Raw genomic sequence first — 57,671 nt, 5'->3', positions numbered from 1 at the left:
GATATAGATTAGCCAAGCTAGTCAAGCTATATTCGTGAATGATTGAGCGATAGATTTGTAAGCGTTTGCCACTTGTGGGGAGTAGGTTGAAAAATAGGAGGAGAATACATGTTATTAATTGGAAATGGGCGTTTAATCACTCGGGATGCGCAGAATCATTTTTTTGAAAATGGGTGTGTGGCGATTGATGGTCAAGTTGTGAAACAAGTCGGAACGACAGAAGATTTAAAACAAGCTTATCCAGAAGCGACATTTATTGATGCTAAAGGTGGAGTGATTATGCCAGGCTTTATTAACATGCACAATCATATTTATAGTACCTTTGCACGTGGGTTAAGTTTAACGAATTATCATCCTAAAAATTTCATGGATATTTTGGTAGATCAATGGTGGCGAATTGATCGTGCTTTGACATTAGAAGACACTTATCAAAGTGGTAAGGTTGCTTATTTAGATAGTATTCGCAACGGCGTTACAACTGTCTTTGATCATCATGCTAGTTACGGAGAAATTACAGGGAGTTTAACCCAATTATCTAATGCAGCGGACGAGTTAGGGATTCGGACCTGCCTTTGTTATGAAGTTTCTGATCGCGATGGTGAGCAGAAAATGCGGGAAGCAGTTCAAGAAAATGCCGCCTTTATTAAAGCCAGTTCCTTAAGAAATGATGATATGCAAAAAGCGATGATGGGTATGCATGCAGCATTTACTTTATCAGATGCTTCTTTAGAATTATGTGCAGCCAATACGCCAGATGGGATTGGTTATCATATTCATATTGCAGAGGATTTAGCCGATGTTCATGATTCTTTGAAAAAATATGGGAAGCCGATTGTGAACCGATTATTTGATTTAGGAATTTTAGGAAAACAGACAATGGCAGGCCATTGCATCCATATTGGACCTCATGAGATGGAATTACTAAGAGATACAGACACAATGGTGGTCACGAATCCAGAGTCGAATATGGGGAATGCGGTCGGTTGCCCACCTGCGATGCGTATGTTTAATGAGTATGGTATTTTGATGGGTCTTGGCACAGATGGTTATACGAATGATGTGACGGAATCTTATAAGGTAGGAAATGTTATCCACAAACATCATTTAGCTGAGCCAAATGCGGCTTGGGCAGAAATTCCCACAATGCTGTTTGATAATAATCCGCAAATGGCTAATCGCTATTTTAAAACAAAGCTAGGCGTTTTAGAACCTGATGCAGCAGCGGACGTCATTATTGTTGATTACCATGGCCCGACACCAATGACAAAAGAGAATTATAACATGCATATTTTATTCGGCATGAATGGTGGGATGGTCACTGACACGGTGATTAATGGAGAAATTCGGATGCGTAATCGTGAAGTTCAAGGAATTGATGAAGAGAAAGTTTGGCATGATGCGCAAACGCAAGCACAATCTTTCTGGAAACGAGTAAATCAATAGCTTTCATTATAAATAAAAGGAGTGACGTTAATGAGTGATATTATGCATCCCATCTCAATTGATGCTTTGTTAAATTGGATTTTTAGTGAGTATCAACAAGATGGCACAATTTTTGGCATTCGTAAATTTTATCATGCGGATCCTACAAAAACGATTTCGCTATTTGGAGAAAAAATGGAAACCCCTTGTGGTCCAGCAGCAGGTCCTCATACACAATTAGCACAAAATATTATTGCGGCTTATTTAACAGGTTCTCGTTTTTTTGAAGTTAAGACAGTCCAAATACTGGATGGAGAAGATTTACCGGTGAGTAAACCATGTATCGCAGCTGCGGATGAATGTTACAACGTTGAGTGGTCCACAGAACTGCGTGTTCCCCAAGCTTATGATGAATACGTCAAAGCATGGTTTGTTTTGAAGTTACTTAGTAAAGAGTTCGAGCTAGGTGACCCGAATGGTTTCATTTTTAATATGAGTGTTGGCTATGATTTGGCAGGGATTCAATCACCAAAAATTGATCGTTATATTAACGAAATGCAGAACGCAGAAGGAACGCCGATTTGGGCGGAATGCCAAGCAGCTGCCAAAAAATATCTATCTTCTTTTAAAAAAGTAGATGACTTATATATCGAAGCAATTAGTCCTAAAGTCTGTCATTCTATTACGCTGTCGACTTTACACGGCTGTCCATCAGATGAAATTGAACGAATTGCGGCCTATTTATTAAGTGAAAAAGGGCTCCATTCCTTTATTAAATGTAATCCAACCATGTTAGGTTATGAATATGCGCGTCAAACGATGGATGAGCTAGGGTTTGATTATATGGTTTTTGACGATCACCATTTTAAAGAAGATTTACAATTTGAAGAAGCAGTACCGATGTTACAACGTCTGCAATTATTAGCTAATAGTAAAAATATAAGCTTCGGAGTTAAAATTACGAACACTTTCCCAGTAACGATTGCAGCAAATGAATTACCTGGTGATGAAATGTACATGTCAGGACGTTCGCTATTTCCTCTTAGTATTTCATTGGCACAAAAATTATCAGAAGCATTTGATGGGAAACTACAAATTTCTTATTCTGGCGGTGCAGATATTTTCAATAGTAAAGAAATATTTGATGCTGGGATTTGGCCAATCACTATGGCAACGACGCTGTTGAAACCTGGTGGCTATCAACGAATGAATCAAGTTGCTAATGTATTGGGCGCAGCAGAATATCCTCAGATGGTTCATGTCAACTTGGATAAATTAGCTCAAGTTGTTGAGAAAGCTAAAACACAAGCGCGTTACCAAAAATCAATTAAATTACCAGAAAGTACCAAACTAAGAAAAACAGTTCCGTTAACAGATTGTTATATTGCTCCTTGTCGAAGTGACGGTGGTTGTCCGATCAATCAGGATATTCCTGCTTACCTTCGTTATGTAAGTGAAGGCAATTATTTAAAGGCCTTGCAAGTAATTGTCGATAAAAATCCGTTGCCTTTTATTACTGGAACCATTTGTGCACATCCTTGTATGACTAAATGTACACGTCAATTTTATGAAGAATCTATTCATATTCGGGAAGTGAAGTTAGAAGCAGCTGAACATGCCTATGATGAATTATTGACGACACTAGAAAAGCCACAGCCAAAAGAAAATGCACCTAAAACAGCTGTTGTGGGTGGAGGTCCTGCAGGGATCTCTGCTGGGTATTTATTAGCACGTGAAGGCATGCCTGTTACTGTGTTTGAAAAATCCGAGACAATTGGGGGCGTTTGTAGCCAGATTGTACCAGAATTTCGAATTTCTATGGAATCTGTTCAAAAAGACGTTCAGTTAGCGGAATTTATGGGAGCTGAATTCCGTACAGGACAAGAGGCGCCATCATTGGCAGAATTGAAAAACCAAGGCTATACGAATGTTATTTATGCCATTGGTGCATGGAAACATGGGGTCCTTCGTTTAGAATCTGGGCGAGCATTGAACTCGTTAGAATTTTTAAAAGCAAACCGAGAAAATCCAACGCTTAATCCTTACGGGGAACAGATTGTCGTCGTTGGTGGCGGAAATACAGCCATGGACTGTGCTCGTGCAGCCACAACATTGCTTGGTGTTAAAAAAGTCTCAGTGGTTTATCGTCGGAATAAACGCAATATGCCAGCAGATGAAGAAGAACTTTATTTAGCCTTAGAAGATGGTGTTGACTTTTTAGAATTACTTTCGCCAATTAAACATGAAAATCAACAATTAACTTGTGAAAAAATGGTCCTAGGTGAACGAGATGCTTCTGGACGCCGTCGTCCAGTTGGTACAGGAGAAATGATTGATATTTCTGCTGATACAGTGATTGCCGCTGTTGGTGAAAAAGTAGATACAGAGTTTTACCAATCATTAGGCATTCACACGGACAACTATGGGAAAGTCGTTTCAAATCAAGAAACATTGGAAACAAATATACCAGGCGTCTATGTCATTGGTGACGCTAATTTAGGACCAGCCACAATTGTTGAAGCAATCGCTGATGCAACCAAAGCGGCCAATAATATTTGTCTTGTCCACAATCATCACTATGAAAAAGATAATTTAAATAGTGATGTCGCATTTGTTAGAAACAAACGGGGTATCCTTGTGACAGACGAGATGTCTTGTAGTCAAGCTAGTCGTTGCTTAGAATGCTCCACAATTTGTGAATCTTGTATGGATGTCTGTCCAAACCGAGCAAATATTGTTGTGTATGTCGAAGGAAAACCACAAATTGTCCATGTTGATCGGATGTGTAACGAATGTGGCAACTGTGAAACATTTTGCCCTTATGCAAGTGCCCCTTACAAAGACAAATTTACCTTATTTAACAGTGAAGCTGATTTTTATGACAGTACTAATTCAGGTTTCTATGTTCAAAATCCTGTGGATAAAATTTGTTTACTGCGTTTATGGGAACGGTGTCAACAATTCAATTAACGGATCAAGGATTAGATGTACCAGAAGATTTAATCGCATTAATGGTAACTATGATTGAAGAATATGCTTATTGTATGCAAGCATAAAAGGAAATTTACGACTGGGGGATAAATAAATGTCTATTCTGCTCAAAGGTGGAACCGTCGTATCTGCATATAATCGTCGTCAATTGGATATTCGAATTGACGGCGAGCAAATTGTAGAGATGGGGGCAAATTTACCAGTAGAAAATTCTCAGATTGAGGATGTTACGGGGTGTTATGTATTACCAGGCTTTATTGATGCGCACACGCATCTGGAATTAAATAATGGCAAAGGTTCGTTAAGTACGGCGGATAACTTTACTACTGGAAGCCAAGCGGCGGTGGCCAAAGGTACGACTACGGTTATTGATATGGCTACACCTAATAAAGGTGGCTCATTGAAAGACTGTTTAGCTACTTGGAATCAATTGGCTGAAGGCAAGAGTTCATGTGATTATACTTACCATATGTCCATGATCGAATGGAACCCAACGATAGCTGCTGAAATTCAGGAAATGATTGCTGCAGGTATTACTTCCTTCAAAATGTATATGGCTTATGATAACTTACGGACCACAGATGCGGAAATTTTTGAAGCGATGAAGGAAATAAAAAAAGTTAATGGAATGTTAGGCGTTCATTGTGAAAATGGTGATTTAGTAGATGAATTAATCCAATCATATGTTTCTCAAGGAAAGTTAGCCCCGCACTATCATCCGTTATCAAGACCGGCGGCTGTGGAAGCAGAAGCGGTAGCAAGATATTTGATGATAGCGGAAATGGCTGATTTGCCGGTTAATATTGTGCATTTAAGCACAAAACGATCGTTAGAAGCGGTGGAACGGGCTCGTCAAAGAGGACAATCAGTCTATGTAGAAACTTGCCCTCAATATCTTTTACTAGATGATCACTTGTATGATGCGCCTAATTTTGAAGCAGCAAAATATGTCTGCTCACCGCCACTACGCAAACGAGAGGATCAACAGGCTTTGTGGCAAGGAATTAAAGAGGGGGCAATCAATACAATATCGACAGATCACTGCAGTTTTAATTTTCACGGACAAAAAACAGTTGGCAAAGATGATTTTAGTAAAATTCCCAATGGGATGCCAGGTGTTGAAACGAGACCAGAATTAATTTACACGGAAGGTGTGGCGAAGGGCCGAATCACCTTGGAAAAAATGGTTGCTCTGCTTTCTGAAAATATTGCTAAACAATTCTCGATGTATCCACAAAAAGGTGTGGTGCAAGAAGGCAGTGATGCCGATTTAGTTGTTTGGGATCCCAGAACAACCGGCGTGATTGCTGCGAGAACGCAGTTACAAAATGTCGACTATACGCCGTATGAAGGATTTGAAACACAAGGACAGGCTCGAATGGTTTATTTAAGAGGTCAAAAAGTTGCTGAAGCTGGGCAAGTCATCTTGGCAAATCAAGGTAAATTTGTTTTTCGTAAAGCAACTTAAAAATAGAAGGAGGAGAAGTATTTTTGGAAAAAATTAAATGGACAGCAAATGAAATGCCGAAGACGGAGGATAAGTACTTACCTCTGATGTCTAAAGAAAAAATTGAGAAAGCTTTGGCTTTTCACAAAAGTTTTCCACAGTATTCAGAAACACCATTAGCAGAATTGAATCATATGGCCGCTTATCTGGAGTTAAATGATTTCTTTGTTAAAGATGAATCTTATCGCTTTGGTTTAAATGCTTTTAAAGTCTTAGGTGGTTCGTTTGCCATGGCTAACTATATTGCCGAAAAATTAAAGAAAGATGTTTCGGAACTAACATATGATGAATTAACTTCTGATCAATTACGATCAGCTTTTGGACAAGCTACGTTTTTTACAGCAACTGATGGCAACCATGGACGAGGAGTCGCTTGGGCTGCGAATAAATTAGGCCAAAAATCAGTTGTACTCATGCCGAAGGGTTCAACACAGACGAGAAAAGAAAATATTGAAAAAGAAGGCGCAACCGTCACAATCGAAGAAGTTAATTACGATGAATGTGTGCGAATGGCTAATAAAATGGCCGAAGAAACTGAAAACGGTGTCATGGTTCAAGACACCGCTTGGGACGGATATGAAAAAATTCCAACTTGGATTATGCAAGGATACGGAACGATGGCGTTAGAAGCCTCTCAACAATTAAGAAAATTTGGCTCTGAACGACCTAGTCATGTTTTTGTTCAAGCTGGTGTCGGCAGTTTAGCTGGTGCGGTGATTGGTTATTTTGCTAATACTTTTCCAGAAAAACCACCGATTATGGTCGTAGTTGAGGCACAGGCGGCTGATTGTTTATATCAATCAGCAATTAAAAAAGACGGAGAAATTCGCTTTGTCGATGGTGATTTACAGACAATTATGGCTGGCTTAGCATGTGGAGAACCTAATACGATTTCTTTTGATATTCTAAAAAATCATACATCCTTCTTTGTTTCAGCACCAGATTGGGTTTCTGAAAAAGGAATGCGTATGTTGGGCGCGCCATTAAAAGGGGATCCGCAAGTTGTATCAGGCGAATCTGGGGCAGTAGCAATGGGCTTAGTAGCTACAGTGATGCAAGATCCCGACTATCAAGAATTACGTGAGGCATTGCAACTGGATGAGACGTCAAACGTTTTAATGTTTTCTACCGAAGGAGACACTGATCCAGACAATTATAAAAAAATTTTATGGAGGTAAAAGGAATGGATTTTAATGCAGTAAATGCAGCAGCAGAAGGTTACAGAGAAGATATGGTCAAATTTTTAAGAGACCTTGTCAAAATTCCAGGAGAAAGTGCAGAAGAAGGCAACAAAATTGCGCGAGCAAAAGCCGAAATGGAAAAATTAGGTTTCGATAAAATTGACATTGATCCTCAAGGAAATTTACTTGGTTATATGGGGTCTGGTGAAAAATTAATTGCTTTTGATGGGCACATGGATACTGTCGGAATTGGTGAAATGAGTAACTGGAAATTTGATCCTTACGATGGCTATGAAACAGAAACTGAGATCGGTGGTCGCGGTACGTCTGACCAAGAAGGCGGGATTGTTTCGGCTATTTATGGCGCTAAAATCATGAAAGATTTAGGTCTATTATCAGAAAAATACACTGCTTTAGTAACAGTTACTGTCCAAGAAGAAGACTGTGACGGTTTATGCTGGCAATACATTATCAAAGAAGACGGTATCCGTCCAGAATTTGTTGTTTCAACAGAGCCAACAGATGGTGGGATTTATCGTGGTCAACGAGGCCGAATGGAAATTAAAGTTGATGTCAAAGGCGTTTCGTGTCATGGCTCAGCACCAGAACGTGGAGATAATGCCATTTACAAAATGGCGGATATCTTACAAGATGTTCGTGCCTTAAACAACAATGGAGATACAGAAAGTACAGCGATTCGTGGTTTAGTTCGTATGTTAGATCCTAAGTACAATCCAGAGTGGCAAGAAGCCCGTTTCTTAGGACGTGGTACGGTGACTGTTTCGCAAATTTTCCATTCTTCACCAAGTCGGTGTGCTGTTGCGGATGGCTGTACCGTTTCACTAGACCGTCGAATGACTGCTGGAGAAACTTGGGAAAGTTGTTTAGAAGAAATTCGCAATTTACCAGCTGTTAAAAAATATGGAGATGATGTGACGGTTTCAATGTACAACTATAATCGTCCTTCTTATACTGATTTAACTTATGAAATTGAATGTTATTTCCCAACGTGGGTAATTCCAGAAAATCATGATGTAACAAAAGCCTTGATGGAAACGCATAAAAATCTCTATGGAGAAACACGGAAAGGCTCTGTAGAAACAGTGGAAATGCGTGAAGAACGCCCATTGCTAGATAAGTGGACCTTCTCAACAAATGGCGTTTCAATTATGGGACGTAATGGCATTCCTTGTATTGGTTTCGGGCCAGGGGCGGAAGCACAAGCACATGCACCAAATGAAAAAACTTGGAAAGATGATTTGGTTCGTTGTGCAGCCGTTTATGCGGCATTACCAACGGTTTATTGTGGTTAAGTAAAGGGTTATTAGACAAGAAAAAAGGAGCAGATGGAATGGAAACGTTTAAAGAATATATTGAGAAATTAGATAAATTAGAATTTGAAAAAATGTACGAAAATGACTTTTTCCTAACTTGGGAAAAAACAAGAGATGAATTAGAAGCTGTTTTCACAGTTGCCGATACATTACGCTATTTAAGAGAAAATAATATTTCAACTAAAATTTTTGATAGTGGCTTGGGGATTTCTTTATTCCGCGACAACTCTACAAGAACACGTTTTAGTTTCGCTTCAGCGTGTAATCTTTTGGGCTTAGAAGTTCAAGATTTAGACGAAGGAAAAAGTCAAATTTCTCACGGAGAAACTGTTCGTGAGACAGCAAACATGATTTCTTTTATGGCTGATATCATTGGTATTCGTGATGACATGTACATTGGTAAAGGCAATGCTTACATGCACGAAGTATCAGAATCTGTCCAAGAAGGATATAAAGATGGGGTATTAGAACAACGCCCAACGTTAGTGAATTTACAATGTGATATTGACCATCCGACGCAAGCAATGGCGGATGCGTTGCATTTAATTCATGAATTTGGTGGTATTGAAAACCTGAAAGGGAAAAAAGTTGCCATGACTTGGGCGTATTCACCATCTTATGGAAAACCATTTTCTGTTCCTCAAGGAATTGTTGGTCTAATGACCCGTTTAGGAATGGATGTCGTCTTAGCACATCCAGAAGGTTATGAAATTATGCCAGAAGTAGAAGAAGTTGCGAAGAAAAATGCGGCAGAATTTGGTGGAAACTTTACTAAAACGAATAGTATGGCAGAAGCATTCAAAGATGCGGATGTTGTTTATCCGAAAAGCTGGGCACCTTTTGCGGCAATGGAAAAGCGAACTGAATTATATGGCAATGGTGACCAAGCAGGAATTGATCAATTAGAACAAGAATTACTTTCTCAAAATAAAAAGCACAAAGATTGGGAATGTACAGAAGAATTGATGAAAACAACAAAAGACGGCAAAGCTTTGTATATGCATTGTCTACCAGCTGATATTACTGGCGTTAGTTGTGAAGAAGGCGAAGTGGAAGCTTCTGTTTTCGATCGTTATCGGGTCGAACTTTACAAAGAAGCTAGCTACAAACCGTATGTTATTGCGGCTATGATTTTCTTAAGTAAAGTAAAAAATCCACAAAAAACCTTAACAGACTTAGCGGATAAAGCGACACCAAGAGAAGTAAAATAATGAATTTGGCATGAAGACAGATGCTTTTTCTTTACACAATGAATCATTAGAAGTTGCCTCTTCAACATGAACAAATAAGACCTTCCCAAGTCTATTCATGAATGTGTGATTGTCTCGAGTCAAGAACGCTTAGTCATGTGCGTTGACTTCATGCAACGACAACAGACAGTTAATACGAAAACTCGTTGTGAAAAAGAAAAAGCATCGTCCTTTTTATAAAACAGAAAATGAGGTGAAGCAATGGGCAAACGCGTCGTAGTAGCTTTAGGTGGCAATGCTTTAGGAAATAATTTGACGGAGCAGATGACTGCCGTAAAACAGACCTCCAAAGCGATTGCAGATTTGATTGAAGCAGGATATGAAGTTATTTTATCTCATGGCAATGGTCCTCAAGTGGGGATGATTCAATTAGCTATGGAAGAATTTTCCTTTAATAATCCACAATATCCAGTTGTTCCGTTATCCATGTGCGTAGCCATGAGTCAAAGTTACATTGGCTATGATTTAGAGAATGCGCTACAAGAAGAGTTGCGTCAGCGAAATATAAGTAAAGCCGTCACCACCATAGTCACTCAAGTGGTCGTGGATGAAAATGATCCGGCGTTCAAAAAACCAACGAAACCAATTGGTCGCTTCATGACAAAAGAAGAAGCAGAACAATTAGTCAAAGAAAAAAATATACAAGTGATGGAAGATGCTGGCCGTGGTTATCGCCAAGTCGTCGCTTCTCCTAAACCAAAAAATATTGTCGAACTTCTCACGATTCAAACATTGGTTGACGCTGGCCAAACAGTCATTGCTGGCGGCGGTGGTGGCATCCCAGTCATTCAAGAAGGGAACCGACTAAAAGGTGTAAATGCAGTCATCGACAAAGATTTTTGTAGTGAACGACTGGCTGAACAAGTGGATGCTGATCTGATCGTGATTTTAACAGCAGTTGAAAAAGTTTGTATTAATTTTGGTAAAGAAAATCAAGAATCCTTAGGGAATATTTCAACAGAAAAAATGAAACAATATGCGCAAGAAGGTCAGTTTGCTCCAGGTTCAATGTTACCAAAAGTTGAAGCAGCGATTAAGTTTGCTGAATCTAAGCCAGGTCGAAAAACATTGATTACGTTATTAGAAAAAGCCAAAGAAGGATTATCTGGAAAAACAGGGACTTTAATTGAAAATAAAGAATCATAGAATGGAGGAAAACGATGACAAACAAAATGATTAATTCTGCACAGGCACCAGCTGCTGTAGGACCTTATTCACATTCTGTCTTAGCGGGAAATACGTTGTACATTTCTGGACAACTAGGTTTAGATCCGCAATCGGGCGAAATGAAGGCTACAGTGGAAGAACAAGCAAAACAAGCTTTTATCAATTTAGGTTCGATTTTAAAAGAGGTCGAAATGACCTATGATAATGTTGTGAAAACAACGGTGTTTTTACAACATATGTCTGATTTTAGCAAAATTAACGAAATCTATGGGAATTACTTTTCAGAAGTTTTGCCTGCACGTTCTTGTGTAGAAGTAGCCAAGTTGCCAAAAGATGGTTTATTTGAAATTGAAGCAGTTGCTGTCAAAGGATAATTTTTAAGATGTTTCTGAGGGAAAAAGGATTGCATTCTTTACTGATTAAGGGGAACAATCCTTTTAGAATAAAAAGAAGAAGGAAACGATCCTATGAATGAAAAAAAAGAGCAAGCATTATTTGAATATGATGCGAAACTATCAATTTCTGAAGCAATTCCGATGGGATTGCAACACGTTGTCGCAGCAGTAGTAGGGATTGTCACACCGGGAATTATGATTGCCAAAGTTTGCCAATTAAGTCCTAGTGATACGACTATTTTGATTCAAACATCATTGATTTTTTCAGCAGTTGCCACGTTAATTCAACTTTTCCCTATTTTTGGAAAAGTGGGTTCACGGTTACCAGTTATGATGGGGGCAAGTTTTGCGTATGTACCGATTTTGATGGCCATCGGAGCTGATTTTGGGATTGCAGCAATTTTTGGTTCCCAATTAGTTGGCAGTATTCTTGTTATTATTGTTGGTTTGTTCATTAAAAAAATACGTGTGTTGTTTCCGCCTTTAGTAACAGGAACGGTTATTTTAAGTATTGGACTATCCCTGTTTCCAGTTGCGATTAAGTATATGGCAGGAGGAGCTGGTAGTGCTGATTTTGGTTCAGCCCGGAATTGGTTAGTTGCATTATTAACCTTTGCGATTGTCTTTTACTTCAATTATTTTGCAAAAGGATTTTTGAAGTTATCCGCAATTTTAAACGGAATGGTTATTGGTTATTTGATTTCTTTAGCTTTAGGGATGGTTAGTTTTGAGCCAGTTCAAAATGCTAAAATCGTTCAGGTAATTACCCCGTTTCATTTTGGACTGGATTTTCAACTGGTACCAATCTTTACGCTTGTGGTGATGTTTATTGTTGATGCTGTTCAAGCCATCGGTCAATTTACAGCAACAACGGTTGGGGCAATGGATCGGGATGCAACGGATGAAGAATTATCTGGCGGAATTATGGGGAGTGGTTTCACTAACTTTATTGGCAGTTTATTTGGATCAATCCCAGTGGCAACTTTTGGACAAAATGTTGGTCTGGTTACGGTAACAAAAGTGATTAATAAATATGTTCTGGTTTTCGCTTCAGTTATATTATTAATTGCTGGTTTTGTTCCGAAAGTAGCTGCATTATTAACTACGATTCCTTACGCGGTAATTGGTGGCGCAACGATTTCAGTTTTTGCTTCTATTTCTATGACAGGTATTCGGATGATTGCTTCGCAGGAAATGACTCCTCGAAATACTGGGGTTGTCGGAACAGCTCTAGCATTTGGAATTGGTGTCACATTGTCTACTGGAAGCTTAGCTGGTTTTCCAACTTGGGTAACAACGATTTTCGGTAATTCGGAAGTTATCTTAACCACTTTGGTAGCAGTCCTTTTAAATGTCATTTTAAAACCAAAAAAGCGCGTAGCACTTGAGTGAAGATTGTTTTTTTTGATACGAAAGTGAGTAAGCTTTCGTATCCTTTTTCCCTTACGTTATCTATAAAAAAATGAACGAATAAAGGAGGAGAAGATGTTTACGTATTCCTTGAACTTAAAATTAAAAACAGATCGGAACTTTTTTGGTCCTGGCGTTGTCGAAGTTTTACAAAAAATTCAGCAAACTGGTTCACTAAACTTAGCGGCAAAAGAGATGAAAATGTCTTATAATAAGGCATGGCGGATTGTGCGGGTAGCTGAAGAAGAGCTATCTTTTCCATTAATTATCAAAAGTGTTGGTGGTTGTAATGGTGGCGGGTCAATTGTTACGGATCAAGGAAAAGAGTTGATTGATCAATATCTTTTATTTGAGAAAAAAGTGTATCAACAGGTAGAGGCATGCTTTGAAGAAATATTTAAAGAACAGGATGTAGTATCGGAGGAACTGAAATGAGAGAAGTATTTCAGCGTTTGAAACAGGCAATATTGGAAAAGCAAGACACGATGTTATTAACGATTGGTACAAGTTCAGGATCTACACCACGAAGTCAAGGGGCTAGAATGCTGGTTTCCGCCGAAGGTAGAATAGCCGGAACTGTTGGTGGTGGGGCGGTTGAATTTCAGGCTGAACAAGTGGCAAAAAAGCTACTTATTGAGAAAGAAAATGTACAACGTCAATTTATTTTAGCACCGAATAATATTGCTGATTTAGGCATGGTCTGTGGCGGAAATGTCACGATTTTTTTCCATTATCTTTCATGGGAAACGCCATTTTTAAAAGAGTTGTGTGAGTCCATAGAAACGCATTTTCAAAATAATCAACAAGGTTGGTTAATGACTGAACTAGATCAAAACAATTTAGGAAAAGTATCCTTTTATAGTGAAACAGGCGAATTGATTGGTTCCACTTCTTGGGAGGGGGAATTAAGTTTGCTACCTAAAGGTATCCATTGTGAGCAAAAAGAGGACATAATTTTTTTAACAGAAGCGATCCTCCAAGTAGGGAAAGTGTATATTTTTGGAAGTGGTCATGTCGCACGCGCATTGGTACCTATTTTAAACTATTTATCGTTTTATTGCGTTGTAGTGGACGATCGTCCAGAATTTTTGACGGCACAAGCTTTTCCACAAGCTGAGGAACTACGGGTGATTCCTTTAGAAAATTTAGCTGCATTTATTGAAATAACGGCGGACGATTATGGTATAGTAATTACCAGAGGACACAATTTTGATTTCATCGTTGCCAAACAGTTATTGGAAACACCAGCCAAATATATTGGTGTGATGGGGAGCAAACACAAAATTGCTTCACAAGTTCGACGGTTAAAAGAGGTCGGTTATACAATGAATGAAATTGAAAGAATTTTCATGCCAATTGGCTTAGACATTGCAGCCGAAACACCAGAAGAGTTAGCGATTAGCATCGCGGGAGAATTAATTCAACAGCGCTATCAATAATGAGGACCTTTAAGTTAAATAAAAAACTTTTTTTGCTAAAAAATAATTTTTAGAATGAAGATTTGTGGTATAATCTAGGTGATTGAACACTAAACTATATCAGAAATCGAGGTGCAAGAAATGTATTCAATTATTGTAAATGGTCAAAGTGAAACCTGTGAAACAAACAAAAAATTAATGGACTTTTTGCGGGAGGATCTGGGCCTAACTGGAACAAAAGATGGCTGTAACCAAGGCTCTTGCGGTGCATGTACGGTGTTAGTAAATGGAAAGGCTTCCAAAGCATGTTTGTTTACTCTAGAAAAATTAGCTGGTAAAGAAGTCACGACAATCGAAGGTTTAAGCCAACGGCAAAAAGATGTCTATGCTTATGCGTTTGCAAAAACGGGTGCAGTTCAGTGCGGGTATTGCATCCCTGGGATGGTTATTTCGGCACAAGGATTATTGAACAAGAAACCCGAACCCACAAAAGAAGACATTCAGAAAGCTTTACGCGGGAACATTTGTCGTTGTACAGGATATGTGAAAATAATAGAAGCCATTCAGTTAGCTGCTAAAATGTTTTGTGAAGAAACGAGCATTCCAGAAGAACATTCGAATGGTAAATTAGGGGAAGACTTCCAACGGGTCGATGCAGTGGAGAAAACCTTAGGAACAGGGATTTATGTAGATGACATTGACATAGAAGGAATGCTTCATGCATCTGCTTTGCGGAGTACCTATCCTCGTGCAAAAGTTCTATCAATCGATAGTACCCAAGCGTTGGCGCATCCTGACTGTGTGGCTGTGTTCACAGCTAAAGACGTTCCAGGAAATAATAAAATTGGTCATTTAGAATTTATTTCCGATTGGGATGTAATGATTCCAGAAGGTGAAATAACACGGTATGTTGGGGATGCAGTGGCACTCGTTGTTTCAAAAAGAAAAGAAACCTTACCAGAGATAAAAAATTTAGTGGAAGTTGATTACGAAGAAATGATACCGCTTACTTCTTGTGAAGCTGCTTTAGCAGAAGGTGCACCAGCTATTCATGAAAAGGGCAATATCTTGTCTCATGAACACTTGGTACGTGGCAACGCAGATGAAGTATTAGCAAATTCTGCGTTTGTAGTGACAGAACATTATTCCGTACCAATTAACGAACATGCCTTCATGGAACCCGAGTGTGCGATTGCACAGCCTGAAGGTGAGGGCATTTTACTCTTTAGTGCGGGTCAAAGTATCTATGATGAACAACGGGAAGTGGCTCGGATGTTAGGACTGGATAAGGAAAAAATTCATGTTCAATCAAAACTTGTTGGTGGCGGTTTTGGTGGAAAAGAAGACATGAGTGTTCAGCATCATGCATCCTTAGCCGCTTGGTTATTGAAGAAACCAGTAAAAGTACTGCTAAGCCGTGAAGAAAGTTTGATGGTTCATCCCAAACGCCATGGCATGGAAATGGACTTTACGACCGGCTGTGATGAAGAAGGTAATTTAACTGCAATGAAAGCAGTGATTTATGCGGATACTGGGGCCTATGCTTCTTTAGGAGGACCGGTATTGCAACGGGCTTGTACACATGCGGCAGGTCCCTACAAGTATCAAACGATTGATGTGGAAGGGTTTGCTGTATATACTAATAATCCGCCAGCAGGTGCATTTCGCGGATTTGGTGTTTGCCAAACGGCTTTTGCAATTGAAAGTAATTTAAACTTGTTAGCAGAAAAAGTCGGACTATCACCATGGGAAATACGCTTTAAAAATGCCGTCGCCCCAGGAGATACTTTACCGAATGGACAATTGGTCTCGAAAAATGCGGCGTTAAAAGAAGCCTTGTTAGCGGTTAAAGACGTCTATGAACAAGCGGAAGTTGCTGGAATTTCTAGTTTCTTTAAAAATAGTGGCGTGGGTGTGGGGCTACCTGATACAGGGCGTTGTATTATTTCTGTTGAAGAAGGAAAAATACATGTCCGCACAAGTGCTGCTTGTATCGGTCAAGGGATGGCAACCGTTACGACGCAAATTGCCTGTGAAACATTAAATTTACCACCAGAAATGATTGTTGCGGAAGCACCTGATACGAGAAGAACGCCGAATTCAGGAACAACAACGGCTTCGAGGCAGTCACTCTTCACAGGAGAAGCTACTAGAAGAGCGGCAATGCAATTACGGTATGAACTTGATATGGGACGTGCTTTAAGTGATTTGGAAGGTGAAGAATTTTATGGGGAATATTCAGCGAAAACGGATCCATTAATCAATGATAAAAAAAGTCCAGTTAGTCATGCTGGTTATGGTTATGCTGCTGAAGTAGCTATTCTAGATGACAAAGGAAAAGTAGCTAAATTTGTGGCTGCGTATGATATGGGGCAAGTGGTGAATCCACGAGCTGCTGAAGGTCAAATTGAAGGTGGGATTGCGATGGGCATGGGGTATGCTTTAACTGAAAAATTTGCCTTAGAAGAAGGCTATGTTAAAGCAAAATATGCAACGCTAGGATTAGTGAACGCCACTCAAGTACCACCAATCGAAACAATTTTGATTCATGCTGACAATCTTCACGAAGGTTTAGCCTATGGAATTAAAGGCGTAGGTGAGTTAGCAACGATCCCTACCGCACCAGCTTTAGCAGGCGCATATTTTGCCTTGGATGGTCAGCTCCGACCAAGTCTGCCTTTAGAAAATACCCCTTATCAAAAGAAAAAAAGATAAAAGGAGACAACTCATGTCACTCGTTAGTGTCATTATTCTAGCATCGGGCAATTCACAACGGATGGGCCAAAATAAATTGTTCTTAAAATATCAAGGAAAAACATTTTTGGAGCACACGTTAACCTTAGTGAATCAATTAGACGTATTAGAACGGATTTTAGTTGTTTCGCCTGAGAATCAGCCAGCGTTTCCTTTACCTAAGAACATTCAGTTGATTCTCAATCATCAATGGCAAGAAGGGCAAAGTAGCAGTATTCGTTTAGGAACCGAACAAGCTCGGGGAGCTGGCTATTTATACTTACCTAGTGATCAACCATTGTTAACACCTAAAATGCTACAACCCGTGTTAGATAAATGTCAGAGAAATAAAATTGTAGTGCCATTACAAAAAGATGGCTGTCCTAGTAGTCCAGTGTTATTCGGTAATCAATTTCGACAAGAACTATTAACATTGACTGGTGAAAAAGGCGGACGCATGATTTATGAACGCTTTCCAGAAGCAGTTCAGATGCTGAGAATAGCGACTCCTGGCCGTTTAAAAGATATCGATACGCCAGAAGAGTACAGAAAATTAATTCAAGAAACCAATAGTTAGAGAGGAAAAACGTATGAAGGACTTGGTTTATTTAAATTATGCAGCGACTTCCTATAAAAAATTTCCAGCAACCATTGAGGCTTTGACTGCCTATTTAGCAGAAAATCAGTTCATGAATTACGGAAGAAATGCCCCTTTGCTTAGAGAGGGGCTTCCTCTTTTAGAGACACGTCAATTGTTAGCAGACTTTTTTCAGGCACCCAGTGCGGCTCAGATTACGTTTACGAATAACGCAACAACTTCCTTAAATCTTGCATTAGCAGGGATTTTACAACCTGGCGACCATGTGATTACGACTATGTTAGAACATCATGCAGTAGCCAGACCTCTTCACTTACTTGAGAAAGAACGAGGCATTTCAGTGACGTATGTTGCTTGTCAAAAAACTGGCCTGTTAGATGTAGAAGATATTCAGCGAGCTTGGCGAACGAATACAAAAGCCTTGGTAATGACACACGCATCCAATGTCTTAGGCACCATTTTACCCATTGAAAAATGTTTTCAATGGGCCCAACAGAAAGGATTATTAACCGTTTTGGATGCGGCTCAAACGGCGGGCTTTCTACCAATAAAAATGACCCAGATGGCCATTGATGTGTTAGCCTTTACTGGACATAAAAGCTTATATGGATTAGCAGGTATTGGTGGGTTAGCTTTTAGTGAGCGAGGGGCTGAAGCGGTCAAACCACTGATGGCGGGCGGCACTGGTAGCCATTCTAATTCCTTTGATCAACCCTCTTTTTTACCAGATAAATTTGAAGCTGGTACGTTAAACAGTTTAGGTATTCTAAGCTTAAATAGTTCTATTAAAGAGTTGAATAAAATTGGTTTAGCAGCGATTCAAAAGCATGAACGAACCTTAATGCAGAATTTTTTAAATGGTTTATCAGGGTTACCTGTCACAATTTTAGGAACCAAGGACGTGGCACAAACTGTCCCTGTTGTTTCTATCACACTGTGGAATCAGGAAGAAACAATAGTGGCACAGCAACTAGCAGAACAATATGGCATTATGACGCGCGCAGGTTTGCATTGTGCACCATTAGCCCATCAAACAGCTGGGACTTTAGCAACTGGCACCTTACGTTTTAGCTTTGGTTGGCAGACAACGCCTGAAGAAATTACTTGGACAATTCACGCTTTACAAGAACTACTAATTTGAGAAGGAGCGGACAGCATGGATTTTTTATCACAATGTACATCAGGTGGCTGTGGGGCAAAAATTGAATCCCGTGTACTGAACCAATTGTTGCAACACTTACCCGAAACACCGGCAAATGAGCGGCTACTCGTCGGATTTGAACATGCCGACGACGCCGCTGTTTACCAAATAACGTCTGAAAAAGCTTTGATTTCAACGGTAGATTTTTTTTCACCAATGGTCAATGATCCGTTATCATTTGGAAAAATTGCGGTCGCTAATGCTTTAAGTGATGTCTATGCCATGGGCGGAACAGTCCTTTATGCGCTAAATCTTGTTTGTTTTCCACAAAAGATGTCAAAAGAATGGTTGGAACAAATGCTCTTGGGTGGCAGCTTAAAATTAAAGGAAGCGGGTGCTTTACTGGCGGGAGGCCATTCGATTTATGACCATGAACCCAAGTATGGTCTAGCGGTAACCGGAGAAGTTCATCCAGAAAATTTGTGGCATAATAATACGCCACAGGTGGGGGATGTCTTGATTTTAACTAAAGCATTAGGTGTAGGAATTATTCAAGCGGCTGTTCGGGGGCAATTGGCGAAGCAGACGGAACAAAAAATCGCACAAGATTCGATGGAACGTTTAAATAAATATGCCGCTGCGAATGCTCGATCCTACGCAGTACATGCTTGTACTGACGTGACTGGGTTTGGTCTATTAATTCATGCAAAAGAAATGGCTGATAATCAGGTAACATTACTGATTGATACAGAAGCATTACCAACCATTACAGGAGCGTTGGCCTACGCCGCAGAATGTTTAGTCACTGCAGCTGGGCAAAGAAACCGCCAAACAATCGGAACGACAATCGATTATTCAAAAATTTCTATGGAAATGCAAGAACTTTTGTTTGATCCACAAACTTCTGGCGGACTGTTAATTAGTGTCGCTGCTGACGAAGCGGCAGCCTGTTTAGCAGCTATTCAAAAAGAGGACCCTGTTGCCAAAATTATTGGCGAGGTTCTGCCAAAAGAACAACAAGCAGTAGTACTTTTATAGAGAGAAGGGCCAAATATGAAATTAGTAGATGCATTGGGAAAACCTTGCCCAATACCTGTGATTGAAACGAAAAAAGCCTTGGCGGAGTTAGGTTTAGCTGGAGGCACTATCGAGGTATTAGTCGATAACGAAGTAGCCATTGAAAATTTAAAAAAATTAGCTACTAAAAAACAGGCCACTTTGACTGCGAAGCAGATAGAAGCCACGGTTTTCTCTGTCAAAATTACGGTACCTGAAGAAGCGACTCAACAAACAAGTCAGTCAGCAACAGATTTAGTAATTACGATTGGCTCCGATCAATTAGGTACTGGAGACGAGCAGCTAGGACGACTATTAATGAAAAGTTATCTTCAATCATTATCAGAAGCAGAAACTGTTCCTACACAGCTATTATTCTTTAATCGAGGGGCGTTTTTAACGAATCAAGCAGCGAATACCTTAGCTGATTTGCAACAATTAGCGGAGAAGGGAACCACGATTCAAACGTGTGGGGCCTGTTTAGATTTTTATCATTTAACAGACACCTTAGCCATCGGCTCTATTACTAATATGTACGAAATTGTTGAAACAATGAATCAAGCGGCTAAAGTAATTACGCTTTAACAAAAAAGAAGGTGAAAAGATGGAGTATTTGCTAACCTTTCCGAATACACATTATGCTGTTCAGGCAGAACAAGTACTGTTGACAAGAAAGGTGGCTGTTCGCGTCTTTACTTTGCCACCATCATTGACGGATGGCTGTGGGATCGGTTTACTCATTAATGAAGCGGAAATAACTCACAGTGTATGTTTTTTAGAAGAAGCAAAAGTACGCGTAGCCTCTATTTTTTCTGTGAAAAATGACCTTGGGGAAAGGAGGTACCAACTGTGGAGTCCTTAAAAAAGTGTTTTGATTTACAAGGAAAGGAGATTGTGTCAATTGTTGGTAGTGGTGGGAAAACAAGCTTAATGTGGGCGCTAGCAAAAACATATCGAAAAGAAGCTGTTCTGGTTAGTACAACCACAAAAATTGGGTTTCCCCAACGTCAATTGTATGATTATTTTTATACAAACCATTTTGAAAAAATAACGCCGAATATCTGCGGAATCACTTTAGCAGGAACCGCTATCAACAATCAAACAAAACTAACGATGCCTGCAATGACCTCGCTTCAAATATTGTTTCAGCACTTCACGAAAGTTTTTTTAGAAGCGGATGGTTCCAAACAACGACCTTTGAAAGGCTGGTCCTCTTATGAACCCGTGATATTAAAAGAAACAACCACCACAATTGGTGTGCTTCCGATTTCTGTGATTGGTCAAAAGATAGATGAAACGACCATTCATCGGTTGCCGCTTTTTTTGGAATTAACCGATGCGCAACAACAAGAACCAATCACAGAAACATTGTTAGCTCAACTGATTGCTAATCCAAAAGGATTGTTTAAAGAGAGCCAAGGCAAACGAATTTTGTGTTTAAATCAAACCCATACGCGAAGAGAGTTCGTTCAAGCGATGAATGTCTGTCTTCAGTTACCCAAAAGCTGTTTTGAAAAATTAGACAAAATTATTGCTTGCAATATGGAATTAGAGAAAGGACTTATTTTATGGGAGAAATCAGTCAAAACATCCAAGAAAAATTAGTGATTGTTCGCGGAGGGGGCGATCTAGCGACAGGCGTTATCCAAAAATTATGGCACGTTGGATTTAAAATACTAGTATTAGAAACAGAATGTCCTCTGGCCATTCGGCGGACTGTTTCAGTTTGTGATGCTATTTTCCAGAAAGAACAAAGAGTGGAAGATTTGGTTGCTGTTCGAATTACTTCATTAAAGGATTGCGCGAAATGTTGGCAGCAAAATAAGCTGCCTGTTTTTGTCGATCAAACAGCAAGTGCTATTCAACAATTGAAACCACTGATTGTTATCGATGCGATTTTGGCTAAGAAAAATTTAGGTACGCATCGAGGAATGGCACCGATTACGATTGCTTTAGGACCAGGCTTTTCAGCACCGCAAGATGTCGATGTTGTGATTGAGACAATGCGTGGACATAGGTTGGGACGTTTATACTTTGAAGGAACAGCTTTACCTAATACAGGTATTCCAGGTGAAATTGGCGGAAAAAGTGCGGAACGAGTTGTCCATGCCCCTGCTTCAGGACAAGTTACCCACCTTAAAAACATAGGGGATTTTGTGTTGAAAGGGGAAGCATTATTTTTTATCGATCAGGTTCCAGTTTATTCGCCTCTGACAGGGACTTTGAGAGGATTGATTTCAGAAAAGGTAACCTGTTATCAAGGGTTGAAGTGTGCAGATGTAGATCCTCGACCAGTTGAGAAAGTCGATTGCTTGACGATCTCCGACAAAGCTCGTGCATTAGGGGGAGCGGTTTTAGAAGCAATTTTTATGATTGGAAGAAGGAAAAACGTTTTATAAAAAAGAACCTAAATAATATTTTTTTTACCTTAAAAATATTGTTAAAAAGGTTTGGAATGTGGTATAGTAAAGACGTAGTAAAAAATACTCTATCTCGAAAGGGGAAGAGTACATACTTAGTTAGATTAGTTTGTGAATAAAATCATTTGTAAGAGTTATTTTTTTAAGGATTAATGTAAGGGGTTACAATTGCATTTGAATGCATTTAAATATTTAGGAAAAAGAAAGGAAATGAATGAAGATGGCACTAGTAAAAATTGTTTATGCAAGTATGACTGGAAACACAGAAGAAATTTCCGAGATTTTGGAAGAACAGTTTCAAGAAGCTGGAGTTGAAGTAGAACGTGAAGAGTGTTCAGAAGTTGATGTAGACTTCTTTGATGATGCAGATGCTTGTATTATCGCAACGTATACTTATGGTGATGGGGAACTGCCTTTTGAATTTGAAGATTTCTTTGATGAATTAACTGAAAAGGATTTAGCAGGTAAGCCATTTGGCGTTGTTGGCTCTGGTGATCGTGAATATGGTGAATTTTTCTGTAAATCAGCGCATGATTTTGTAGGAGCTTTTGAAAAAGCTGGTGCTAAAAAAGTAGCTGAAACAGTTGAAATTGAAAACAATGCAGAAGAAGAAGACATCGAAATGCTAAAAACATTTGTTAAAAGTGTCGCCACAACTTTATCTGATAGCGTTGCCTAAAGGTTTAAGAAAGTAGGAGTCAGAATGAAAAGGAATGATGAAGGTAGGTATTTCAATGTTTAATATTCTTCAGTCGACTCAATTATCTAGTAATACATTTGATTTTTGGCTGGAAGCGCCAAGAATAGCGACACATGCCCAGGCTGGACAGTTTGTTATTTTAAGAATTGACGAAAAGGGAGAACGGATCCCCTTAACGATTGCGGAGACAAATCCACAAGCAGGCAGTATTCGAATTATTTTCCAAGTAATCGGTAAGACAACAGCTGCACTTTCCCAACTTAAAACTTCAGACTCTTTGTTGGATGTCACTGGACCTTTAGGTATGCCTACAGAAGTGAAGCAATATGGAACGGTGATGGTTGTCGGTGGCGGGGTTGGTATCGCGGCTATTTATCCAATTATCAAGGCTTTAAAAGAAGCAGGCAACCGAGTGATTACGATTTTGGGGGCACGAACAGCTGAGTTAGTTCTGTTACAAGAAGAATGCCGTCGTTATTCGGATGAACTAATCATTACAACGGATGATGGTTCATTAGGTAAAAAGGGCTTAGTAACAGAAGCGATGGAAGAAGTTATTGCACGTGAATCTGTAGCGTGCAGTTGGGCGATTGGGCCCAGCATCATGATGAAATTTTGTACCTTGACAGCTGAAAAACATCAATTACCAATTTATGTTTCCTTGAATCCTATTATGATTGACGGAACAGGCATGTGTGGCGGTTGTCGGGTCACTGTTGATGGTACCATGAAATTTGCCTGTGTTGATGGACCTGAGTTTAAAGGCAATGAAGTAAATTGGGATGAATTCATTAATCGAATGAAGCAATATCAGGAAGAAGAAGCAGTTTGCTTTACAGATCGTTTGAAAGAGCAGGTGGAGAAAAATGGCTAGAAAAAGTCGTATAAAAACACCGATTGCGGAACAAGCACCTACTATCAGAAAGAGTAATTTTGAAGAGGTTTGCTTAGGCTATACATTAGCAGAAGGGCAAGAAGAAGCGGTTCGTTGTTTACAATGTAAAAATGCACCTTGTATTGCTAAATGCCCCGTGATGATTGATATTCCTGGATTTATTTTAGCTATTCGTGAAGGAAACATGGAACAAGCAGCCGATATTTTAAGTAAATATACGAATTTACCTGCTATTTGTGGACGCGTTTGTCCGCAAGAGAAACAATGTGAACAAGTTTGTAAATTAGGGAAAGCCAAAAACTTTGAACCAGTGGCAATTGGCAAATTAGAACGTTTAGTTGCCGATTGGGCATTAGAAAATCACATGTTTCCTAAGAAAACAGCGGAACCAACAAAAGGGAAAGTCGCAGTGGTCGGTTCTGGTCCTTCTGGGTTAACAGTTGCGGGGGATTTGGCAAAGCTCGGCTACGAAGTAATTATTTTTGAAGCGCTTCACGAAGCTGGCGGTGTATTAACCTATGGCATACCTGAATTTCGCTTACCGAAAAAAATTGTTAAACAGGAAATTGCGAGTATTGAAGCCTTAGGTGTAACAATAGAAACCAATGTGGTAGTAGGTAAAACGATTACGATGGAAGAAATAATGTCAGAGTTTGATGCCTGTTATCTATCGGTTGGTGCAGGGGCACCAAACTTTATGGGAATCCCAGGAACTAGTTTAAATGGGGTTTATTCTTCTAGTGAATTTTTAACACGAATCAATTTAATGCATAGCTATGAGTTTCCAGAATATGATACACCGATTAAACGTGCTAAAAATGTTGTTGTGATTGGCGGCGGGAATGTTGCAATGGATGCCGCTCGTTCAGCCAAACGATTAGGCGCTGAAAATGTGAATATTGTGTATCGTCGTTCGTTAGAAGAATTACCAGCAAGAATTGAAGAATACCACCATTCCCTTGAAGAAGGAATTAACTATTATTGGTTAACGAATCCAATTGCTTATTTGGATGACCAACAAGGAAATCTAGCCGGTGTTGAATGTGTCAAAATGGTTTTAGGTGAACCAGATACGTCTGGAAGACGACGGCCAGAACCAGTTCCAGACAGCACGTTTACCATTCCTGCTGATGCAGTAATCGAGGCAATTGGCCAAGGGGCAAATCGAGTCTTGTTATCAACATATCCAGAAATAGAACTAAACCAATGGGGTTACATTCAAGCTGATCCTAAAACAGGAGCAACCTCAATACCTGGCGTTTTTGCTGGGGGCGATATAGTCACAGGTGCTGCCACCGTTATTTTAGCGATGGGCGCTGGGAAAATCGCAGCTAATGCAATTGATCAGTATGTCAAAACACAAAAAACAACAGTCACAAGCAATGTTTAGGAAAGATAAAAGGTGAAAAAATGAAAAAAACAATGGATGGAAACACCGCAGCGGCTTATATTTCATATGCGTTTACAGAAGTTGCCGCTATTTATCCTATCACACCAAGTTCAACAATGGCTGAGTTGGTAGATGAATGGGCGGAAAGTGGTTTAAAAAATATTTATGGTCAAAAAGTTCAAGTTATTGAAATGCAATCAGAAGCTGGGGCAGCGGGAGTAGTTCATGGTTCATTAAAAACAGGTGCGTTAACCACTACTTATACTGCTTCGCAAGGTTTACTGTTGATGATTCCCAATATGTATAAAATCGCAGGAGAATTGCTGCCTTCTGTGTTCCACGTGGCGGCTCGGGCAGTAACGACAAGTGCGTTGAGTATTTTTGGTGACCATGGCGATGTGATGGCTACCCGCCAAACAGGTTTTTGTATGTTAGCAGAATCGAGTGTCCAAGAAGTAATGGATTTGTCGGCAGTTGCTCATTTAGCTAGCTTAGAAGGTAGTTTACCTTTTGTAAACTTTTTTGATGGTTTTAGAACGAGCCATGAACTACAAAAAATCGAAGTGATTGATTATGATGACCTGAAAGAAATGGTGAATCAGGAAGCTGTAACTCGTTTTAGAATGGGAGGCATGAATCCTAATCATCCCACTGTTTCAGGGACCGCTCAAAATCCTGACATTCATTTTCAACAAAGAGAAACAGTCAATAAAAATTACGAAGAAATTCCAAAAATTGTTCAAAAATACATGAAAAAAATTAACAATCTTCGTGGAACAACGTATGATTTAACCGATTATTACGGGGTTGAAGATGCAACAGAAGTCATTATTTCAATGGGGTCTGCTTCGCCAGTAATCAAACAAACAGTCGACTATCTCAATCAACAAGGACGCAAAGTTGGTTTTATCAATATTCATTTATATCGTCCATTTCCTACCGAAAACCTTCTTGAAAAATTACCAGCTACAGTAGAAAAGGTTGCGGTTTTAGATCGAACAAAAGAATCAGGAGCCGAAGGAGAACCGTTATTGTTAGATGTTCAAAGCGCTCTTTATCAACATGAAAATCGCCCAATTGTGATTGGTGGACGTTATGGGTTAGGTTCTAAAGACGTAGCGCCTAATCAAATTAAAGCGATCTATGATCATTTGTTATTGCCATTTAAAGAATTAAAACAACGTTTTACGGTAGGGATCGTTGATGATGTAACCTATCAATCATTGCCAGAAGAACCTACTTTAGATTTAACGCCAGATACTACTTTCCAAGCAAAATTTTGGGGCTTTGGTTCTGACGGAACTGTGGGAGCAAACAAGCAAGCGATTAAAATTATCGGAGATCATACCGACCTTTATGCACAAGCTTACTTTAGTTATGATTCTAAAAAATCAGGCGGGTTAACCGTTTCACATCTGCGTTTTGGTAACGAGCCAATTACTTCCACGTATTTAATTGAACAAGCAGATTTCATCGCTTGTCATAATGCTTCCTATTTGCATAAATATGACCTGTTAAAAGGTTTAAAAGATGGCGGAACGTTTTTACTTAATACTATTTGGGATCAAGAAAAGGTTCACCGTTTATTACCGGCTAAGTTGAAAAAATATATTGGGGAGCACCAAATCAAATTTTACATTATCAATGCGGTTGAGTTAGCTCGCAAAGTAGGCTTAGGCCGTCGGATCAATACAGTGATGTCTACTGCCTTTTTTGAAGTAACAGATATTTTAACGAAAGAGCAATATTTACCGTTACTTAAAGAAGAAGTGAAAAAGACTTATGGAAAAAAATCAATGGAAATTGTTGAAAAAAATTACCAAGCGATTGATGCTACCTTTGAATCGCTGCAAGAAATTGTAGTCCCAGAAGATTGGGCCACCATTGTTTTAGAACCAGAAAATCAAGAGTCGGAAGTTCCAGCTTTTGTGACAAATATTTTAGAACCAATCAATCGTCAAGAAGGGGATCAGCTGACCGTTTCAGATTTGATTGAAAACGGAATGAAGGGCGGTGCCATTCCTATGGGCACTGCGGCTTATGAAAAACGTGGCATTGCGTTAGAAGTGCCTGAGTGGCAAATGGATAAGTGTACGATGTGTAATGAATGTGCCTTTGTTTGTCCACACGCGGCTATTCGACCGTTTTTAGCGGATGAAGAAGAACTGAAAGAAGCACCTGCAGGTTTTGCCATGCGCGAAATGCGTGGCACAGATGGATTGATGTATCGTATCCAAGTTTCTTTAGAAGATTGTACAGGTTGTGGTCTTTGTGTTCAGGCTTGCCCTGTGAAAGACAAGGCGATTTTAATGAAACCTTATGAAACTCAAAAAGAGCAAGCGATGAATTGGGCCTTTGCGATGACTCTTAAACAAAAAGCCAACCCAGTCAAAAAACTTTCTGTTAAAGGTTCCCAATTTAATCAGCCATTGATGGAATTTTCAGGTGCTTGTGAAGGCTGTGGCGAAACACCTTATATTAAGTTGTTGACACAATTATTTGGTGATCGAATGATGATTGCTAACGCAACAGGCTGTTCATCAATTTGGGGTGGTTCGTCACCAGTGACACCTTATACAACGAACGAATGTGGCCAAGGACCAGCTTGGAGTAATTCGCTGTTTGAAGATAATGCGGAATATGGTTATGGTATGTATATTGCCAATCGAACGAAACGGCAACATTTAGCTAGTCTGGTTGAAGAAAGTCTTGCTAAAAACGTCGGATCAGATTCACTACAAGCCTTGTTAAAAGATTGGTTAGAACACATGGCTGAAGGGGAAGGAACACAACAGCGAGCCACCAAACTAGCGGCAGCATTAAGTGAAGAAGCCGATGAAGATCCACTTTTAACAAAAATTTACGAACAAAAAGATTTACTAGTGAAAACGAGTCAATGGATTGTCGGCGGCGATGGTTGGGCCTATGATATCGGGTTTAGCGGCATTGATCATGTTCTTGCCAGTGGGGAAGATGTTAATATTTTTGTTATGGATAACGAAGTGTATGCCAATACAGGCGGACAAACATCTAAAGCTACACCAGCTTCAGCCATTGCCAAATTCTCAGCGGGTGGGAAACATACCTCTAAAAAAGATTTAGGGATGATGGCAATCACTTATGGGAATGTCTATGTTGCACAAGTGGCTTTAGGCGCAAACTCAATGCAAACGATTAAAGCAATTGACGAAGCGGAGCGGTACCCAGGCCCATCAATTATCATTGGTTATACCCCATGTATTAATCACGGGGTCAAAGGCGGAATGGTTCGGACGTTAGATCAAGCCAAAGAAGCCGTTGAATCTGGCTATTGGCCACTTTATCGCTATAATCCAGAGTTAGTTAAGAAAGGCAAAGATCCGATGGTCATTGACTACAAGAAAACAGATTTTGACAAAATGCGTGATTTCCTTGAAAAACAAACACGTTACTCTGCGTTGCATACAATTAAAGAGAATCAAGAAGTAGTCGAACATTTACTTGATAAAACTAAAGAAGATGCAATTGAACGCTCTGAAAGTTATAACAAACTAGCCACACATATGAAAAAATAAAAAAACGAAGCCTCTTACTTGAGAGGCTTTGTTTTTTATCCAATAATAATTTTTTCTGAAGGGTATTCGTAGCCTAAGTCACGTGTTTCTTTTGGTACAAAAATCATTAAGGTATAAAGCATACCAATACGTCCAATAAACATTAATAAGGCAATCATTAATTTACCTACTGTTGTTAAATCGTCTGTAATGCCCAAAGAAAGACCGGTTGTCCCAAAGGCAGAAGCGACTTCCACAATGATTGAAATCAAGGGCAGATTTTCAGTGGCTGACAAAAAGACGACAGCGAAAAAGCACATAATCAAAGATAACATGAAGACGACAATCGATTTTTTGACATCATCGTCATCTATTTTACGGCTAAAGACGCTAATATCATCTTCACTTTTTAAAAAGGCTAACAAATACAAGCCAATAATCGCAACAGTCGTTGTTCGAACACCACCACCAACAGAGCTAGGACTACAACCAATAAACATTAACACAGAAAAAATAATCAACGTTGTAATTTGGAAGTCCCCTAAATCATTAATTTGGAGGCCAGCGTTTCGTGTAGTCATCGAATAAAACATCGAACTTACCCAACGGCCACTTTCATTCATTGTCAAAAATAGGTGATCTTTTTCTAATAAGTAAATCAAAATAGTCCCACCAATAAACAGAACAATAAACGCTAGCAAAGCAATTTTACTAAACAATGAGAAGCGGAAAGGCAAGCCTCGTTTCTTCTTACGAAAGTTCTTTTTCTTAAAATGTAACCACTCATGAATTTCCAGTAAAACGGGAAATCCAATTCCGCCGATAAAAATTAAGAACATAATTGCCAGTAAAAAGAGATAATCATGAGCAAAAGGGATAATTGAATCACCTGAAATATCAAAGCCTGAATTAGTCACTGCAGAAATAGCTTGATAAAAGCCATAAAATATCGCATCTCGCCAGTTCGTATAATAACCACTTATATAAAAATAAATCGAAAAGAGCGAGCCGAAGATTACTTGGAACCAAATTAAAATCAAAAAAGTGGTGCGGATCAGTCGAACAATTCCGCTCAGTCGCGGCTGATTCATGTCAGTCATAATTAACTGACGTTGCTTTAAGGTGATTCGCCGTTTTGATAAAATAAAAAAGACCGTTGAAATCATCATAATCCCTAAGCCACCAACTTGGAAAAGAACCTCCAATAAGACGATCCCACGATCATTAAAAACCGAATTAATATCGACTGTGGTGAGTCCAGTAACGCTGACTGTACTGATTGCTAAGAAAAATAAATCAATAAAAGGAACATGCGAGTCAGGTTCTCTGAAAATAGGGAGGCAAAACAATAAATAAGAAATAACCGTCATTAATATGTAATAAGCGACGATGATTTGAATAGATGAAAAATTTTTGCGAATAAATCGATCGCTTTTTCGCTGTGCCAGCCACAGCAAACGTGTATGGTTCACTAGATAACCTCCCAATTCTAATTAAACTAAGTATACCAAAACTTTTCGCCTCAAACGAATAATTCTGCCAGAAAATCCTTGAAATGACAAATAAAAATAAGAAATTCGTTAGAAATAATTGGAAAACATCCACAAACAAGCGAGAACATGATATTTTATGAAAGAATAGAAAAATAGGTTGTTCCCCAAACAACTTATTGCTAATTGGTCAGTTTGTCTAACGATACAACTTTAAAAAGTAGTGGTAGCTTTTTTATTTCGGTTGATATGTGAATGTGTTCACTTTATGTAACAAACTGTTATTTTTATTCAAATGAAAAATAAGAAATTGTGTTGGTAGAAATCAATAGTTTATAAGGTGGGAAAACAATGAAAAAAGTGTTAATGGGAGTTCTTTCCCTAGGGTTATTATTAGGTGCAGCAACAGGTTGTACAAGCGATCAAGAAAAAGCTGCTGGTAAAACAAAAGCATCTTCTGAAAAAACAGAAGCAACATCTGGTGCCTCTGCTAATGGTTATACAGATCCAAGTGAACTAAAAGACAGTTATGATGTTGTTATTGTTGGTTCAGGTGGTGCGGGGATGACCGCTGCATTACAAGCCAAAGAAGCTGGCATGAATCCAGTTATTTTAGAAAAAATGCCTGTTGCAGGTGGGAATACAATTAAATCTTCTTCAGGAATGAATGCTTCACAAACAAAATTCCAAGAAAAAGAAGGCATTAAAGATAGCAACGATAAATTCTTTGAAGAAACACTAAAAGGCGGTAAAGGAACCAACGATCAAGAATTACTACGTTATTTTGTTGATCATTCAGCTGAAGCAATTGATTGGTTAGATACAAAAGGAATTACATTGAGCAATTTAACGATTACAGGTGGAATGAGCGAAAAACGCACACACCGACCTGCTGACGGATCAGCAATTGGGGGCTATCTAGTTGACGGTTTAGTACGTAACGTTCGCGAAGAAAAAATTCCATTGTTTGTTGATGCTGACGTGACAGACTTAGTTGAAGAAAACGGTCAAATTGATGGCGTAAAAGTGAAAATGAAAGATGATAAAGAAAAAACAGTTAAAGCAAAAGCAGTCGTTGTCACAACAGGTGGTTTCGGTGCCAACGAAAAATTAATTACACAATACAAACCAGAATTGAAAAACTATGTTACAACGAACCAAGAAGGAACAACAGGTGACGGTATCCAAATGATTCAAAAAGTTGGCGGTGCGTTAGTGGATATGAAAGAAATTCAAATTCACCCAACTGTTCAACAAAGCGATGCTTTCTTAATTGGTGAAGCAGTTCGTGGAGAAGGCGCAATCTTGGCTTCTCAAAAAGGAGAACGTTTTGTTAATGAGTTAGATACACGTGACAAAGTTTCTGCAGCAATCAATGCCTTACCAGAAAAATCAGCTTATTTAGTCTTTGACCAAGGCGTTCGCGACCGTGCAAAAGCCATTGATTTCTATGATCAAAAAGGTTTCGTGGAAAAAGGTGAAACGATTGAAGAATTAGCTGAAAAAATTGGCATGCCTGCCGATACATTGAAAGCAACGATTGATACTTGGAACCAAGATGTTAATGCCAAAGATGACAAACAATTTGGCCGGACAACTGGAATGGAAGCTGACTTAAGCACAGCGCCTTACTATGCAATTAAAATTGCACCAGGGATTCACCACACAATGGGTGGCGTGAAAATCAACACGAAAACAGAAGTTTTACGTGAAGATGGCACACCAATTAAAGGTCTATATGCTGCTGGTGAATTAACAGGTGGCTTACATGGTCAAAACCGTATCGGAGGCAATGCCATCGCCGATATTATCATTTATGGTCGTCAAGCAGGTACGCAATCAGCAGAATTTGCCTCTGCTCAAAAATAACTAGTTTAAAAAGTCTGAAATTGTAGTCAAATAACTACAATTTCGGGCTTTTTTATTGCATACTAGCAGGATCATTAGTTGGAGTATAAATAGCCCTGCTAAAATGACTTTGGCGTAGATTCTGTTTTTTTCAGAAAAATGCACGACCATTTTAGCTAAAAATACTGTTTTTTTGCTGAAAATATAGTAAAATACGTAAGGAACTAACGGAAAGGTGTAGTGAACATGGCTCAATTATTTTTCAAGTATGGCGCAATGAACAGTGGTAAAACCATTGAAATCTTAAAAGTAGCACACAATTACGAAGAACAAGACAAACCAGTTGTTTTGATGACCAGTGGACTAGATACACGTGATGGTGTCGGGAAAGTATCCAGTCGCATCGGATTACGCAGAGATGCTATTCCAATTTTTGAAGAAACCAATGTCTTTGACTTGATTAATGATTTGTCTTACAAACCTTTTTGCGTATTAGTCGATGAATGTCAATTTTTAAACAAGCATCATGTCATTGAATTTGCACGAATTGTTGACGAATTAGATATTCCAGTAATGGCATTTGGGCTAAAGAATGATTTTAGAAATGAATTATTTGAAGGCTCAAAGTATTTACTTTTATATGCAGACAAATTAGAAGAATTAAAAACGATTTGCTGGTTCTGTCATAAAAAAGCAACTATGAACTTGCACTATATTGATGGCAAACCCGTTTATGAAGGGGATCAAGTCCAAATTGGTGGGAATGAAGCCTACTATCCTGTTTGTCGCAAACATTATTTTCATCCAAAAACAGTGAATGAAGAACAGTAAGGAGAGACACTATGTACGATCAATTACAATCTATTGAAGATCGCTATGAGGAATTGGGCGAATTATTAAGTGACCCAGCAGTCATTAGTGATACAAAACGTTTCATGGAATTATCGAAGGAAGAAGCTAATACACGTGAGACGGTTGAGGTTTATCGCCGATATAAACAAGTTGTTGAAGGGATTAGCGATGCCGAAGAACTTTTAAGTGAAAACTTAGATGCGGAAATGGCCGAAATGGCGAAAGAAGAACTTTCTGATTTGAAAAAAGAAAAAGAAGTGTTAGAAGACCGCATTAAAATTTTATTATTACCAAAAGACCCAAATGATGATAAAAATATCATCATGGAAATCCGTGGTGCAGCCGGTGGTGATGAAGCCGCACTTTTTGCTGGCGACTTATTTAATATGTACCAAAAATATGCAGAAGCACAAGGGTGGAAAGCGGAAGTTTTAGAAGCGAACGTCACTGGAATCGGTGGATATAAAGAAGTAATTATGATGATTTCAGGAGATAACGTCTTTTCAAAATTAAAATACGAAAGTGGCGCTCACCGCGTGCAACGAGTTCCTTCAACAGAATCACAAGGACGGATTCATACATCGACAGCAACCGTTGTAGTTATGCCGGAAGCGGAAGAAGTCGAAATCGAATTAGCTGATAAAGATATCCGTGTCGATATTTATCATGCAAGTGGCGCTGGTGGACAGCACGTCAATAAAACCGCTTCGGCTGTTCGTTTAACCCATTTACCAACAGGAATCGTGGTCGCAATGCAAGATGAACGTTCACAGCTAAAAAACCGTGAAAAAGCAATGAAAGTTTTGCGTGCTCGTGTGTATGACCAAATTCAACAAGAAGCACAAAGTGAATATGATGCTAACCGTAAATCGGCGGTGGGGACCGGAGATCGTTCAGAACGAATCAGAACGTATAACTTCCCACAAAATCGAGTAACGGATCATCGTATTGGTTTAACCATCCAAAAACTAGACCAGATTCTTGCTGGCAAATTAGATGAAATCATTGATGCATTAGTCTTATATGATCAAACATCGAAATTAGAAGAGATGCAAAATGGCTAAACGTTACTTTGAAGTCCTTAACTGGGCTTCTTCTTTTTTAGAGGCGCAAGGCAAAGAAGGCTATGCTATTCACTATGTTTTTTTAGAACGTAAAGGTTGGGATAAAACGCAGTGGCTCCTGCATATGCAAGAAGAAATGCCCAAAGAAGAAGAGGAACAATTAAAAACGGATTTAGCCCAATTATTGACAGATTACCCAGCACAATATTTACTAGGACAAGCTGAATTTTATGGACATTCCTTTATTGTTAATGAACATACTTTGATTCCTAGGCCAGAAACAGAAGAATTAGTCGAGCGTTGCTTAAAAGCCAATCCAGATACTCCTTTGACGGTCGTGGATGTCGGAACAGGGACAGGTGCCATTGCGATTAGCTTGAAACTGGCACGGCCCAACTGGCGAGTTATTGCCATTGATCTTTCAGAGGAAGCGTTGACTGTCGCTAAACAAAACGCGCAAGTATTAGGTGCTGACATCGAATTTTATCATGGGAATGGCTTACAGCCAGTTGCTTCTGAAAAAATCGATCTGCTTATTTCTAATCCGCCCTATATTAGTGAACAAGAATGGCATTTAATGGATGCAAGTGTCCGAACGTATGAACCTAAAACCGCTTTATTCGCTGAAAATAACGGTTTGGCTTTATACCAACAATTAATTCATGAAAGTCAAACGATGCTTAAAGCAGACGGTAAAATTTATTTTGAAATAGGGTTTCAACAAGGCGCGGCCCTCCAAGAATTATTGAGCGCCGCCTATCCACAAAAAACAATTAAAATTGAAAAAGATTTATCTGGCAACGATCGCCTCGCGATAGCCGAGTAACTAAGGTTCTTCGTCGCCACTTTTCTAGAAGGAGCGATTTGCAATGGAAACAAAAAAATTAACCAAACAAGAAATAGCCCAAGCAGCAGCAGCCATTCAAGCAGGTGAGCTAGTGGCTTTTCCAACAGAAACTGTTTATGGCTTAGGTGCCGATGCCTTAAATGAAGCGGCAGTAAAAAAAGTTTACCAAGTAAAAGGCCGCCCCAGTGATAATCCATTGATTGTTCATGTGAACAACGTTGAGATGGTCAAAAAATACGTGGCGACCTTACCAGAAGTCGCTACAAAATTGGTGTCTGCCTTTTGGCCGGGACCATTAACTTTAATTTTTAATGTGCCTAGCGATACATTTTCTAAAACAGTAACAGGTGGTTTAGAGACAGTCGCTTTTCGTATGCCAGATAACCAAGCGACCTTAGCTTTGATTGAACAAGCCAATGTTCCATTGGTCGGACCAAGTGCGAACACTTCTGGCAAGCCTAGTCCAACATCTGCAGAGCATGTTTATCATGATTTGCAGGGGAAAATTGCTGCCATATTAGATGATGGCCCAACGCAGATTGGGGTGGAGTCAACGGTCTTAGATTTAACGGCGGAAGATGGTGTGCCAGTTATTTTACGACCAGGAGCAATTACCAAAGAGCAGTTGGAAAGCATTATTTCCCAAGTGAAAATCGATACACATTTAATTAGCGAAAATGCAGCACCCAAAGCGCCAGGGATGAAATACAAACACTATTCTCCTGATGCGGAAGTTTGGATTATAAGCGGTCAAACAGCAGAATGGCAAGCGGCGATTCAGCAAGCAACAGAACAACAGGAAAAAATCGGCTTATTTTTAAGTGATGAACAGGCAGCACAACTAGATACAGAAAATGCGTTTGTTTATTCTTATGGTGCAGAAACGGTTGAAAATGCCACAAAAGAACTATTTGCAGGGTTAAGAGCGTTAGATGAGCAAGGAGCTACCACGATTTTTGCGCAAGGATTTGCAGAAACTGGTTTAGGCACTGCTTACATGAATCGCTTGAAAAAATCAGCTAATCAAAAATTTTTTGAAAAATAAGAGGTATTTGTAACGAAGCTGACACAGAAGTATGATACAATCAGACAAAAGAAAACAAAATGGAGTGTTGTTTGAATGGATTACAAAACGTATGACCCAGATTTATGGAATGCAATTGCAAGAGAAGAAGAGCGCCAAGAAAATAACTTGGAACTAATCGCATCTGAGAATGTTGTGTCAAAAGCAGTTATGGCTGCCCAAGGAAGTATTTTAACGAATAAATACGCAGAAGGTTACCCTGGCAAACGGTACTATGGTGGTTGTGAATTTATCGATATCGTAGAAAATTTAGCTATCGATCGTGCCAAAGAATTATTTGGTGCAAAATTCGCGAATGTACAAGCCCATTCAGGTTCTCAAGCCAATACAGCGGCATACCTTTCATTGGTTGAACCAGGTGATACCATTTTGGGGATGGATTTATCAGCTGGTGGTCACTTAACACATGGTTCGCCCGTTAACTTTAGTGGAAAAACCTATAATTTTGTCAGTTATGGAGTGGATCCTTCAACAGAAGTAATCGATTACGATGTCGTGCGAATTTTAGCAAGAGAACATCGTCCAAAACTAATCGTTGCAGGCGCAAGTGCGTATTCACGAACGATTGACTTCAAACGTTTCCGTGAAATCGCTGATGAAGTAGATGCCAAGTTAATGGTTGATATGGCGCATATTGCAGGCTTGGTAGCTTCAGGGTTGCACCCAAATCCAGTTCCGTATGCTGATATCGTAACAAGTACGACCCATAAAACATTGCGTGGTCCTCGTGGCGGTTTAATTTTGACAAATAGCGAAGAATTGGCGAAAAAAGTAAATAGTAGTATTTTCCCAGGCATTCAAGGTGGCCCATTGGAACATGTGATTGCCGGAAAAGCCGCAGCTTTTAAAGAAGCTTTGGATCCAAGTTTTGCTGAATATAGTCAGCAAGTGATTGCAAATGCGCAAGCGATGACGAAAGTTTTCAATCAAGCGCCAGAAGCTCGTTTAATTAGTGGGGCAACAGACAACCACTTATTACTGATTGAAGTGACAGGTTTTGGTTTAAATGGAAAAGAAGCAGAAGCTATTTTAGATAGTGTAAATATTACTGTCAATAAAAATTCAATTCCGTTTGAACAATTAAGTCCATTTAAAACAAGTGGTATCCGTATTGGAACGCCTGCGATTACTTCACGTGGTTTTAAAGAAGAAGATGCGGTAGAAGTTGCTAAATTAATCGTTCAAGTCTTAAAAGATCCAGAAAATACAGCAGTTCATGATGAAGTCAAAGCAGCTGTAGCAGCGCTAACTAAAAAATATCCATTATATAACTAACATCAGGGATAGCTGAAGCGCGATTCTCTGTACAAATAAGAGTCGGAGCTTAGGATTTAAGGAATTCAACTTGTGTCCTAGGCTCTTTTGTTTTACAATAAGAAAGAATAAAATAATGAAGGAGAATAGATATGGGAAAATTTCAAGTAATTGATCATCCGCTAATTCAACACAAACTAACAATGATTCGCGAAAAGAACTGTGGGACAAAGGTTTTCCGCGAAGTTGTCAACGAAATTGCTATGTTAATGGCTTATGAAGTATCACGGGATATGCCTTTAGAGGATGTTGTCATCGAAACACCGATGGGTAAATCAACACAAAAAACACTTTCAGGGAAAAAAGTAGCAATCATTCCTATTTTACGTGCCGGTATTGGCATGGTTGATGGGATTTTAGAATTAATTCCAGCAGCGAAAGTTGGACACGTTGGACTTTACCGTGATGAAGAAACATTGCAACCACATGAATACTTCGTGAAATTACCTGAAGACATTGCAAGTCGTCAATTATTTGTTGTTGACCCAATGCTAGCAACAGGTGGTTCCGCAATTATGGCCATCGATTCATTAAAAGAACGTGGTGCTAGCAACATTAAGTTTGTATGTCTAGTGGCCGTTCCAGAAGGTGTGAAAGCTTTACAAGAAGCGCACCCAGATGTAGATATTTATACAGCAGCTTTAGATGAGCGCTTAAACGAAGACGGCTATATCGTTCCTGGTTTAGGGGATGCTGGTGACCGTTTATTCGGAACAAAATAATAACAAAAAACCGTTAGGTAACCGATTATGGTTACTAACGGTTTTCTTTTGCTTAAAGAACTTTTCTAGGTGTATAATAAAAAATAAAAAAACAAAGGAGTAGCTATGAAAAAGAATAAAAAAGTCTTACACGCTATCGCTGTGATTGCTAGTGTGATGTCAGTTTTGATGTATGTTTCATATATTCCACAAATTTATGGAAATTTACATGGGGAAAAAGGCAATCCGACGCAACCATTAGTGGCAATGATTAATTGTATTTTTTGGACGATTCACGGGCTATATGGAGACGATGGAGAAACACGTGATAAGTCCATTATTTTTGCTAATGTTCCTGGAATTATTTTTGGTTTTTTTGCGTTTATTACAGCATTATAGTTTCCGACGAATTGGAAAGTATTCCAATTCTGTACATAAAAAAGAGCGGGGGAAATTTCCCACGCTTGAAGAATTAAATCTTTTTCAATTGTTTGTAATTAATAACAATCACACCATTGCTGTGCACCATTAAGTGATTGTTTTTTTGCGTTTCGTCAATTTCGACGACAGCGGCATTTTTTAATTGTTTCGTAACAACGCCTGTTTGTGGCTGTCCGTGAACAAGAAAAGTAACATGGGTGTCAACGGCGAAATCCTTACCAGCATCCGATGGAACAACAGGAGTAACCATACCATTAAAATTTGACATACAAAAAACCATCCTTTCTTGATATCTCTATTATACCACATTTTCAGAAAAAAGTTTGTAAAGTCGCTATTTGGCTTATTTTAAAGAGATTTTGCATAAATAAATAACAAACAGACTTTACAAATAAAGTAGAAAGTCCTATAATAGATTTGTTTCAGGCCAGCTTAGCTCAGTTGGTAGAGCAACGCACTCGTAACGCGTAGGTCACAGGTTCGATCCCTGCAGCTGGCATCTAAAAAAACAGACAGGCACTACCAGATGGTAGTGCCTGTCTGTTTTTTTTAGATAAAATTTTGGATTAGTGCAAATGAAGCAATGCCTACCAGTACAATAAGTAATAAGTTTTTAGTAAGTATTGCGGCTAAAATGGTAGGGAATGAAGCGAATAAATAAGGAAGATTGAGGCTTGGTAAATGCCCAATTCTTTGTTCAAATAAGCTACTAAACCATAAGGCGGACATAATCACAATGGGAACAAAACTTAGATATTCTAATAATTTCTGTGGCAGACTGATTTTTTTTAAAAGTAAAAATGGCAGTATTCTTGAAAGCCAGGTTGCAACGGTACAGCCTAAAATTGTTAAAAAGAGATACTCAGAAGAAGGCATGTTTTATCATCACTCCTATTCCACAACCGATTAACGTGACAACTAAGACAATTAAATTACTGGGAATAAAAATTAGACCAATAGACATCAACCCAAAAGTAATCAGGACCATGATGAGTTGTAAAGCGATTTTCATGGAACGATCACTAATTATCTGCAGATAGAGTAAACCAATGAACATAGCCACGACCGCAAACTCAAGACCTAATGCTTGAGGGTTTGCAATAAAGCGCCCTAGATAGGCACCGATGATCGTCGAAAAAACCCAAGTCGCATAGGAAATCAAATTGGCAGCATTAAACCACTCAAAACTTAAACGTCCTTTGGTGTGGTTTAATTTATTCATTCCTAGTGCAAAACTTTCATCCGTCAGTAAGGTTCCCAACCAGAGATTTTTACCGAGAGATTCGGCTTTAAAGTAAGGCGCAATGGTCATTCCCATAAGAATCATACGCGCATTTACTAAGAAAGTCGCTAACACAATAGATAAAATAGGGCTGCCACCAGTCAACATACTAACCGTTACAAACTGAGCAGAGCCTGCAAAAATAAAAAACGACATCGCACTAACAATAAGAGGGGAAAAACCTGCTGCTTGTCCTACGATACCAAAAGCAATGCCAATACCAATATAGCCAAAAACCGTAGGCAAGGCTTCACGAATGCCAGTGCGTGCATCTAATTGGTGGTTCATTCTCTTTTTTTCCTTCTTTCTGTATAAAATTTAAACACGTGTGTCTGAAAATCTAGACCTTCGATAATGAGACACAACGAGCGAATGAGCGTTTTCATTATTAACCACTCCTTTTGAACAACTAAGATATATATTGTATAATACAATAAAGAATACTTTTGTTCAATATATTAAACTTTTGGATGATAAAAAGAAACAGAAGGAGCAACTATTTTGGAGATTAATACAATTATTGGCAATAATTTAAAAAAAATTAGACAAGAAAAAAAACTTACGTTGGATGAACTAGCTGGGATAACCGGAGTCAGTAAAGGGATGCTTTCGCAGATTGAAAAAGGAACCACCAATCCTACTATAAATACAATTTGGAAAATAAGTAATGGACTTAATGTTCCGTATACGTATTTATTAGAAGATGACTATGTTAAAGAAAATCCCGTGGTAAAAAAAACTGAGACGGTAACACAACATTCTGAAGATCACTCCTATCGAGTCTTTAATTACTACTCAGACAACCAGGAAAGAAACTTTGAACTCTTTCAGTTTGAATTAGATCCAGGGAAAAAGTATCAAGCTGTTGGGCATTCAAAACGTTCGACAGAATATGTCATGGTTATTCAAGGAGCATTAGCTATTGAAGTGGGCGGTCAGAGATATCTTCTTCCAAAAGACGCCGCTATGTATTTTGATGCTAATCAAGTACACACGTATATAAATGACGGAACAGATAAAGTCCAAGCAGTCGTCATTAACTATTATACGTAACAGTGGAAAATAGACATTAGGAAATTGCTACATCTGTTATTTTATGGACAAAAAAAGTAAACAATGCTACCCTAAAAATAATAGAAAATGAAAGATAAAAGAAGAGGTCAAAATGAATAAAAAAATTGAAAGTCTTGGTAATACAGCATTAAGTTTACTAAGTAATACGATTATTGTTGTGCCTTATTTACTTTACATTCAATTGAGTGATGGACACAACCTTTTAACAATTTTACCATTTGTCTTATTTTATACATTGCGTATGACAGGCATTTTTCTGGTTCGAGGAATTAATTTGTCTTTAAGTAGTCTAGGTCTACTAAAGATTTCTCTATTGTTAGGCTTGGCAGGATCCTTAATTGGGATCGCCGGCGCTTTTTCTTTCCCGCTTTATAGTATTTCAGGAATGTTGTTAGGACTTAGTGGGGCGTTGTTGCCACCAAGTAATCAATCAATTCGCTTTTTCTTGAAAGAAGAAGGTCAAAAAATTAGTCACAGCAATCTTTTAACGACAGTCTTATTGACCGCTGTTTTATTTGGCGCTTTATTTTTTAAAGCGACTGAGATTGGACTGGCGTTATTGGTGTACGCGCTCTATTTTCTGGTTGCTTTAGTAGCAATCAAGAGCTATCCTGTTTCATTAAACGAGCTAGAAGAAGAATCAGCAGAAGTTTCACGAAAAGAATTAATTCTGTTTGTTATCTTTTTTGTGTTATTACTTTTATTAAGAAGTGGTCGCTTATTAACGAATGCGGTGGAATTTGATTATGCGATTGTTGGCGCCTGCTGTTTCTTTGTGGTGGCTGTCCTTTTCGTTAGTCATTATGGCAAACGCGGTGCGTATAAAGTATCATTAGAAATGAATCTTGCGACCTTGATTAACGGGATTGTCGGGAACTATTTATTTTTATTTGGTTCCATTTATGTTGCAGGGGTTTATGGCAGAGCTCATATGGGCATCTATCTCTATTTACCTTATGTTTTAGGGATGATTTTTGCAATGATTGCAGCTAGTAAAACGAAACAATGGTCAAACAACATACCAATGATTGGTCTGGCGGGAAGTTTGGGAATATTACTTTTTACCTCGTGGACTATTTTAGGCCTGTTTCTCTTGAGTTTTTTCAAAAGCACATTGAATAGCTTTTTAGCTAGGCGATATTATCAAGAGACAGATTTGCCAAAAGATAGCCGCATCCTTATCAAATATACAACACAAACAAAAGGGAGTTTATTCCATCAATTTATTTTGATGGCGCTTATGTTAGTCACTGTAGTAGGCAAAGGTGGCACGACACAATTTTTATTAGAATTGACTGGCGGCAAAGGTATTTCAACGCAAACAAGTCAATTTTTAACTTTCATTAAAAATAGTAACTCGCTCTTAGTGTTATTGTTTATTGCAGTTTATTTCGTGGTCGTTTTTCGTCAAAAGAAACGATAATTTACAAATATTAATAAAAAAATACTTGGAAAAACAGTGATTGTGGCTGATTTTCCAAGTATTTTTTTATGAAAAGCTGTTTTTTTTTTTTCGAAGATTCAAAAAAAATTAATCAATTGTTTCATTTTTAACAAGCTATTATTAGGTTATATGAATTTTATTGAAAGGGGATTAGTATGAAGAAAAAAACTTTTTCTTTTGTGATGTTGAGTATACTTCTCGCACAAAATTTCGGGTTTGCCGTAAATGCCTATGCTGTAACAACGACAGAAGCACAAACAGAGACCACTGATACAGCAAAAAAAGAGGCAGAGTTATCGAGCACAACACCAGCTTTACCTTTAGCAACAACGACTACTTCAGAAATGAATCAGCCAACTGCAACAACTGAATCGCAAACCACAGAGGCGAGCACAACAGCTGCCAGTGATGCTGCTACACCATCTGAACAACAAACAACGGAGGACAAGGACACCTCACTTAATGAAAAAGCCCTACCAGATGTTCAAGCGCCAATTACAGATGAACTACTTGACAGTATGAGTCTTGCGCCGATTGGTGGAACAGAATACAGCCAAACAGAGGTTCACCGCGAATTAAATACAACACCGGTAACCGCTACGTTCCAATTTGCTGTTGGAAACACAGGTTATGCACCTGGATCAGTTTATACAGTTCAATTACCAGAACATTTAGGTTATTCAACTGTTAGCGGAGAAGTGACAGGCATTGGCGCAACTTGGGCAGTCGATGCGGCAACCAAAACATTAAGTATTACGTTTAATCAGCGAGTTTCGGATACCTCCTTTAAAGTAGAACTAAAAAGTTATCTAACAACAGATTCGGAACCATTAATCAAAATTGAAACTCCAGGAAAAAATAAAAAAACCTACTCGTTTGATTTATATGAACAAGTGGAACCAATTCAATATAACGAACGAACCAGAACGACGGGGTTAGATGGCGAAATTTTTTATAATTTAGACCGGACGTTAACTGGCAATCAAACATTAGAATTATTAACAACAGAGACGCCAGGCGCTGTCTTTGGAAAACAAGATAACTTGGAACCTCAAGTTTTCAGTTACGATGTCGACATTAATGGTCAAATTTTACCAGAAACGCAAACCCTGTTAACACCTGGAAAAGATTATACATTAAGCGATAATTCACTAGGGCGGATTGCTGTAACTGTTCCAAACATGAATCAACAAAAAGCCTATTCTTTATCGATTAATCGAACAATTTATTTAGAGAGTGCTTCGGACTATAACTACTTATATTCGCAGCAGTACCCAACCACAAAAATTGGGTCAATTTCTTTGAAAAGTACGACAGGAACTAAACAAACAACCGATTTTACTGCTAAGACGAGTCAAACAAGTAAAGTAATTGCTGATCGTGAAATGCGTAGTATGTCCTATATCAGTTTTCAAAGCAAAGGGAAATATTATGTAACAATTTATGGCACGTTAACAGAAACAAAAGTGGGTCAACAAATCGTATTAGAGAGTACAAACGGTCAAGAAATTAAGAATCCTAAATTTACGGCGTATGGTCCTTTATATGAAAATGTAAAATTGGAAGACTATTTTGATATTAAAACTGAAGGTGGCAAGCTCACTTTAACGGCCACAAAAGATAGCTATTTAAGAATAAATATTTCTGATTTAACAATGGATTTTGACAAGAAAGATATCAATCTATCATTAAGTACACCTGTAATTGGTCCCAATAAAGCCATTCAATTAGTATCTGATCAATATATTGAACCAATTAGTGTTGTTAATCCTTTGAATGCTGAAACTGCTTGGGGTAATTATGATCAAAATGGTGCCTATTCATCAAGAACAACTGTCTCAGTTATGGGAAGCAAAGAGACACCGATTCAAAATTTAGAAATTAAAGTAAAGCATCCTAATTATCTTTCATTACGAGCTACAAAAGAAATTTATTTTTATTACAAGTTAGGAACGGATTATACAGTAACGCCAACGTCAGATGGTTCAGTTATTAAGTTCACTACGCCAATAACCAACGAAATCCAAATTCCAATTGGTTTTAATTATGTGCCAGATAGTTTGCCAAAAGATAAAAGTATCCCAGTCGATACGATTCCGATAACAATGAGTGCTGAAGGTTTAACTCCAGTTGATACGACAGTAACTACTAATAGTAAGCGTGGTTCTGAACGAACACTTCAAAGTAGTAAAAATCAATTCCTTGTCAATGCACGAAATGATTCTTTTGACTCACTAAGCGTCCGTACAAAAATTCCAGCTGGCGCCGATGTTCTTTTTGACATTTATGATGTTTCAAACGATCAGGTAGATTCAATTTATCCACAATACTGGGATCGTGGTCAATACTTTGATAAACCAATGACACCAAACAGTCCTGGATACCCAACGATTACTTTTGACGAAAATACCAATAGTTACACATTTGATTTTGGAAAAACCAACAAACGTTACATTATTGAGTATAAAAACGCCAATGGCTGGATCGACGTGCCAACTCTTTATATAACAGGGACAGCTAAAGAACCACAATCGAATAATAATGAAGGGTCTGCTTCGGTTTCTGTTCAAAATGAAGCGTTAGACATTTTGAGTGCAACACAAGCGGCGAATCCAACATTAAAAAATGTAACAAAAACGACAGTAACAACAAAAAATATTGATAATAAAACACATCGTGTGAAAAATCCAACGATTGAATTAACACCAAAAGGCACAACCAATGCTCAAATCGATTTGAATTCTATTACCGTGAAAGGCGTGCCAGAAGATGCTTATTCATTAGAGAAGACTACAAACGGTGCGAAAGTCATTTTTAAAGACTATACATTGACAGAAAACATTACGATTGAATACAATACTGTCTCTGCAAACGCTGGCCAAATCTATACAGAAACAACAATCGACTCTGAAACATTGAACCAGATGTCTGCTAGCAAGAAAAAAGTCACCACTGCGCCAATCACATTGAAATTCTCAGAAGGTGATGCGGAAGGTATTGTTTATTTAGCAACTGCCACATTCTACACGCATAACGTAGAGGATGAAAACCAAGCAATTGCGAAGGTTTCTTTTGAACTAATTGATAATGTCACGCATACAGCAACCGAATTTACAACAGATGAAAAAGGTCAATACTCCTTTGATGCCATCATGACAGGTGATTATACTTTGCGAGTAACGAATGTACCGCAGGAATATTCCGTGGATGAAGAGTATTTGACAGGAAAAGCCATTAAGCTGGTCAAAGGAGACAACCAACTAAAAATTCCATTAACGAAAACAATTGATCACAGTCGTTTACAAGTCAAAGATTCAACGATTTATGTCGGCGATTCATGGAAACCAGAAGAGAACTTTGTTTCAGCAACAGATAAAACAGGTCAAGACGTTCCCTTCGAAAAAATCACTGTTTCAGGTCAAGTTGATAACACCAAAGCAGGCGTTTATCCAATTATTTACAGTTACGAAGGTAAAGAAGAAACAGCCCATGTGACCGTCAAACCCGACCAATCTAAGTTAGAGGTCAAAGATACAACGATTTATGTTGGTGATTCGTGGAAACCAGAAGATAATTTCGTTTCAGCGACAGACAAAACAGGTCAAGACGTTCCGTTTGAAAAAATTGATGTTCAGGGAACAGTGAATGTTGATAAAATAGGCGATTATGAAATTGTCTATAAAAATGGCACAAAAGAAGCGAAAGCAATCGTTCATGTTCGTGATGACAGTCGTTTACAGGTCAAAGATACAACAATTTATGTGGGTGATAAATGGGAAGCAGAAGATAACTTCGTTTCAGCAACAGATAAAACAGGTCAAGATGTCCCATTCGAAAAAATCACTGTTTCAGGTCAAGTTGATACTAGCAAAGCAGGCGTTTATCCAATCGTATACAGTTACGAAGGTAAAGAAGAAACAGCTAATGTGACTGTCAAACCCGACCAATCTAAGTTAGAGGTTAAAGATACAACGATTTATGTTGGTGATTCTTGGAAACCAGAAGATAATTTCGTTTCAGCGACAGATCGTGATGGTCATGCTATATCCTTTGATAAGGTTCAAGTAAAAGGGGAAGTTGATACAAAGAAAACAGGAGAGTACCAGATTTCCTATACCACTGAGCCAGTTAATGAAACCAAACCAGCTGTGCAGTCACGACTTTTCTCAATATTTTCAAACGAAACACCTCGTCAATTAACGACAGTAGCAACTGTTCATGTGATTGATCGTAATCCTACACCGCTACCAGATAAAAATGAGAACAACCAGACTAGTTCTTCAACGAATCAAACCACGATAAAAAGTAGTCAGTATGTCACACATATTGTGAAACCTGACAAGCAAGGACGTTATCCAAAAACGGGAGAACAAACTAATGGTCTATATCGTGTGCTAGGACTTGTTGTGTTACTTATTGTGATTATTAGTGGTATAGTCATCAAGAAGAAACGAAAATAATTAAATGAGCGTGGGGCAAAAGTTTAAAGTAACTTTTGTTCCACGCTTAAAAGATGAATAAGTGCATGAATGAGGGTAGCTGTTTCCTTGGAAAATAGGAAGTTTTACAAGTGACTTTTATTTTAAGAACACCTATTAGCAGGTTTTTCTGTTAAGATAGTTATTTTTATGAAATAGTTTGGAGGAATAATAAACGAGATGAACCAGCGAACTATTTATTATGGTAGTATCGGCACAGCCTTATTTCTTTCTTCAGGAATGTTGATTGCTTCAGTGAATAGCTATGCAAACGAAGCGACAACACCAGGCAAATACACCGTGACTTATGAAGTGGATGGCAAAATTGAAACAGCAACCATTACGGTCAAAGAAAATCAAACGGAACTTAAATTAAAAGACACGTTTTTAGGAGTTAATCAAGCATGGTCACCCTTAGACAATGTCGTTTTTCTAAAAGATAAAGAGGGTCGTCCTTTAAATTTAGAAAATGTAATTATAGAAAATAATGTAAATACTCAAAAAGTAGGCCTTTATTTTGTAACCTTCCGTTACGAGTCATACCTTTCTATTGCGAAGGTGTATGTCAACCCTACTAATTTTGCTGCAGAGGGGAATATGCTTGCAGAGCTTCCTTATAGTCAAGCAATGATTGGCCCAGAAAGACCAATTATTGCCTCGAGACAGGACAAGGAGCAACAAACAAAACAGGAGAAAAAGAAAAATAAAATTGAACAGGAACGAGTAAATAAAAAGGTGCTGTTAAATGATGAGTTGTTGAAAAAAATAGATACGATAGCCCCAGTGGAAATTACTGGAGGAGCGGCAAGTGGGTCCTCTCAATTTGGCACCACTTTAAGCTTCCTGTCAGGCTCACTTTTGTATGGAACAAGGAGAGTTTAAATGGAATTCTTGTTATTAGATGATCGGGAAAATTTAAAATTAGCGATTATTAGAAAGTTAGAGCAACAATATTCATTTTCTGAACGAAAAGATCGTTTATGTAAGCAATTAGCTATTTCTCCTTATTTGCTAGAACGGAACATAACAGAAATCAATGCAGATTTGCAACGCTTTGGTCTGATTAATGAGATGGAAATTTGTGAAAAAAATAATGAAATTTTGTTATCTCAAAGCCTTCGTATTTCTTCAAGTATTATTGAAGAATATTATTTAAAAGACTCGTTAGAATTTAATCTATTAAAAACGATTTTCTTTCATCAGTTTACCTCAATCAAAAAATATGGCGAAAAGCACGGGATGAGTCGAACGGTTGTATACAAAATTGTTGACCATATCCGGAAAGAATTAGGTCAATACGGTATTAAGTTATCCAAAAATTTACAACTTAGCGGCAATGAAATGGCGATTAGACAATATTTTACTATGCTCTATTACCGAATTTACAAAGATTCTGAAGAATTATATAATCAAACAGATCTTCGCGCAGTGAACCAATTATTGGCTCAATTGAAAGGCTCTTATGAAAATATCACTAATTTTCATTTATTTAAACATTATGTATTGGTGGCGTTAGAACGAACGCAGAGAAAAGCTAATTATTTTTTATCCCAAGAAGAAAATCCATTCGCTTTTGATGAAGAAAGTTCGATTTATCAAGAAATTCAAAGTTGGATCAACGAAGTGATGAAGGCGACTCATGCAGAGAAAAACGCAGAAATTCAAGGAATTATCGGCAATTTATCGGTCTATCAAAGTGAACTTATTTCGGAACATTTGCTAAGTTCTCACAATGAGGCAATTACGGCTACAAAAACATTATTCTTTTCTTATATGCCGTTTACAATTTCGGACGAAGAATTTTATCAAGAAATTGTTCCGATTATTTATCAACATCGTTTTATTACGCCGTTCATCGATATCACCTTACGAATTATGGATTTAGAATTTTTTCAGGAACGCTACCCAATTGTTTTTAATAGCTGTCGGCAGTTTTTATTTGCGTTGGATTGCTCGGCGTTTGAGTTTAGTAAGCTTTCTTTATTTTTTGATTTGCTATTAGTGTTATCCCGTCTTTATGACCAAAGGAATGAAAAAAGCACGATCAATCTTTATGTGAATTTTACGCAAGGAGAAAAATATACTCAGTTTATCAAAGAACAAATCAAAATATTCGAATCTTTCAGCATTCACTTTCATTCAGCGATTCGACCAGATACTGATTTAGTAGTTTCGGATTATTTACCAAAAACGTTATTTTCAGTAAAATGTTTAATTTGGTTAGCGCCCCCGCGAGCCAGTGACTGGCAAAATTTTGGCAACGAAATTGTCCGAATTAATAAAGAGCTACAACAAACGAAACAAAGAAAAAGCGAATAAAAACAGTCGCAACGTGTTTTAGTTGCGACTGTTTTTTGTTACTGAATGTTTATAGTAAACTTTCTCATTATCACTGATGTAAAAAATTTAAAATAAAAGCCAAATAGGATTGAAGAAAAAGAAAAAATTGCTAGTGAAGGACCAATTCTCTAAAGTTTTTCTCAAATATAGTAGAATTCCTTTCTTTTCTTCTGTGAGAAAGATATAATAAAAAACGTATGAACAAAGGAAAAGGGATGACGAATGAATAGAAAAGAGAAAACAAATTTAGATAGTCGAATTGATTACGGCGTGATATTACCAGTTTTTCTTTTATCACTAATTGGTATGCTATCGCTTTACGTAGCGCTTTACAATGATCCAAGCAAACCTAAAATTGGTAGCTTGTTAATGAAACAAGGACTGTGGTATTTAGTCGGAGGATTAAGTATTGTCATTATTATGCATTTTAGCTCAAAATTACTCTGGCGGTTAACGCCCGTTTTTTATGCACTTGGATTAGTATTAATGGGATTACTACTGAAATTCTATGACCCCGTACTAGCAGAGCAAACAGGTTCTAAAAACTGGATTCGCTTTGGTGGCACCACATTCCAACCATCGGAATTGATGAAGATTGCGTTTATTTTGATGTTGGCCTATATAGTGACCATGCATAATGTTAAATATGTGGACCGAACACTCAAAAGCGACTTTTGGCTAATCGCTAAAATGCTATTAGTGGCGATTCCGGTAATTGTTTTAGTACTTTTACAAAAAGACTTCGGGACGATGTTAGTTTTCTTAGCCATTTTTGGGGGAGTTTTCTTAATGTCTGGCATTACTTGGAAAATTATTGTGCCCGCCTTTATCATAGCTGCTCTAGTCGGAGCTGGAACCATCTACTTGGTAACAACAGAAACAGGAAGAGACTTATTGTCTAAAATTGGCATTAAAGCTTATCAATTTGATCGGATTGATTTATGGCTAAATCCTTTCCATACAGATCCAGATCGCTCATTCCAACCAGCGCTAGCATTAACAGCAATTGGTTCTGGGGGCCTTTTCGGAAAAGGCTTTAACGTGAGTGATGTGTATGTCCCTGTTCGTGAGTCAGATATGATTTTTACAGTTGTTGGTGAAAACTTTGGCTTTATTGGTGGCTGTTTCATTATTTTGTTGTATTTTATTTTAATCTACCGCATGATTCGCGTTTGTTTTGATACAAATAATGAATTCTATGCCTACATTGCCACAGGAATTATCATGATGATTTTGTTCCATGTTTTTGAAAACATTGGAGCGAATATTGGTTTACTACCATTAACTGGGATTCCATTACCGTTTATTAGTCAAGGTGGTTCTTCCATTTTAGGTAACATGATTGGGGTGGGCTTAATTATGTCCATGCGTTACCAACAAGAAACGGTTCGTACCAGAAGTGGTCGTTAAAGAAAGAAGAAAGAAGGGGTAGAAATGTACACACTTTATGAATATCCTAAATGCTCAACTTGTAAAAAAGCGAAAACGTGGTTAGATCAACAAGGCGTTAAATACCAAGCAATTGATATTAAAGCAACACCGCCTAGTAGTGAACAATTAGCAAAATGGATGAAAGAAACCGGCTTGCCTGTTCGTCGTTTTTTTAACACAAGTGGGGTTTTATATAGAGAACAAGGCTTAAAAGATCTTGTTGACAGTTTTTCTATTGAAGAAGCAAGTCAGCGTTTAGCTGCGGATGGCATGTTGATTAAGCGTCCAATTCTCTTAAAAGACAATACATTTCTAACGAATGGTTTTAAAGAAGCAGATTACGAAGGAGTGCTTGGAAAATGAGTGAAATGAAACAAATCGATCAATTATGGATCGTACCAACAGAAGCAGGTTATAAAATTGGTTTAACCGCCGAAGCCCAAGAGGATTTAGGAAAGATTACTTTTGCAACGTTTCCAAAAGTCGGACAAACATTAGCTAAAGGTGACTCTTTAATTGAATTAGAAGCAGAAAAAGCAGTCAGTGAATTCAGTAGTCCATTATCTGGTAAAGTAGTCGCGATTAATGAAGCGGCTGATCAAGAGCCAAGTGCGTTAGATGAAGAAAATGCCTGGATTGCTGTTTTAGCAGATGTTGAACCAACAGAATTTGAAAATCTTTAGTCTTACGTTGACAAGGCCAATGTTTATTGCTATAATTTTCTCAATCTAATCAAAAGAAAGCTTTGAAAAGAAGAGTACATGTTAAGGACGTTTGAAGAGAGCCCTGTTTGCTGAGAATGGGTAACAGATTTAAGATGGAAGATGGTCTTTGAGCAGAGTAAGTGAGCGAAGCAGTGAACTTACTACGGGGCGCCCGTTACAGCCAACGGTATGCGAAGAATCAAGTACCGTATGAGGTTATTATTGAGAAATAATAACGAATTAAGGTGGTATCACGAAATGACAAACTTTCGTCCTTTTTGCTGTAATAGCAAAAGGATGGAAGTTTTTTTGTTTTTATTAAGCAAATTCGTTTCATAAAAAGTGCGAAACCTTCAAAATAAGAAAGTAGAACAGAAAGAAGAGGAGAACAAAATGGCATTAATTGAATTACGTCATGTAAAAAAAGAGTTTTCCGGTAAAGCGGGTAAAGTCACGGCTTTAAAAGATATTGATTTAACGGTTGAATCTGGTGATATTTATGGCATTATTGGCTATTCGGGTGCAGGAAAAAGTACGTTGGTTCGCTTATTGAATGGACTTGAAACACCTACAGAAGGTGAAGTAGAAATTCAAGGACAAGATATTGCATTGTTGCCAAATAAAGAACTACGAAACTTCCGTAAAAAAATTGGGATGATCTTTCAACATTTTAATTTATTATGGTCACGGACGGTCCTAGAAAATATCATGCTCCCATTGGAAATTGCTGGTGTTCCAAAACAAAATCGGAAAAGCCGCGCAGAAGAGTTAATCAAGTTGGTTGGTTTAGAAGGACGGGAAACCGCCTACCCAAGTCAACTCTCTGGTGGGCAAAAGCAACGAGTGGGGATTGCCCGTGCCTTAGCTAACAATCCTGATATTTTGCTTTGTGATGAAGCAACGAGTGCTTTGGATCCGCAGACAACTGATGAAGTGCTAGAATTACTACTAAAAATCAACCAAGAATTAAATTTAACAGTTGTATTAATTACCCACGAAATGCACGTGATTCGTAAAATTTGTAATCGCGTAGCTGTGATGGAATATGGTGAAATTGTTGAAGAAGGTAAAGTGATCGATATTTTCAAAAAGCCTCAAACAGAAATTGCGAAACGCTTTATCCAACAAGAAGCGGATAAAAACATTGAAGAAACGGAACTGGTTGTCGAAGAAATGTTGGAACAATATCCGAATGGAAAAATTGTTCGCCTACTTTTCCACGGCGAACAAGCGAAATTGCCAATTATCTCGCATATTGTCCAAGAATATCAAGTAGAAGTCAGTATTATTCAAGGGAACATTCAGCAAACAAAGCAGGGTGCAGTGGGTTCTCTTTATATTCAATTATTAGGCGAAGAGCAAAATATTCTAGCAGCCATTGAAGGATTACGTAAACTTCGTGTAGAAACAGAGGTGATTGGAAATGAATAATCGTGGCTTAGCAAGTTTCTTTGATTTTTCGCAAATTGATATAAGTAAACTACAAGAAAAAACGATTGAAACACTTTATATGACAGGGATTTCAATCATAGTGGTCGCCATTTTAGGGTTGATTTTAGGACTATTACTTTTTGAAACGTCAGGCAGAAAAGGGATTTTGAGCCGATTACTGTATTGGCTAGTGGCCATTTTTGTAAATATTTTCCGTTCGATTCCGTTTATTATCTTAATCGTTCTGTTAATTCCTTTTACAAAAATTATTTTAGGGAGTATGTCTGGTGTCAAAGGCTCCTTACCAGCATTGATTATTTCCGCAGCACCTTTTTATGCTCGCATGGTCGAAATTGCTTTTCGTGAAGTCGATAAAGGCGTGATTGAAGCAGCCAAAGCAATGGGGGCCAATCGTTTCCAAATAATTTGGAAAGTTCTATTACCAGAAAGTCTGCCAGCGCTTGTTTCTGGCTTAACCGTTACAACCATTTCCTTAGTGGGCTATACTGCAATGGCAGCTGCTATTGGAGCGGGCGGTTTAGGAAGTTTGGCGTATCAAGATGGCTTCCAACGTGGTCAAAATACAGTTACCTTAGTAGCAACGATTTGTATCTTAATTATTGTCTTTGCGATTCAATGGCTTGGGGATACAGTCGCTAAAAAAATAGATAAACGATAAATGGAGGGAATAAGATGAAAAAACGTACATTATGGTCAGTAATTACTGTAGCAGTAGCTGTCTTAGTTTTAGGGGCTTGCGGCAATAAAAAGAGTGATGACTCGGTCTTGAAAGTTGGAGCTTCACCAGTTCCACATGCAGAGATTTTAGAACATGTAAAACCTTTATTAGAAAAAGAAGGCGTAAAATTAGAAGTGACGACTTATACAGATTACGTGCTACCTAACAAGGCGTTGGAAAGTGGCGATATCGATGCCAACTATTTCCAACATGTGCCGTTCTTTAATGAAGCGGTTAAAGAAAATGATTATGACTTTGTGAATGCAGGTGCGATTCATTTAGAACCAGTTGGGCTTTACTCGAAAAAATACAAATCGTTACAAGAAATTCCTGATGGTTCAACGATTTACGTTAGCTCTTCCGTTTCAGATTGGCCACGTGTTTTAACGATTTTAGAAGATGCTGGTTTAATCACGCTGAAAGAAGGGGTAGACCGGACAACTGCAACTTTCGATGATATTGATAAAAACACTAAAAAATTGAAATTCAATCATGAAAGTGATCCAGCGATCATGACCACTCTTTATGACAATGAAGAAGGGGCTGCGGTTTTAATTAACTCAAACTTTGCCGTGGATCAAGGATTAAATCCGAAAAAAGATGCGATTGCCTTAGAAAAAGAAAGTTCACCTTATGCCAATATTATTGCGGTTCGTAAAGAAGACGAAAACAACGAAAATGTAAAAAAATTAGTCAAAGTGTTACGTAGCAAAGAAGTCCAAGATTGGATTACGAAAAAATGGAACGGTGCCATTGTTCCAGTCAATGAATAAAAAGAAAAAGACAATAGAATAAAAACTTGAGGTCGGGACAGGCGTGTTAAGCTTCAAGAAATAAGAAGAAAGTTCTGAAAGATGCTTTTTGTCTCTCAAGGACGTTCAGCTTATTTCCGAAGAAGCTGCTCCTGTCTCGTTGTTTATTTAAAATTTTAGGGCTAGGCAGATACATCATGTTGATTTACCTGCCAAGTCTAAGTTTTTTTCTTTTAAAAAAGGACCATAAATGATAAAGTTACAAGGAATTTCTTAATTATCAGGAAAATTCAGGGACTATGCATAGGCATTTGCATTAGTTATTGTTATAATAATTAAGATAGATTTTTTGGAATGGAGGGAAAAAGATGTTACGTTTTTTTCCGCAAAAAAATAAATATGTAGAAGAAGCAAGCCAGTACGCCTTTGATAAAGAAGGCCAAATTCCGCAGCACATTGCCATTATTATGGACGGAAATGGACGGTGGGCACAGAATCGAAGACTGCCGAGAATTGCTGGACATAAAGAAGGCATGGATACGGTTAAAAAAATAACGAAGCATGCTAGTCATTTAGGCGTTAAAGTTTTAACACTTTATGCATTTTCAACGGAAAATTGGAAGAGACCAACAGATGAAGTCAATTTCTTAATGCAATTGCCTGTTGATTTTTTTGATACATTCGTGCCTGAATTAATTAAGGAAAATGTTAAAGTCAATGTAATGGGCTACCAAGAGTTTCTACCAAGCCATACGCAAGATGCTGTTAAGCGGGCCATTGAGCAAACCAAGGACAATACGGGCATGGTTTTAAACTTTGCTTTGAATTATGGGGCGCGTGCGGAGCTACTAACTGCCATGAAACAGATTGCTGCAGAGGTTTCAGAAAAAGCATATACGGCAGATGAGATTACAGAAGAAACGATCGCAGATCACTTAATGACTGGCTTTTTACCCACGGAACTTCGCGATCCAGAATTGTTGATTCGAACAAGTGGGGAAGAGAGAATTAGTAATTTCTTGCTATGGCAAATTGCTTATAGCGAGTTGTTTTTTACAAAAGCATTATGGCCTGATTTTTCAGGGGACACTTTAGAAACCGCGATTGCTTCTTTCCAAAATCGTAATCGTCGTTTTGGAGGTCTAAAAGAAACTACAGAAACAGAAGGGAGCGATCCGCAGTGAGACAACGTGTCATCACAGCTATCGTCGCATTAATCATCTTTATTCCAATTATCTGGTATGGTGGTTTTGCAATTGAGATTGCCGCTGTTGCTTTGGCAGTAGTCGGCGTGTACGAGTTATTCCGTATGAAAGGATTAACGTTATTAAGTTTTGAAGGTGTTTTATCAGCATTAGGGGCCGTTTTTTTAGTTATCCCAACAATTAAGTGGTTAAACTTTTTGCCGGAAATGCAAACAAATTTCATTTTATTTTATGTCACTGTAATGTTGTTGTTAGGTGCTTCGGTGATTTCTAAAAATACATATACGATTGAAGAAGCTGGCTTTCCAGTTATTGTCAGTTTATATGTAGGGATGGGGTTCCAGAACTTTATTAGTGCCCGTTCCGCAGGTTTTGAAGTCTTGTTATTTGCTTTATTCATTGTCTGGGCAACGGATATTGGTGCATATCTATTTGGACGACGATTTGGTCGTCATAAATTGATGCCAGATGTTTCACCCAACAAGACAATAGAAGGTGCACTTGGTGGTATTTTATCAGCCGTGGTTGTAGCAGCGTTGTTTTTAGTTTTCACAGCTAATAAAGGGCTATTTCCTTATCCAATGCCGGTGATGCTTGTATTGACGGTTCTATTTTCTATAGTAGGGCAATTCGGTGATTTGGTTGAATCTTCTATCAAACGTCATTATGGCGTGAAAGACTCTGGTAACATCTTGCCAGGACATGGTGGTATTTTAGATCGTTTTGATAGTTTATTATTTGTTTTCCCAATTATGCACTTATGTGGATTATTTTAAATTGATTAACAAAATTTAAAAAAGTATCGTCAAATAAGCAAAAATCCAGAAGAGTCTCTCTTCTGGATTTTTGCTGTTTATTGAGATAATGCGTGAAACACTGACAGGGTATGTTTGAGATAAGTTTAATTTTAAACATTCGGTGGTTTTACTCTTTAATTGACAATAGCCTTCTCTTTAAAGAGAAGGCTATCTAACGAATCAATATTATTATTTTAAAGTTGGATCAGACTATTTCTAGTATTCAAGTATTTTTCATTTAAGCGATGTATTCCCTACCTCTAATACATCCTTGTATCTCTCTAGACACGCCAGTTTTGAATAAAATCATCAAAACAATTGAATGGTTCGTTTAAAAATATTTTTCGTGTTCTAATTATTATAACATAAAACTCGTCAACTGACCACTAGCTGACGAGTTCATAATTTTTCCAGATAAATAGACAGCCGTTTTCCGCCGACTGTCTAAGATTAAGATAGATTTGTAAAGAAGTGAATAAATGCTTCCTACTATCTCTTTATAACATGAGGAAAAGAAAACTGCAAAAGATAGCTGTGTTTTTTGAAAAAAAGATCAGCTGGTTTCCGCCAGCTGATCATCCGTTGAAAAGAGATATAAAGAAGTGAATAAAGCTTGCTTTACCTCTATTTTATACCATGTTTTGATTCAAATAACTATTCAGTATTAGTTATACTTAAATAATAAATATGTATACGGATGTATTGTTTTGAGGTATAGTCATAGAGAAAAGAGGGAACGTTTATGAAAAAATTTTGTTTAAGTTATAGCTCTGGTAAAGATTGTTTATTGGCGATGGATCGATTAATACAAGCAGGAAATCAGCCAGTAGCGTTAGTGACAACACTAAGTGATGAAATTAATCGTTCTTGGTTTCACGGGATACCAATCTCCGTCTTAGAAGCAGCGGCTGAAGCGTTAGATTTACCACTTGTTATATCACATAACAATGAAACAAATTACACAGAAAAAGTGGTTGAGGCACTGCATGAAACTAAAAAATTGGGTGCAGAAACGGTTTGTTTTGGCGATATAGATATTGAACAAAATGGTGCTTGGGATCGCCAAGTTGCATTAAGTGCTGGGCTTGAGCCACAATTACCTCTTTGGCAGGAGAATCGCGAAGCACTTGTCAAAGAATTCTTGGCAAAAGGGTACACAGCAATTATCAAAACGGTCAGCAAAGAGGCAGGTATTCCAATAAAATTTTTAGGAGAACCGTTAAATGAAACATTTATCACGTATCTTAAAGAGCATCAATTAGATATTTGCGGAGAAAACGGGGAGTACCATACGTTGGTAATTGACGGCCCGCTATTTAAAAAGAGGCTCCATTATTATGCTTCAGGAATTTATGAAAGTCCTTATGCTTATTCCTTGATTATTGATGCTTAAATGAAAGTAAAAGGACACAAGCTGCCACTTTTTCTAGCGATATGCTATAATTAACTTAAGAAAAGTAGAGAAAGTGAGTGGTTAATTATGGAAGAAACTGTCTTTTTTAATTTAGGAAATGCCCTTGCTTCAAAAAGAGATCAAAAAGAATTAATTAAAGAAGCCCAAATTGCGAAAGATACTCGAAAGATTCCAGGAAAACTGATTATCGTTGAAGATGAAGAAAATGGTACCCATATTTTATTTGAATTAGCTGATCAAACAGAACCATCTGCTGAAACAAAAGAATTCAAAGTGAAAAAAGTGATTGATTAATAAAAAAGCAACGAATTTTTCTAAATTTGTAGTGACCCCAAAAAGTTAGACTTTTTATAGAGTGGATTTTTCCACTCTATTTTTATGCAGTTTTTTGATTGAAT

Annotated in this window: 49 protein-coding genes, 1 tRNA gene, 1 pseudogene and 1 other annotated feature; of the genes and pseudogenes, 47 read left to right on the top strand and 4 right to left on the bottom strand. The window is 38.2% G+C overall.

What is annotated here, in order from left to right:
• The first annotated feature begins 108 nt into the window (after window positions 1-108).
• The 23 genes and pseudogenes from ssnA to nifJ all read left to right on the top strand — a co-directional run bounded on the left by ssnA (window position 109) and on the right by nifJ (window position 28,562).
• Entirely contained in the window at window positions 109-1,443 is a 1,335-nt protein-coding gene (gene ssnA / locus KQI94_RS06730) for a putative aminohydrolase SsnA (RefSeq protein ID WP_002368903.1), read from the top strand.
• Between the two features lie 30 nt (window positions 1,444-1,473).
• Window positions 1,474-4,478 (top strand): annotated as a pseudogene (ygfK, locus tag KQI94_RS06725) (putative selenate reductase subunit YgfK).
• 29 nt (window positions 4,479-4,507) lie between these two features.
• The gene (gene hydA, locus KQI94_RS06720) at window positions 4,508-5,881 is read left to right on the top strand and encodes a dihydropyrimidinase (RefSeq protein ID WP_002368905.1); all 1,374 of its coding nucleotides are present in this window, start codon (window positions 4,508-4,510) and stop codon (window positions 5,879-5,881) included.
• A gap of 23 nt (window positions 5,882-5,904) precedes the next feature.
• On the top strand, window positions 5,905-7,098 hold the full coding sequence (dpaL, locus tag KQI94_RS06715; protein WP_002368906.1) for a diaminopropionate ammonia-lyase: 1,194 nt from the start codon (window positions 5,905-5,907) through the stop codon (window positions 7,096-7,098).
• Window positions 7,089-8,414 (top strand): YgeY family selenium metabolism-linked hydrolase, encoded by a 1,326-nt coding sequence (locus KQI94_RS06710; RefSeq protein ID WP_002368907.1) that lies wholly within the window; start codon window positions 7,089-7,091, stop codon window positions 8,412-8,414. Before dpaL ends, KQI94_RS06710 begins: the two co-directional genes overlap by 10 nt.
• 38 nt (window positions 8,415-8,452) lie before the next feature.
• The gene (gene ygeW / locus KQI94_RS06705) at window positions 8,453-9,646 is read left to right on the top strand and encodes a knotted carbamoyltransferase YgeW (protein ID WP_216454345.1); all 1,194 of its coding nucleotides are present in this window, start codon (window positions 8,453-8,455) and stop codon (window positions 9,644-9,646) included.
• A gap of 240 nt (window positions 9,647-9,886) precedes the next feature.
• Window positions 9,887-10,831, top strand: a complete 945-nt coding sequence (gene arcC, locus KQI94_RS06700) for a carbamate kinase (protein WP_216454344.1) — start codon at window positions 9,887-9,889, stop codon at window positions 10,829-10,831.
• A gap of 14 nt (window positions 10,832-10,845) precedes the next feature.
• On the top strand, window positions 10,846-11,226 hold the full coding sequence (locus tag KQI94_RS06695; RefSeq protein ID WP_002356593.1) for a RidA family protein: 381 nt from the start codon (window positions 10,846-10,848) through the stop codon (window positions 11,224-11,226).
• A 93-nt stretch (window positions 11,227-11,319) separates the two neighbouring features.
• Complete coding sequence (locus tag KQI94_RS06690; RefSeq protein WP_002356594.1) at window positions 11,320-12,639, top strand: nucleobase:cation symporter-2 family protein; 1,320 nt, start codon at window positions 11,320-11,322, stop codon at window positions 12,637-12,639.
• Window positions 12,640-12,732: 93 nt separating this feature from the next.
• Entirely contained in the window at window positions 12,733-13,092 is a 360-nt protein-coding gene (locus tag KQI94_RS06685; RefSeq protein WP_002356595.1) for a LysR family transcriptional regulator, read from the top strand.
• On the top strand, window positions 13,089-14,096 hold the full coding sequence (locus KQI94_RS06680) for an XdhC/CoxI family protein (protein WP_002368910.1): 1,008 nt from the start codon (window positions 13,089-13,091) through the stop codon (window positions 14,094-14,096). Before KQI94_RS06685 ends, KQI94_RS06680 begins: the two co-directional genes overlap by 4 nt.
• A gap of 120 nt (window positions 14,097-14,216) precedes the next feature.
• The gene (gene xdh / locus KQI94_RS06675) at window positions 14,217-16,790 is read left to right on the top strand and encodes a selenium-dependent xanthine dehydrogenase (protein ID WP_002368913.1); all 2,574 of its coding nucleotides are present in this window, start codon (window positions 14,217-14,219) and stop codon (window positions 16,788-16,790) included.
• A 13-nt stretch (window positions 16,791-16,803) separates the two neighbouring features.
• On the top strand, window positions 16,804-17,385 hold the full coding sequence (mocA, locus tag KQI94_RS06670; protein ID WP_002356598.1) for a molybdenum cofactor cytidylyltransferase: 582 nt from the start codon (window positions 16,804-16,806) through the stop codon (window positions 17,383-17,385).
• A 13-nt stretch (window positions 17,386-17,398) separates the two neighbouring features.
• On the top strand, window positions 17,399-18,547 hold the full coding sequence (gene sclA / locus KQI94_RS06665; protein WP_002368915.1) for a selenocysteine lyase SclA: 1,149 nt from the start codon (window positions 17,399-17,401) through the stop codon (window positions 18,545-18,547).
• A gap of 15 nt (window positions 18,548-18,562) precedes the next feature.
• A complete protein-coding gene (selD, locus tag KQI94_RS06660) occupies window positions 18,563-19,585 on the top strand; it encodes a selenide, water dikinase SelD (RefSeq protein ID WP_002359657.1) in 1,023 nt (340 codons plus the stop codon).
• A 15-nt stretch (window positions 19,586-19,600) separates the two neighbouring features.
• Window positions 19,601-20,188: a sulfurtransferase-like selenium metabolism protein YedF gene (gene yedF / locus KQI94_RS06655; RefSeq protein WP_002356602.1), complete on the top strand. Its 588-nt coding sequence runs from the start codon at window positions 19,601-19,603 to the stop codon at window positions 20,186-20,188.
• Between the two features lie 19 nt (window positions 20,189-20,207).
• Window positions 20,208-20,465: a DUF3343 domain-containing protein gene (locus KQI94_RS06650; protein WP_002367121.1), complete on the top strand. Its 258-nt coding sequence runs from the start codon at window positions 20,208-20,210 to the stop codon at window positions 20,463-20,465.
• Window positions 20,453-21,208 (top strand): selenium cofactor biosynthesis protein YqeC, encoded by a 756-nt coding sequence (yqeC, locus tag KQI94_RS06645; RefSeq protein ID WP_002368918.1) that lies wholly within the window; start codon window positions 20,453-20,455, stop codon window positions 21,206-21,208. Before KQI94_RS06650 ends, yqeC begins: the two co-directional genes overlap by 13 nt.
• Window positions 21,172-22,002 (top strand): selenium-dependent molybdenum cofactor biosynthesis protein YqeB, encoded by an 831-nt coding sequence (gene yqeB / locus KQI94_RS06640; RefSeq protein WP_002376613.1) that lies wholly within the window; start codon window positions 21,172-21,174, stop codon window positions 22,000-22,002. Before yqeC ends, yqeB begins: the two co-directional genes overlap by 37 nt.
• 235 nt (window positions 22,003-22,237) lie before the next feature.
• Window positions 22,238-22,702, top strand: coding sequence for a flavodoxin (locus tag KQI94_RS06635; protein ID WP_002382673.1), 465 nt, complete (start codon window positions 22,238-22,240; stop codon window positions 22,700-22,702).
• 37 nt (window positions 22,703-22,739) lie between these two features.
• Window positions 22,740-23,597 carry a sulfide/dihydroorotate dehydrogenase-like FAD/NAD-binding protein gene (locus tag KQI94_RS06630; RefSeq protein WP_002370486.1) on the top strand — a complete coding sequence of 286 codons (858 nt, stop codon included), beginning with the start codon at window positions 22,740-22,742 and terminating at the stop codon, window positions 23,595-23,597.
• Window positions 23,590-25,008, top strand: a complete 1,419-nt coding sequence (gene gltA, locus KQI94_RS06625) for an NADPH-dependent glutamate synthase (protein WP_002368924.1) — start codon at window positions 23,590-23,592, stop codon at window positions 25,006-25,008. The genes KQI94_RS06630 and gltA overlap by 8 nt, the downstream gene beginning before the upstream one ends.
• A gap of 20 nt (window positions 25,009-25,028) precedes the next feature.
• On the top strand, window positions 25,029-28,562 hold the full coding sequence (gene nifJ / locus KQI94_RS06620; RefSeq protein ID WP_002368925.1) for a pyruvate:ferredoxin (flavodoxin) oxidoreductase: 3,534 nt from the start codon (window positions 25,029-25,031) through the stop codon (window positions 28,560-28,562).
• 35 nt (window positions 28,563-28,597) lie between these two features.
• On the opposite strand, the gene KQI94_RS06615 is transcribed toward nifJ, so the two are convergent.
• On the bottom strand, window positions 28,598-30,013 hold the full coding sequence (locus KQI94_RS06615) for a potassium transporter TrkG (RefSeq protein WP_010713181.1): 1,416 nt from the start codon (window positions 30,011-30,013) through the stop codon (window positions 28,598-28,600).
• A 369-nt stretch (window positions 30,014-30,382) separates the two neighbouring features.
• Between KQI94_RS06615 and KQI94_RS06610 the strand changes: the two genes are divergently transcribed.
• From KQI94_RS06610 to KQI94_RS06575, 8 genes are all read left to right on the top strand, one after another.
• Window positions 30,383-31,900, top strand: a complete 1,518-nt coding sequence (locus KQI94_RS06610) for a flavocytochrome c (protein WP_002356617.1) — start codon at window positions 30,383-30,385, stop codon at window positions 31,898-31,900.
• Window positions 31,901-32,125: 225 nt separating this feature from the next.
• On the top strand, window positions 32,126-32,710 hold the full coding sequence (locus KQI94_RS06605) for a thymidine kinase (RefSeq protein WP_002356618.1): 585 nt from the start codon (window positions 32,126-32,128) through the stop codon (window positions 32,708-32,710).
• Window positions 32,711-32,721: 11 nt separating this feature from the next.
• The gene (prfA, locus tag KQI94_RS06600; RefSeq protein WP_002356619.1) at window positions 32,722-33,795 is read left to right on the top strand and encodes a peptide chain release factor 1; all 1,074 of its coding nucleotides are present in this window, start codon (window positions 32,722-32,724) and stop codon (window positions 33,793-33,795) included.
• Complete coding sequence (gene prmC / locus KQI94_RS06595) at window positions 33,788-34,621, top strand: peptide chain release factor N(5)-glutamine methyltransferase (RefSeq protein WP_002368928.1); 834 nt, start codon at window positions 33,788-33,790, stop codon at window positions 34,619-34,621. Before prfA ends, prmC begins: the two co-directional genes overlap by 8 nt.
• 43 nt (window positions 34,622-34,664) lie before the next feature.
• Window positions 34,665-35,687: an L-threonylcarbamoyladenylate synthase gene (locus KQI94_RS06590; protein WP_002368930.1), complete on the top strand. Its 1,023-nt coding sequence runs from the start codon at window positions 34,665-34,667 to the stop codon at window positions 35,685-35,687.
• A 75-nt stretch (window positions 35,688-35,762) separates the two neighbouring features.
• Window positions 35,763-37,001, top strand: a complete 1,239-nt coding sequence (gene glyA, locus KQI94_RS06585; RefSeq protein WP_002356623.1) for a serine hydroxymethyltransferase — start codon at window positions 35,763-35,765, stop codon at window positions 36,999-37,001.
• Window positions 37,002-37,132: 131 nt separating this feature from the next.
• Window positions 37,133-37,762 (top strand): uracil phosphoribosyltransferase, encoded by a 630-nt coding sequence (gene upp / locus KQI94_RS06580; protein ID WP_002356624.1) that lies wholly within the window; start codon window positions 37,133-37,135, stop codon window positions 37,760-37,762.
• 105 nt (window positions 37,763-37,867) lie between these two features.
• Window positions 37,868-38,140, top strand: coding sequence for a membrane protein (locus tag KQI94_RS06575; RefSeq protein WP_002356625.1), 273 nt, complete (start codon window positions 37,868-37,870; stop codon window positions 38,138-38,140).
• 73 nt (window positions 38,141-38,213) lie between these two features.
• Here the strand turns inward: KQI94_RS06575 and KQI94_RS06570 are convergent, their stop codons facing one another.
• Window positions 38,214-38,450, bottom strand: a complete 237-nt coding sequence (locus tag KQI94_RS06570; protein ID WP_002381528.1) for a hypothetical protein — start codon at window positions 38,448-38,450, stop codon at window positions 38,214-38,216.
• 158 nt (window positions 38,451-38,608) lie between these two features.
• Here KQI94_RS06570 and KQI94_RS06565 point away from each other — a divergent pair.
• Window positions 38,609-38,681: transfer RNA gene (locus KQI94_RS06565), tRNA-Thr, on the top strand.
• Between the two features lie 50 nt (window positions 38,682-38,731).
• Here the strand turns inward: KQI94_RS06565 and KQI94_RS06560 are convergent.
• On the bottom strand, window positions 38,732-39,058 hold the full coding sequence (locus tag KQI94_RS06560) for an AzlD domain-containing protein (RefSeq protein ID WP_002362235.1): 327 nt from the start codon (window positions 39,056-39,058) through the stop codon (window positions 38,732-38,734).
• A complete protein-coding gene (locus tag KQI94_RS06555) occupies window positions 39,045-39,752 on the bottom strand; it encodes an AzlC family ABC transporter permease (RefSeq protein ID WP_002356628.1) in 708 nt (235 codons plus the stop codon). The genes KQI94_RS06560 and KQI94_RS06555 overlap by 14 nt, the downstream gene beginning before the upstream one ends.
• A 213-nt stretch (window positions 39,753-39,965) precedes the next feature.
• On the opposite strand from KQI94_RS06555, the gene KQI94_RS06550 reads away from it, so the two are divergent.
• The 15 genes from KQI94_RS06550 (at window position 39,966) to KQI94_RS06480 (ending at window position 57,567) form a co-directional block, all read left to right on the top strand.
• On the top strand, window positions 39,966-40,517 hold the full coding sequence (locus KQI94_RS06550; RefSeq protein ID WP_002368931.1) for an XRE family transcriptional regulator: 552 nt from the start codon (window positions 39,966-39,968) through the stop codon (window positions 40,515-40,517).
• A 112-nt stretch (window positions 40,518-40,629) separates the two neighbouring features.
• The gene (locus KQI94_RS06545) at window positions 40,630-41,961 is read left to right on the top strand and encodes a hypothetical protein (RefSeq protein ID WP_002368933.1); all 1,332 of its coding nucleotides are present in this window, start codon (window positions 40,630-40,632) and stop codon (window positions 41,959-41,961) included.
• Between the two features lie 176 nt (window positions 41,962-42,137).
• Window positions 42,138-46,442 (top strand): bacterial Ig-like domain-containing protein, encoded by a 4,305-nt coding sequence (locus KQI94_RS06540; protein ID WP_002368934.1) that lies wholly within the window; start codon window positions 42,138-42,140, stop codon window positions 46,440-46,442.
• A 198-nt stretch (window positions 46,443-46,640) separates the two neighbouring features.
• On the top strand, window positions 46,641-47,342 hold the full coding sequence (locus KQI94_RS06535) for a bacterial Ig-like domain-containing protein (RefSeq protein WP_002356634.1): 702 nt from the start codon (window positions 46,641-46,643) through the stop codon (window positions 47,340-47,342).
• On the top strand, window positions 47,343-48,779 hold the full coding sequence (locus KQI94_RS06530; RefSeq protein ID WP_002368936.1) for a helix-turn-helix domain-containing protein: 1,437 nt from the start codon (window positions 47,343-47,345) through the stop codon (window positions 48,777-48,779).
• A 243-nt stretch (window positions 48,780-49,022) separates the two neighbouring features.
• Window positions 49,023-50,210: an FtsW/RodA/SpoVE family cell cycle protein gene (locus KQI94_RS06525; protein ID WP_002367107.1), complete on the top strand. Its 1,188-nt coding sequence runs from the start codon at window positions 49,023-49,025 to the stop codon at window positions 50,208-50,210.
• Between the two features lie 24 nt (window positions 50,211-50,234).
• A complete protein-coding gene (locus tag KQI94_RS06520; RefSeq protein ID WP_002368937.1) occupies window positions 50,235-50,594 on the top strand; it encodes an arsenate reductase family protein in 360 nt (119 codons plus the stop codon).
• Window positions 50,595-50,599: 5 nt separating this feature from the next.
• Window positions 50,600-50,914, top strand: coding sequence for a glycine cleavage system protein H (locus KQI94_RS06515; RefSeq protein ID WP_002413422.1), 315 nt, complete (start codon window positions 50,600-50,602; stop codon window positions 50,912-50,914).
• Between the two features lie 53 nt (window positions 50,915-50,967).
• Window positions 50,968-51,215 (top strand) — a binding site (T-box leader).
• 113 nt (window positions 51,216-51,328) lie between these two features.
• On the top strand, window positions 51,329-52,366 hold the full coding sequence (locus KQI94_RS06510; RefSeq protein ID WP_002356639.1) for a methionine ABC transporter ATP-binding protein: 1,038 nt from the start codon (window positions 51,329-51,331) through the stop codon (window positions 52,364-52,366).
• On the top strand, window positions 52,359-53,045 hold the full coding sequence (locus tag KQI94_RS06505) for a methionine ABC transporter permease (RefSeq protein WP_002356640.1): 687 nt from the start codon (window positions 52,359-52,361) through the stop codon (window positions 53,043-53,045). The genes KQI94_RS06510 and KQI94_RS06505 overlap by 8 nt, the downstream gene beginning before the upstream one ends.
• A gap of 14 nt (window positions 53,046-53,059) precedes the next feature.
• Entirely contained in the window at window positions 53,060-53,878 is an 819-nt protein-coding gene (locus tag KQI94_RS06500; RefSeq protein WP_002359679.1) for a MetQ/NlpA family ABC transporter substrate-binding protein, read from the top strand.
• Window positions 53,879-54,225: 347 nt separating this feature from the next.
• The gene (locus tag KQI94_RS06495) at window positions 54,226-55,041 is read left to right on the top strand and encodes an isoprenyl transferase (RefSeq protein WP_002362225.1); all 816 of its coding nucleotides are present in this window, start codon (window positions 54,226-54,228) and stop codon (window positions 55,039-55,041) included.
• On the top strand, window positions 55,038-55,838 hold the full coding sequence (locus KQI94_RS06490) for a phosphatidate cytidylyltransferase (protein ID WP_002359680.1): 801 nt from the start codon (window positions 55,038-55,040) through the stop codon (window positions 55,836-55,838). The genes KQI94_RS06495 and KQI94_RS06490 overlap by 4 nt, the downstream gene beginning before the upstream one ends.
• Window positions 55,839-56,601: 763 nt before the next feature.
• On the top strand, window positions 56,602-57,252 hold the full coding sequence (locus tag KQI94_RS06485) for a diphthine--ammonia ligase (protein WP_002368939.1): 651 nt from the start codon (window positions 56,602-56,604) through the stop codon (window positions 57,250-57,252).
• 87 nt (window positions 57,253-57,339) lie between these two features.
• A complete protein-coding gene (locus KQI94_RS06480; RefSeq protein ID WP_002362220.1) occupies window positions 57,340-57,567 on the top strand; it encodes a hypothetical protein in 228 nt (75 codons plus the stop codon).
• The last annotated feature ends 104 nt before the right edge of the window (window positions 57,568-57,671 follow it).

The sequence above is a fragment of the Enterococcus sp. S183_ASV_20 genome, assembly GCF_018919685.1.
Lineage (GTDB): Bacteria > Bacillota > Bacilli > Lactobacillales > Enterococcaceae > Enterococcus > Enterococcus faecalis.
The sequence above is the reverse complement of the archived record's forward strand: the minus strand, read 5'-3'. Positions and strand labels throughout refer to the sequence as shown.

What these genes read in the sequence shown, in the direction of transcription:
- KQI94_RS06650 (WP_002367121.1), top strand. Translation starts at nt 20,208, where the DNA reads ATGGAGTATTTGCTAACCTTTCCGAATACACATTATGCTGTTCAGGCA.
- KQI94_RS06525 (WP_002367107.1), top strand. Translation starts at nt 49,023, where the DNA reads ATGAATAGAAAAGAGAAAACAAATTTAGATAGTCGAATTGATTACGGC.
- sclA (WP_002368915.1), top strand. Translation starts at nt 17,399, where the DNA reads ATGAAGGACTTGGTTTATTTAAATTATGCAGCGACTTCCTATAAAAAA.
- ygeW (WP_216454345.1), top strand. Translation starts at nt 8,453, where the DNA reads ATGGAAACGTTTAAAGAATATATTGAGAAATTAGATAAATTAGAATTT.
- KQI94_RS06575 (WP_002356625.1), top strand. Translation starts at nt 37,868, where the DNA reads ATGAAAAAGAATAAAAAAGTCTTACACGCTATCGCTGTGATTGCTAGT.
- KQI94_RS06535 (WP_002356634.1), top strand. Translation starts at nt 46,641, where the DNA reads ATGAACCAGCGAACTATTTATTATGGTAGTATCGGCACAGCCTTATTT.
- prfA (WP_002356619.1), top strand. Translation starts at nt 32,722, where the DNA reads ATGTACGATCAATTACAATCTATTGAAGATCGCTATGAGGAATTGGGC.
- KQI94_RS06695 (WP_002356593.1), top strand. Translation starts at nt 10,846, where the DNA reads ATGACAAACAAAATGATTAATTCTGCACAGGCACCAGCTGCTGTAGGA.
- KQI94_RS06685 (WP_002356595.1), top strand. Translation starts at nt 12,733, where the DNA reads ATGTTTACGTATTCCTTGAACTTAAAATTAAAAACAGATCGGAACTTT.
- KQI94_RS06540 (WP_002368934.1), top strand. Translation starts at nt 42,138, where the DNA reads ATGAAGAAAAAAACTTTTTCTTTTGTGATGTTGAGTATACTTCTCGCA.
- yedF (WP_002356602.1), top strand. Translation starts at nt 19,601, where the DNA reads ATGAAATTAGTAGATGCATTGGGAAAACCTTGCCCAATACCTGTGATT.
- KQI94_RS06480 (WP_002362220.1), top strand. Translation starts at nt 57,340, where the DNA reads ATGGAAGAAACTGTCTTTTTTAATTTAGGAAATGCCCTTGCTTCAAAA.
- KQI94_RS06505 (WP_002356640.1), top strand. Translation starts at nt 52,359, where the DNA reads ATGAATAATCGTGGCTTAGCAAGTTTCTTTGATTTTTCGCAAATTGAT.
- prmC (WP_002368928.1), top strand. Translation starts at nt 33,788, where the DNA reads ATGGCTAAACGTTACTTTGAAGTCCTTAACTGGGCTTCTTCTTTTTTA.
- KQI94_RS06520 (WP_002368937.1), top strand. Translation starts at nt 50,235, where the DNA reads ATGTACACACTTTATGAATATCCTAAATGCTCAACTTGTAAAAAAGCG.
- nifJ (WP_002368925.1), top strand. Translation starts at nt 25,029, where the DNA reads ATGAAAAAAACAATGGATGGAAACACCGCAGCGGCTTATATTTCATAT.
- KQI94_RS06555 (WP_002356628.1), bottom strand. Translation starts at nt 39,752, where the DNA reads ATGAACCACCAATTAGATGCACGCACTGGCATTCGTGAAGCCTTGCCT.
- KQI94_RS06545 (WP_002368933.1), top strand. Translation starts at nt 40,630, where the DNA reads ATGAATAAAAAAATTGAAAGTCTTGGTAATACAGCATTAAGTTTACTA.
- KQI94_RS06590 (WP_002368930.1), top strand. Translation starts at nt 34,665, where the DNA reads ATGGAAACAAAAAAATTAACCAAACAAGAAATAGCCCAAGCAGCAGCA.
- ssnA (WP_002368903.1), top strand. Translation starts at nt 109, where the DNA reads ATGTTATTAATTGGAAATGGGCGTTTAATCACTCGGGATGCGCAGAAT.
- KQI94_RS06530 (WP_002368936.1), top strand. Translation starts at nt 47,343, where the DNA reads ATGGAATTCTTGTTATTAGATGATCGGGAAAATTTAAAATTAGCGATT.
- KQI94_RS06510 (WP_002356639.1), top strand. Translation starts at nt 51,329, where the DNA reads ATGGCATTAATTGAATTACGTCATGTAAAAAAAGAGTTTTCCGGTAAA.
- KQI94_RS06515 (WP_002413422.1), top strand. Translation starts at nt 50,600, where the DNA reads ATGAAACAAATCGATCAATTATGGATCGTACCAACAGAAGCAGGTTAT.
- xdh (WP_002368913.1), top strand. Translation starts at nt 14,217, where the DNA reads ATGTATTCAATTATTGTAAATGGTCAAAGTGAAACCTGTGAAACAAAC.
- KQI94_RS06500 (WP_002359679.1), top strand. Translation starts at nt 53,060, where the DNA reads ATGAAAAAACGTACATTATGGTCAGTAATTACTGTAGCAGTAGCTGTC.
- KQI94_RS06690 (WP_002356594.1), top strand. Translation starts at nt 11,320, where the DNA reads ATGAATGAAAAAAAAGAGCAAGCATTATTTGAATATGATGCGAAACTA.
- KQI94_RS06605 (WP_002356618.1), top strand. Translation starts at nt 32,126, where the DNA reads ATGGCTCAATTATTTTTCAAGTATGGCGCAATGAACAGTGGTAAAACC.
- arcC (WP_216454344.1), top strand. Translation starts at nt 9,887, where the DNA reads ATGGGCAAACGCGTCGTAGTAGCTTTAGGTGGCAATGCTTTAGGAAAT.
- KQI94_RS06630 (WP_002370486.1), top strand. Translation starts at nt 22,740, where the DNA reads ATGAAGGTAGGTATTTCAATGTTTAATATTCTTCAGTCGACTCAATTA.
- hydA (WP_002368905.1), top strand. Translation starts at nt 4,508, where the DNA reads ATGTCTATTCTGCTCAAAGGTGGAACCGTCGTATCTGCATATAATCGT.
- mocA (WP_002356598.1), top strand. Translation starts at nt 16,804, where the DNA reads ATGTCACTCGTTAGTGTCATTATTCTAGCATCGGGCAATTCACAACGG.
- KQI94_RS06570 (WP_002381528.1), bottom strand. Translation starts at nt 38,450, where the DNA reads ATGTCAAATTTTAATGGTATGGTTACTCCTGTTGTTCCATCGGATGCT.
- upp (WP_002356624.1), top strand. Translation starts at nt 37,133, where the DNA reads ATGGGAAAATTTCAAGTAATTGATCATCCGCTAATTCAACACAAACTA.
- KQI94_RS06485 (WP_002368939.1), top strand. Translation starts at nt 56,602, where the DNA reads ATGAAAAAATTTTGTTTAAGTTATAGCTCTGGTAAAGATTGTTTATTG.
- KQI94_RS06560 (WP_002362235.1), bottom strand. Translation starts at nt 39,058, where the DNA reads ATGCCTTCTTCTGAGTATCTCTTTTTAACAATTTTAGGCTGTACCGTT.
- yqeB (WP_002376613.1), top strand. Translation starts at nt 21,172, where the DNA reads ATGGGAGAAATCAGTCAAAACATCCAAGAAAAATTAGTGATTGTTCGC.
- KQI94_RS06680 (WP_002368910.1), top strand. Translation starts at nt 13,089, where the DNA reads ATGAGAGAAGTATTTCAGCGTTTGAAACAGGCAATATTGGAAAAGCAA.
- KQI94_RS06495 (WP_002362225.1), top strand. Translation starts at nt 54,226, where the DNA reads ATGTTACGTTTTTTTCCGCAAAAAAATAAATATGTAGAAGAAGCAAGC.
- glyA (WP_002356623.1), top strand. Translation starts at nt 35,763, where the DNA reads ATGGATTACAAAACGTATGACCCAGATTTATGGAATGCAATTGCAAGA.
- KQI94_RS06710 (WP_002368907.1), top strand. Translation starts at nt 7,089, where the DNA reads ATGGAGGTAAAAGGAATGGATTTTAATGCAGTAAATGCAGCAGCAGAA.
- selD (WP_002359657.1), top strand. Translation starts at nt 18,563, where the DNA reads ATGGATTTTTTATCACAATGTACATCAGGTGGCTGTGGGGCAAAAATT.
- KQI94_RS06610 (WP_002356617.1), top strand. Translation starts at nt 30,383, where the DNA reads ATGAAAAAAGTGTTAATGGGAGTTCTTTCCCTAGGGTTATTATTAGGT.
- KQI94_RS06635 (WP_002382673.1), top strand. Translation starts at nt 22,238, where the DNA reads ATGAAGATGGCACTAGTAAAAATTGTTTATGCAAGTATGACTGGAAAC.
- gltA (WP_002368924.1), top strand. Translation starts at nt 23,590, where the DNA reads ATGGCTAGAAAAAGTCGTATAAAAACACCGATTGCGGAACAAGCACCT.